We start from the raw sequence: 56,868 nt of genomic DNA on the forward strand, positions 1-56,868 counted from the left end.
CCCCGCCCCCCACCACCGCAAAACCCCCACCAAACCCCCCCCCACCCCCCACCCACCCCCCCCACCTCGGCACCCCGCAGGAACTCACCGACTACGGCGGCGACATCGTCTGGTCGGCCCGCTACACGGCCTACGGCAAACTGCGCCAGCTCCACCACGGCGGTGGCGAACAGCTCGAGCAACCGCTGCGCTTTCAGGGCCAGTACTGCGACGCGGAAAGCGGGCTGCACTACAACCGGCATCGTTATTACCAGCCGGACAGCGGACGGTATTTGACACCGGATCCGCTGAAGCTGGCAGGTGGGTTGAATGCCTATCGCTATGTGCCGAACCCGACCGGATGGGTGGATCCGTTGGGGTTGAGTGGGAATTGTCCGGGGGCGAATAAGGCAGGTTGCTTGGTGCCGGATGGTGTAGATGGGGCTAAGGTTGATGGTGGGGAACCAACTCTACCCAATGTAAGTCCCGAGCAAATTGCAAAGAAAGAGATTCATAGACTGAATGACAGTCAGGGTATGCATATGGTTGGGAAACATGGCCCGGAGGTTCCTGATGGCGCTTTCATACAAAGAGCAATTGACGGTACCGACCCAGTCACTGGTAAAACTCCTAAGAGCAAGAGAGGTAATCCAAGTTCGAGATTCTATAATTATGTGCTAATGCACAAGGCCTACATGCTTGCAACGACGAGAACGGAGCATGGGCTACCACGTTTTACAGGAAAGGACAGTAATGAAAACGACATTGTTAGAATGAGACTTTCCGATGTTGGTGAGGGCTATTTTCCAAATCCTAAGTCGAAGCAAACTCCAAAGCATATTAATTTGAATGGCTTTGAGATGAAATTTGATCCTGAAACTGGTATGCCCTTTACGTTGTATCCGATTAAATGGAGTGGAAAAATATGATTGATTCTGAATCTGGAAAGCCATACATCCCGACTATATCTTATTTTTTGGGGTGTTTTGATATTTATGATCGTGAAGAAACTCTAGGTGAGGAGCTAGAGAAGTTTGATCCAAATAATGTGGGTGATCGGGAGGTTCTAATTCTCAAGTATTGCCTACCTAGAAAGCGATCTTATCGACAGAGGTTTTTACTTTACAAATGCTTGGAAAAGGCCCTTCAGGATGATGATTATGACTTTCAATCATTATTGAAGTATCACCCTGAGTCGTATTCATCATTTCCTGATGGTTGGGATGAAATGGAAAACACCAGAGCATTTTTTGAAGATATTTTTCGCTTGGCGACTGTTGTGTGGATAGACGACCTTAAAAAAGCAAGTCAGGAAGACCAAACAAAGTGGTGAGGCTGGCACGTGCTATAGCCGGATTTTTATGAATAATTTGATTGAAAGTAGATGGGGTTTTGATTTGTTGAAGGTTGTTGAAAAAGAAAGAAGTGAAGAATTGATTAGGCTGATGGATGAGGCAGGGTGCGTTTTCAAATTTGTGGTTCTTTCGCCTGATCCGCAAGATAAAGTGGACGAGTCCTACCATCGGCAGGGCCTGGTTGTACTGCATGAAGAGTTAATGAGAAGCGCAATGCAGTGGCACGAGAATCTGATAAATGATAAAAAATACGAAAATTATCCAGAGCCGTTCATTAGTTGGGAGCTAGAAAATGCTATCGCGACTCCATTAAATGTAGATGAAATACGTAGTCTAACATTCACCGATAGAACTGATATCTTTGGACGTTTGGCGCTATATGCTTCCTTTATAAATCCCCCGTATCGTGCGCGATTTAAAAAGGGAGTAGAGGCTGAGGACGTTTTTAATGAGTGGTGTGACGTTCTTGGGTTAAATGAGCTAGATGAGATTTCGGTACTGAATTGGGTGGAAGGATTTCATACGGGGTTGCATGTAGAAAATGATACTTCGAGTGTAGAACCATGGAGTGATTATTTTTATCCAGGTTTGGAGTGGTGGGGTGTGTGGTGTTTAACGATTTGGAATCCTAAGCGACGGACTTTAAGTGCATTGATCGCGAGTACTACGGATTGATTGGATGTTGTTTGGATTCATACAATTGACTACGAAATTTCCGGGCAAAGTCCTAGGAGATTTCCTTCAAGTTCTAGCGGTTTTCATGAACTGGTGTGATGTGATTTCCACCGATAGTCTTTGGTTGCCACTGCAAAAAAACGGTGGCAGGGCGTAGGAACCCTTGAAGACTAGAACAACGCTTTCAGCGTCGGAACCTGATTTACGGCTGGCAAAGTGCATCCGTAAGATCATTTTCGGCGGCTGTGCGCGGGCATGCTTCGGTGTGGCCGAGTGCTCTGGTCTCGGTATTCCTACCCCGCGTATAGCTGCCACCCAAACCTGTAGGAAGGTCGGTGGGGGCGTCCATTTCGCTACCAGAGGTTTGAACAATGAAAAACATCCACCCCGATCCGCCCTACGAAAAACCAATCCCCCACCCCGATAACCGCTTCATGGCGCTCACCAGCAACTGCAGTGAAATGCCCACCCTATTCGTCGACACCCACGCACCGCTCGACGTTCTGACCGACGCTGCCAATTATCGAATTCGCGCCGTCACCCAAGTGCTGGAAAACCTGTCCATGCGCGGTTCGATCGAGTGTGAATCGTTCATTCTCAGTGATTTTGCGTTGCTGTGTGCCATTCCGTTGCGGGATGGGTGTGATGTGCTGGATGTGGTTGGGCGGCGGTTGCGGGGGCGGTCCTCGTGACCGGGTGATTTCCAATATTTAAGTTGATTGAGCGGGCGCCATCGCGGGCAAGCCTTGCTCCCACAGGGTTTGTGTCGTACATAGTTTCCGTGAACGACACAAACCCTGTGGGAGCAAGGCTTGCCCGCGATGGCGTCCGCCCAGTCAACGCTGTCCCGTCAGCCAGACCGGTTCAGGCTCCGGCACCGCCAGGCTATCAATCACATGCACGCTGTATCCCGGCATATTCTTCGCGTGGTGTTTGGCTTGTGATGCCATCTCGGCCAACTGGCTGGCATCGATATCCCCGCAGGCCTCGGGATGCAAATGGACCACGCCGATGGACAGGGACAGCAACGGGAATTCCTGGCGCACGCCCTGGCGGTTGGGGGCGATGAAGCAGCCGGCTTCCAGGTGTTCGCTGCGGTAGAAGCGTCGGCATTGGCTCTGGAAGTCGTCCAATAGCTGGTTCAAACGTTTGCCCCAGTCTTCCGGGCCGAGTACCAGCAGGAAATCGTCGCCGCCGATGTGACCGACGAAGTCGCGGGACGGGTCGACGCGGTCGTTCAGGCATTGCGCCAGGCAGAGAAGGACTTCATCGCCACGGCCGTAACCGTAGATGTCGTTGAAGGGTTTGAAGCTGTCGATGTCGACGTAGCAGATCACCGATTCGCGTTTCTGTTGCAGCAGCCGCGTGAGACATTGCTGGATCGGTACGTTACCCGGCAGCAGGGTCAGCGGGTTGGCGTAGCGGGCTTGCTGGATTTTCAGTTCGGTAATTAGTTTCAGCACATCGATTACCCGGCCCAGGCCCAGATAGCTGCCGTTGAGGGTGATGATGAAATCTTCTTCGATGCGTTGCCGGGCGCGGCTGGTGATCAGGCGGCTGACCTGTTGCAGCGACTGGCTCATCTCGACGGCCAGGAAATCATCGTTCATCAGGCGGCTGATGGGCTTGCGGGCGAACAGGTCGGTGGCAAACGGCTTGAGCAAGGCGTCCGAAAGCGAATGCCGATGGACGATGCCACAAGGCTGGCCTTGTTCGTCCAGCACTGCCAGCGAATTCAGGTTGGCCTGGCGGCGGAAGGCTTCGAGGACATTGGCGGTCGGGGTATCGCGGTCCACCGCGGGCTGGTCGTTGAGCAGAGCACTCAGGTCGCTGGCTTCATCGCCCAGGGCCACGGTGGTGCTGTCCTGTCTCGGCATCAGGGTCCGGGCATCCCGGGGTGGATGTTCCTGGGGGCGGCAGAGCAGATAGCCCTGGACCAGGTCGACGCCCATTTCGGTCAACACCGCCAGTTCTTCCGGCAACTCGATGCCTTCGGCAATCACCTGCGCCCGAGACGCCTTGGCGATCTGCAGGATTGAGCCGACGAACTCGCGCTTGAGGGCATCCTGGTGGATGCCATCGATGAAATGCCGGTCGATCTTCACGTAGTCCGGACGCAACTCGGACCACAGGCGCAGGCTCGAATAGCCCGCACCCAGATCATCCAGGGCAATGGAAAACCCCATCGCCCGATAGTGATGCAGGGCGGTTTGCAACAACTGGAAGTCGTCGATCGGCGTTTGCTCGGTGAGTTCGATCACCACCTGACTCGGCGGGATGCCGAAGTCCTGCAACAGTTGCAGGGTGCGGCCCGGCTGGTGCGCGGCTTCGAGCAGGGACTCCGGGGAAACGTTGAGGAACAGTTTGCCGGGCAGTTGCTGTTCGTTGAAACGTCGGCAGGCGCTCTGCCGGCAGGCGATTTCCAGTTCGCTCAAGCGGCTGGCCTGGCGGGCCACGGCGAACAACGCGATGGGGGAGTGCAGCGGACTGTTGGACGGGCCACGGCTGAGGGCTTCGTAGCCAAGAATACGGCGTTCGGAGAGGCTGATGATCGGTTGGAACAAGCTGTGCAAACCGCCTTGAGTCAGGATTGAACTCAACGCACTCAGCTGTTCGGTTGTGGTCATGGCGATCTCTGGCGATAAAAAAAGGACTGGGCGGGCTCTTGGTAAGAGAGCACGCCCAGTCCTTTATTTCACGACAGAATGATGACTGTTTGATGAAGCTCCGGGGAGCTTCAGCATTAAATTGCCATCATCTGGCTTGTAACCTCTTAGTGCTTGGCCACCGCGGTGTTGAGCTTGAGGTAGTCCAGCAGGATGCGCCCGGTCTCGCTCAGGTAGGCATCGTCTTCCGGCTTGGTCTTGTCCGGCTCGGCCGCCAGGGTGTCTTCGTCTTCTTTCTTCAGCTCTTTGAGTGGCTCTTCGCCCTTGGCCTTGCGACGGATGTTTTCCATGGCCAGTTGCTTGGCTTCGATGTCGGCGTGTTGGGCACGACGGTCGGCCTCGTTAAGGCTGACGGTTTTCTCCGTCATCAGCTTCTGCGCCAGGGCCAGTTTGTCGCGGATGAACACGAACTCCGCGTCTTTGGCCGTGCGCACGTCATGCTCGGACTTGAGCTGGGTGATGTACGGCTTGAACGGATCGAGCGCAGGCTTGATGGCCGCTTTGATGGTGTCCCACGGCATGGCTTCCGGCAGGGCGCTTTCGCCGATTTCCTTGGTGTCGATGATCGACGGGTAATCGATGTCCGGCAGTACGCCCTGGTGCTGGGTGCTCTGGCCGGAAACCCGGTAGAACTTGGCCAGGGTCAGTTTCAGTTCGCCATGGTTCAGCGGCTGAATGGTCTGCACGGTGCCTTTGCCGAAGGTCTGGCCGCCGATGATCAGTGCACGGTGGTAGTCCTGCATGGCGCCGGCAAAAATCTCCGAAGCCGAGGCGGACAAGCGGTTCACCAGCAATGCCATCGGGCCTTTGTAGAACGCGCCCGGGTTTTCATCTTCCAGTACATCGACGCGGCCATCGGCGTTACGCACGAGCACGGTCGGCCCTTTGTCGATGAACAGGCTGGTCAGCTCGGTGGCTTCCTGCAAGGAGCCGCCGCCATTGTTGCGCAGGTCGATGACCACGCCGTCGACCTTGTCTTTCTGCAACTCGGTCAGCAACTTCTTCACGTCGCGGGTGGTGCTCTTGTAATCCGGGTCGCCGGCACGGAATGCCTTGAAGTCCAGATAGAAGGCCGGGATCTCGATGATGCCGAGCTTGTAGTCCTTGCCATCCTGCTTGAGGTTGAGCACCGACTTCTTCACGGCCTGGTCTTCAAGCTTCACCGCTTCGCGGGTGATCGGCACGATCTTGCTGGTCTGGTCGTTTGGCGCATTGCTGGCCGGGATCACTTCCAGGCGCACCACGGTGCCTTTCGGGCCGCGGATCAGCTTGACCACTTCGTCCAGGCGCCAGCCCACCACGTCGACCATCTCTTTGTTGCCCTGGGCAACGCCGATGATCTTGTCGGCCGGAGCGACCTGCTTGGTCTTGTCCGCCGGGCCTGCCGGCACCAGGCGCACGACTTTCACCTGATCGTTATCGCTCTGCAACACGGCGCCGATGCCCTCCAGGGACAGGCTCATGTTGATGTCGAAGTTTTCCGCGTTATCCGGCGACAGGTAGTTGGTGTGCGGGTCGTAGGACATGGCGAAGGTGTTGATGTACGCCTGGAAGATGTCTTCCGCGCGGGTCTGGTCCAGACGCACCAACTGGTTCTTGTAGCGCTTGGTCAGGGTTTCCTGGATTTGCTTGGAATCCTTGCCGGCGATCTTCATCCGCAGGACTTCATCCTTGACGCGCTTGCGCCACAGGTCGTCGAGTTCCGCGGTGGATTTGAGCCAAGGGGCGTCCTTGCGATCGATCAGCAAGGTTTCCTTGGTGGTGAAGTCGATTTTGTCGACGCCCTTGTTCAGCTCGGCAAGGGCGAAGTCCAGACGCGCCTTGACGCGGTCCAGGTAGCGTTTGTAGATGGTGAACCCGGCGTTGAGGTCGCCGCTTTTGAGGAAGTCGTCGAACTGGGTCTTCCACTTGTCGAATTCGGCAATGTCGCTGGCCATGAAGTAGCTGCGCGACGGGTCGAGCAGCTTGAGGTAGCTGTCGTAGATGATCACCGAGCGCGCGTCATCGAGCGGCGGTTTGCTGTAGTGGTGGCGCTTGAGCAACTCCACGACGTTCAGACTGGCGATGACTTCGTCGCGATCGGGTTGAAGCTTGTCCCAGCTATTGGCTGCGAATGAACTGCCGGACAGCGGCAAAAGGCCGATACCGATGAAAAGGGCGAGGGCGGTGCTGGGGAACAAACGCTTCATGTTGATTCGACGCGGGGACAATTGATAACGCATATTAGGCCGTCTTTGAAGTCGCCGGTTCCACAAGGGCCGGTCGCATAATGCAAAAAGCCCGGCGCTACCGCTTCGGGCTCAGTCCAGACTCACTATGGAGGCACTGTGAAAGCATTGCAAGGCGTTGACGGTCAAGTGGAGTGGGTTGAAGAGCCGAGTCCTGCTTGTGATGTAGGACAAGTTCGCATTCGCGTGGCGGCTGCGGGACTCAATCGCGCCGATTTGTTGCAGAAAGCCGGTCTTTATCCACCGCCGCCGGGGGCCAGCCAAGTGCTCGGTCTAGAGTGCTCCGGGGTGATCAGCGAGGTCGGTCCGGGCGCTTCGTGGAAGGTGGGGGATCGGGTTTGCGCCTTGCTGGCCGGGGGCGGGATGGCTGAAGAGGTGGTTGTCGACGGACGGCATGTGTTGCCGGTTCCCGACGAAATGTCGTTGGCCGAAGCCGCCGCGTTGCCGGAAGTGTATGCGACCGTCTGGTTGAATTTGTTTCAACTCGCTGCGCTCAAGCCGGGTGAGAAAGTTCTGTTGCACGCCGGCGCAAGTGGAATCGGTTCAGCGGCCATTCAGCTGTGCAAGGCGTTTGGTAACCCGTGCTGGGTCAGCGTCGGCTCCGCCGAACGCCTGGCCTACTGCGAAGCGCTCGGTGCCCAGGGCGGCGTGGTGCGCACCGACGATCTGGAGAGCCTGAGCGATCTGGGGCCGTTCGATGTCATCCTCGATCCGGTGGGTGGCAACTATGCGGCGTTGAACCTCAAGCTGCTCGCGCAGGATGGCCGTTGGGTGTTGATCGGCCTGATGGGCGGGCGCGAGGCCAAACTGGATCTGGCCCAGGTGCTGGCCAAGCGAGTGCAGTTGCTGGGTTCGACGTTGCGCAGCCGTGATGATCAATTCAAGGCGGATCTGTTCAGCGACCTGAGCCAGCATGTCTGGCCGCTGTTTGCCGAAAAACGCCTGAGCCCGCAATTGGCCAAGGCCTTCCCGATCAAGGATGCCGAGGCGGCGTTTGCGGAGTTGGCGAGTAACAAGGTGGCAGGGAAACTGGTGCTCCTGATCGACGAAAGCCTGACCTGACAACACAAAACCCTGTGGGAGCGAGCTTGCTCGCGAAGACGATGTGTCAAACAACCCATGTGTTGAATGACAGGCCGCTTTCGCGAGCAGGCTCGCTCCCACAGGGGATCTCGGTTATTTCCAGAGATGGATCGGCCAGCCGGCCTTTTCGGCATGTTCACGCAACACCGGATCCGGGTTGACCACATGCGGGAAATCCACCTTCAGCAACAACGGCAGATCATTGCGCGAGTCTGAATAGAAACTCGCGCCCTCCAGGTTTTCCTCTTCGGCATCCAGCCACTCCAGCAACCGGGTGATCTTGCCTTCGCGGTAGGTCAGCGTGCCGACGGTGTTGCCGGTATAAACCCCGTGCGCCACTTCCAGTTCGATCCCCAGAATCTCGTCGATGCCCAGGCGCTCGGCAATCGGTCCGACCAGGTGCGTGCCCGAGGCGGAGATCACCAGAATGCGGTCGCCCGCCTTGCGGTGGGCGGCGATGGCTTTGGTGGCGTCGCTGAAGATGATCGGTTCGATGAAGTCTTCTACCCACGGACCCACCAGGTGATCGACTTCGGCCGGCGTACGACCGATCAGCGGTTCGAGGCTGAAGGCCATGTAATCCTCCATGGCCAGATGACCCCTGCCGTAGGCGTCCATCAATTCCTTGTCGCGTCGCAGGAAGGATTCGCCATCGACCCAACCGAGGCGGACCATTTGCTCACTCCACAGCGAGGCGCAATCGCCGTGGATCAGGGTTTCGTCCAGATCAAAAATTGCCAGGGCCATCAGTGCAGTTCTCTCTTCAACATCAGCAAGGGCATCAGGCTACCTCACACAGGGCCGTCGGATCGATGGAAAGTGCCAGGCGCTGACCATCGGGGTGCAGATCGCTGGCCGAGCGGTTGAGTACGTCCACCACCAATTCCACGCCCCGGGCTTCGATCCGGTAACGAATCACGTTACCCAGCAGGCTGTGGCTGCGCACTTGTGCATCGAGTTCGCCGTTCAGGCTCAATTCGATGGCCTCCGGGCGAATCGCAATACGATGATTGACCGGCCGCTGCAGCAGTTTTGTCGCGCTCTCGGCGTCCAGCAGGTTGTAATTGCCGATGAACCCCGCGGCGAACACATCCACGGGGGCGGTGTACAAGGTTTCGGCGTCACCGCTCTGTACGATTTTTCCCTGATTCATCAGGAAAATCCGGTCAGACATGGTCAGGGCTTCTTCCTGATCGTGTGTGACGAAAATGGTGGTCAGGCCCAGTTCGCGCTGGATCTGACGGATCTGTTCACGCAGGTGCTTGCGGATTCGCGCATCGAGGGCCGACAGTGGTTCATCCAGCAGCAGCAAGCGTGGCCGGGTCACCAGCGAGCGGGCGAGGGCAACGCGCTGGCATTGGCCGCCGGACAGCTGATGTGGATAGCGGGCGGCAAAATCATGCAACTCCACCAGCTTCAGCACTTCGGCGATGCGTTTCTGGCTATCGTCGGCGTTGACCTTCTGCATGCGCAAACCAAAGGCGACGTTCTGTTCGACGGTCATGTTGGGGAACAGCGCATAACTCTGGAACACCATGCCGATCCCGCGCTTCTGCGGGCTCAACGGCACAATATCGACACCATCGAGCAGAATCTTGCCGCCATCCACTGAGGTCAGCCCGGCGATGCAGCGCAGCAGCGTGGATTTACCGCAACCGGACGGGCCGAGCAAGGTGACGAACTCACCCTTTTGAATTTCGCAATTGATGTCGCTGAACACCGTGGTGCCCGCGTAGTCCTTTTTAAGATGTTGGACGCTGACATAGCTCATTCGCTTTTGTCCTTGTTCAAGATATTGGCCGCCCAGGTCAGAACCAGTACGAAGAAGAAGTAGGAAATCACCAGTGCACTGGTGAAGTGGCCGCTGCTGTTGCGCATGTTGTTGAGGTAGACCTGCAGGGTTTCGTAGCGGGTGCCGACGAGGATGTTGGCGAAGACGAACTCACCGAACAGGAACGAGAACGACAGCAGCAAGGCCACCATCAAGCCCTTGCGCAGGTTTGGCAGCACCACCAGGACCGCTGCCTGGAAGGTGCTGGCGCCGAGCAGTTGGGCGGCGTCCATCAGGTCGCGCAGGTTGATCGCTTGCAGGTTGTTGGTGATCGCCCGGTACATGAACGGCAGCGCCACGGTGAAGTAGCAACCAATCAGGATCCACGGCGTGCCGACCATGGCAAACGGCCCGGATCCGTAGAGCTGCAACAGCCCCACCGACGACACCACCGGCGGTACGGCGAAGGGCAGCAGGATCAGGATGTTCATCAGCGCATCGAGTTTCGGGAAATGGTAATGCACCACGAACAGCAACGGCAGAATCAGCACCACCGACAGTATCAGCGCACCGATGCAAACCACTAGAGATTGGCCGAAAGCACTCAGGAAGCGCGGATCGCTCCAGAGTTGCAAGTACCATTTGGTGCTGAAACCGCTGGGCAGGATGGTGGCCGACCAACTGCTGGAAATCGAGTAGATAAAGGTGCCGAGCAACGGCAATAACAGGATGGCAAACAGCAGGTAGACCACGACCCTATGGTAGATACCGGCGGGCCCCAATTCAGCGCGAGACATGGTAGCTCCTCTTCAACAGCAGCTGATGCACGATGGTCACCAGGGTCATCAACGCCACCAGCACCACAGCCAGGGCGCTGGCCAGGTTCGGGTCCAGGGAAATGTCACCCGAAACCATCGCCGCGATGCGGATTGGCATCACGTTGAAGTTGCCGGTGGTCAGGGCGTACACCGTGGCGTAGGCGCCGAGTGCGTTGGCCAGCAGGATCACGAAGGTGCCAAGCAGGGCCGGGGTCAGCACCGGCAGACCGATGTGGCGCCAGAACTGCCAGCCGTTGGCACCGAGCAGCGCTGCGGACTCGCGCCAGTCTTCGCGCAAGGCATCAAAGGCCGGGTAAAGCAGCAACACGCCCAGGGGAATCTGGAAGTAGGTGTAGAGAATGATCACTCCGGTTTTCGAATACAGGTTGAAGTCCTGAATGATCCCGGCCTGCTTGAGCATGATGGTGAAGGTGCCGTTGAAGCCCAGCAAAATGATGAACGCAAAGGCCAGGGGCACGCCGGCGAAGTTGCTGGTCATGTTGGCGAAGGCGTTGACGAAGTTGCGTAGTTTCGAGTCGACACGGCGCAGGGAGTAGGCACCGAGCACGGCAATGATGATGCCGAACACGCTCGACCAGAAACTGATCTCGAGGCTGTACTGGATCGCCTGCAGATAGAACTTCGAATTGAAGATCCTGGTGAAGTTGGCCAGGCCCCAGCCGAACTCTTCCGATTCCAGGCTGTTGATCATCACCCACACCAGTGGGGCGATTTCGAACACGATAAAGAACAGGGCGAAGGGTACCAGGCACAAGGCTGCCAGCCATTTGCCGCGCGTCATGGAGGTCACTTGAGCAGCTCCCGACATACGGGTTTGTCGTGGGGTACGCCCAATAACTCGCAGACGGTGCCGCAGATTTCGGTCTGTTTCGGTGCGGCGCCGGCATTGAAGCTGAAGGCATCGCCGAGCACGAACAGCGGCACTTCGCGTTCCTCGGGCAGCAGGCCGTTATGGGAGCGGTCGTTGTTCATGCCATGGTCGGCGGTCACCAGCACCTGATAACCGGCGTCGAGCCAGCCTTGCAGGTAGTCGGCGAGGATGATGTCCGCCGAACGTGCGCTGTTGCGATACTGCGGGGTGTCGAGGCCGTGCTTGTGCCCGGCGTCGTCGATGTTCATGGGGTGCACCAGCAGGAAATTCGGTGCATGGCGCAGGCGCAGGTTTTCGGCGTCGGCGAACAGGTGTGAGTCGGGGTAGTGATCGCTCCAGTAGAAGTGCCCGTGCTGGATCGGCAGGTCGGGGGAGTCGGTGTGACGATCCCGGGCCGCCACGAACGGCGAGCGGTTATACAACTCACTGACCCAGTGATACGCCGCTGCGGCGGTCTTCAGGCCGGCGTCGGTGGCGTAGTGGTAAATGCTGCGCTGGTTGGACAGGCGCGAGACGTTGTTATGAACGATGCAGCTGTCGATCGGCGTGACGCCGGTCAGGATGCATTCGTAAAGCGGTCGGGACAGTGCCGGCAATGCACACTCCAGTTTGTAGAGCGCTGCGCGGCCTGCGCCGACGTAAGCCTGCAGGTGCCCCATGGCGTGGCGCGCGACTTCGTAATTGAGGCCGTCGAGCACGACAAGGATGACGTTGTGCTTCATAGGGGCAAAAACTCCGTGAAACAAATGGATCGACGAAATCTGTAGGAGCCGGCTTGCTGGCGATTGCATCACCCCGATGCCCGGAGAGACCGCGGTGACTGGATCGCCAGCAAGCCGGCTCCTACAGATGAAGCATTACTTCATTTCTACAATGACTTCTTCGTTCCACTTCTGAGGCAGTGCCTTGGAGGTCTTTTCCCACGCATCCGCGTCCTTGATCGGCGTGACCTTTTTGTACTGCTCGTTCGGCAGCAGCTTGGCCTGGACATCGGCTGGCAGGGTCAGGTGCTCGGCGCGGATCGGACGGGCGTTGCCTTTGGCCAGGTTGATCTGGCCCGCGTCGCTGAAGATGTACTCACGGGTCAGCTTGGCGGCGTTCGGGTTCTTGGCGTATTTGTTGATGATGGTGGTGTAACCGGAAATCACCGAACCGTCGGATGGAATCAGTACGGTGTAGTCATCCGGATTGGCCATCTTGGCCTTGTAGCTCAAGCCGTTGAAGTCCCAGACCACGCCGACTTCGATCTCGCCTTTTTCCATGGTGGCGATGGTCGGGTTGGCCATCGACAGGCGACCCTGTTTGGCGATGTCGGCGAACAGATCCAATGCAGGCTTCAGATTCTTCTCGTCGCCACCGTTGGCCAGTGCCGCGGCCAGTACGCCGTTGGCGGCCTGGGCTGCGGTGCTCACGTCGCCGATGGACACCTTGTATTTGCCGTCCTTGAGGTCAGCCCACTTGGTGGGGGCTTCGGAACCGTGCAACAACTTATTGTTGACGATGAAAGCGATAGTGCCGGTGTAGGCCAAGGCCCAGTGACCGTCCTTGTCTTTAGCCCAGGCAGGCACCTGGTCCCAGGTGGATGGCTTGTAAGGCTGGGTTACGTTCTGTTTCACCGCGATCGGGCCGAAGGCTGCACCGACGTCGCCGATGTCGGCGCTGGCGTTATCTTTTTCAGCGGCGAATTTGGCGATTTCCTGAGCCGAGCTCATGTCGGTGTCGATGTGTTTCAAACCATAGGTCTTGGCCAGGTCTTCCCAGGTACCTTTCCAGTTGGCCCAGTCATCGGGCATGCCGACACTGTTGACCGCGCCTTCCGCTTTCGCAGCGGCTTCAAGGGTTTTCAAATCATCAGCCGCCATGGCGGCGGTGCACATGGCAATGGTCGAGCCTAACAGTGATGCCAGGAAAAGCTTTTTCATTCCGAAGCTCCTATGGGCGTTTTCAACGCTGCGATTGCGGTGGTGTTGGTCTAGGTCAGCAATACCTGAGCCAATCTAAGGGGGCTCGATGACACTTTGATGTCGTTCGTCGTCCGGCTGGAGGTCAAGTTGCCCGGTATTGGAGGGTGCCTGATAAGCGTAGACCATCATCGAAGGCCCGCCGTACAAGGACTTGGCCGAGGTATTGCACAGTTTTTATTGATTTGTTGGCGTAACCGTTCAGCCCCTTGTCATCGCTCAGTCATGTGCACTGCCTACGCTTGCAGGAAGTTGATCGAGCCGATTTGTCGTGCGGTTCTGCCCCGAAACAGTGCTGGTCTAGTCCAGATAGGTAACGTTGATGCGTGATGAGGCAACAAAAGCGGTGACAGCCATTGGCCAAGTGCTTCAGGAGCAGCTCGATCACGGGTTGCTCGCGCCTGGAAGCAAATTGCCGGCTGAGCGCAAGCTCAGTGAATTATTCGGGACCACACGGATCACTGTGCGCGAGGCGTTGTTGCAACTGGAGGCTCAGGGGCAGATTTATCGCGAGGAGCGGCGTGGCTGGTTCGTTTCGCCACCGCGCCTGGCCTATAACCTGATGCAGCGCAGTCACTTTCACGCGATGGTCAGCGCCCAGGGGCGAGCGCCATCCACCGAGGTGATTTCTGCGCGTTTGCAACCGGCGTCGGCGGCGGTCTGTGCCTGGTTGCAGTTGCCAGCGCTGTCGAGCGTGATTCAGATCTGCCGTTCACGACGCATCGATGGGCGACTGGTGTTGTATGTGGAGCATTACCTGAACCCGCAGTATTTTCCGGGGATTCTGGAATTCGATTTGAATCAGTCGATCACCGAGTTGTATGCGCGGCACTACGATTTGCATTACGGGCGAGTGCGTTTCGAGATTGTGCCGACGGCGTTGTCGGTGGATGCCGCGGCGGCGTTACGGGTATCGGTGGGGAGCCCGGGGTTGCGCATTGCGCGGGTCAATTATGATCAGCATGAGCGCTTGATCGACTGTGACCTGGAGTTTTGGCGCCATGATGCGATTCATGTTGGTGTAGATGTGGTCTGAGCTTTTGACTTTCTGTGGGAGCAAAGCTTGCTCGCGATGCAGGCGCCGCGGTCTATCGCAGGATTGCGTCGATGCTATCGCGAGCAAGCTTTGCTCCCACAAAGGCCGTGGTGCTATTCCTTCTGCGGGCCACCACCCGCGGTAATCACCTGCACACTCATCCTTGGCGTCGCCAGGTCCATCCCTGCTTCATCCATATGCCGTTTCAGCGACAGGTTGAACGCCCGGGAAACCTCCCACTGCTTGATCGGCGCGGTCTTGAAGCGGGCGCGCAGAATCGCGTTGCCGGATTCGAAACTTTCCACACCCTGAATCTCCAGCGGCGACCAGATGTTGCGCCGTTGCAGCGGGTCGGTGCGCATTTTCTGGCCGACTTCGCGCATCAGTTTGATCGCGTTGTCGATGTCCATGCTGGCCGGTACGGCAACCCGGAAGATCGCGTAGCCGAATTCCCGGGAGTAGTTCTTGATGCTTTTGATTTCGCTGAACGGAATGGTATGGACGATGCCGTCGATGTCCCGCAGGCGCACGGTGCGAATGGTCAGGCCTTCGACCGTGCCCAGGTGCCCGCCGACATCCACGTAGTCGTCGATGGCCAGGGAATCTTCGATGATGATGAACAGGCCGGTGATCAGGTCGGCCACCAGCGATTGCGCGCCGAAACCGATGGCCAGGCCGATCACGCCGGCACCGGCCAGCAGTGGCGTGACGTTCATGCCCATGTTCGCCAGGGCGACGATCAGCGCAATGATGAATATCGCCACGAACAGCACGTTGCGGATCAGCGGCATCATCGTCTGTGCCCGGGCGTTGGCCAGGCCTTTGCGCGAGCGGGTGAGGGCGTGGTGCACGGCGGTGTCGCTGAGGATCCAGATCAGCCAGGCGAAGATCAGCGTGCCGCCGAGGCTGAACAGTTTGACGCTGATTTCATGGCCTTCGCCTTCGGTGAAGCTGATCAGCGACATACCCCAGACCCGCAGGCCGAGTTCGATGAACGCCAGCCAGACCAGCAGATGCGCGAGGGTGTAGAAGAAGCTTTTCAGGCGTTCGGAGTACAGCGCGTGGCGCTTCACGCCGCGTTGCGGCTTGAGGGCATGGCGACGCACCAGGCCATTGATGACCATGCACAGCACCAGCAACACGGTGCAGATCAGCGATTGACGCAAGGCGGTGCTGGTATCGCCGGCCGAAACGAAGGTGGCGAACAGCGAAATGCCCACCAACACCAGCGCCGGCACGAACCAGAAGGTGCCGAGAATTTCGATCGTGTCGCTGAGGGCGCGGCGGGTCAGGCGTCGTGACAGTGGCTGGTTGCGGATCAGATGCGCAACCGGGCGCCGGAAGCGCAGGATGAACAGCCCCGTGGACAGCGCCGCCAGGACGTTGGCCACCGTCGCGGCGGAATGCGCCAGATGCACGCCCAGGCTTTCGATCAGGCGTGGGTCGTTCAGGGCTTCACCGAACGCGGCGAAGCTGCCGATCAGCCACAGCGGCCGAAAGGCCTGATGGCGCAGGATGTACAAGGCCCGGTGACGGTGCGGGCCGTCGAGCAGGGAAAAGGCGATGACGCAGACCGCGGAAAAACAGGTGCCCACCACCAGCGCATAAGCCAGCACCATGGCCAGGCTTTTACCCAGCGACGATGGCAGGGCGTAGCTCATGTACACCGTGATGACCAGGGCGATCAGCCATGGTCCGAGCTTGCGCAGGGCGAAGCGCAGCATGTCCAGGGCCCGAGGGTGTTGCGGCAGCTCTTCGGTCAGGCCGAAACGCATGCGTACCCGATGGCTGAGCCAGATCAACGCGGCTGCCAGCAGGCTCCAGATCATCAGAATCATGGCGAAGGCGAAAATGATCGGTAGCCATTCGTTGGCTGGCAGCACCAGCTCGATCAGTTCGTCCCTGGCCAGGTTGAATTCGTCGGACCAGCGCGTGATCGGGCTGTCGGCACCGGAAAACTGTTTTTCGAAACTGGCCAGGGTGCCGCCGATCAGGCCCAGCACGCCTTCTTCGGTAGTCGGCTGGGCCTTTTTCGTGACATCGCGCAGTTTCTTCAAATCCGCCAGCAGCTTGGTGCGCTGTTGATCGTTTTCCAGGGACTTGATCACTTCGTCGAGGGATTGCCCGAGGGGTTCCTGCGCCTCTGGCTGGGCTTTCGCCGAACTGTTGAGCAGGCTCGGCAAACCGGCCGCCTGGGCTGGCGCCATCGGCAGCAGCGTCATCAGGCAGACAAGGAAAAAACACGGCAAGGCAAAAAGACGAGCGAGCACTGGGCGGTCAACCTCGGGGTGAGCGGGTCGACCGAGTGTACGAGCCCGTCAAATTCAATGCGAGTCGGGGGAGGATTTATTCGTTGAGTTTGGCGAGGATCTTGTACACCACGGTGGCGAGGATCAACAGCATGCCGATCCACATGGCGAATACGCCGGCGTTCTTGTCGCGAAAGTTGAAGCCGATTGCCAGCAGGATCATCCCGGCGAGGATCGGGATCAGCATGCCGTGGAAGGAGGACATCGAAATCATGGTGACTGCCTTGTCGGGGGAGGTGATTGAAGTCTAGGTTGGATTTTGCAGGGCTGTTGCTGACTTTGTGGTGAGGGGATTTATCCCCGTTGAGCCGCGCAGCGTCCTCAGAGACAGTCACTGCGGTCTTTCATGAAGACCGCATTTTGCTGGTTTTGGGGTCGCTGCGCGGCCCAACGGGGATAAATCCCCTCGCCACAGGTTTGTCATCGGACCAGGAAGTTACGGCAACTCGCGGCAGGCGTAGAACGCGCTCAGCACCTTGACCAGGTGTGCCAGGTCATGGCTGCCGCACAGTTCGCGGATCGAGTGCATGGCGAAGGTCGGCAGGCCGATGTCCACGGTGCGCACACCCAGATGGCTGGCGGTGATCGGGCCGATGGTCGAGCCGCAGCCCATGTCGCTGCGCACCACGAAACTCTGTACCGGCACTTCTTCGGCCATGCACAGGTGACGGAAGAACCCGGCGGTTTCGCTGTTGGTGGCGTAGCGTTGGTTGCTGTTGACCTTGATGACCGGGCCGGCGTTGAGTTTCGGGCCATGGTTGGCGTCGTGCTTGTCAGCGTAGTTGGGGTGTACGCCGTGGGCATTGTCGGCCGAGACCAGCAGGGATTTCTGAATGGTGCGCACGAACTCATCACCTTCGGGCAACAGGCGACGCAGCGTCTGCTCGAGCATCGGGCCATCGGCCCCGCAGGCCGAGCATGAACCGACTTCTTCGTGATCGTTGCAGACCAGTACGCAGGTTTCGTCGGTCTCGGCAGTCAGCAGCGCTTGCAGGCCGGCGTAGCACGACAGCAGGTTGTCCAGGCGTGCGCCGGCGATGAAGTCGCCATGCAGGCCGATCACCGCTGCGCTCTGCGTATCGTAGAAACTCAGCTCGTAATCCAGCACCACGTCGGCATTCAAGCCATGTTCGCGGGCCAGTTGGTCGGTGATCACCGCGCGGAAATCCACGCGCTCGTCGCCGGCAAATTGCGCGAGTACCGGTGGCAGTTCGGTTTGGGCATTGATCGCCCAGCCCATATTGGCTTCACGATTGAGGTGGATGGCCAGGTTGGGGATGATCGCGATCGGTGCCTTGAAGTCGATCAACTGGCTTTCGACCTTGCCGTCACGACGGAAGGTCACGCGCCCGGCCAGGGACAGGTCGCGGTCGAACCACGGTGCCAGCAGGGCGCCGCCATAGACTTCCACGCCCAGTTGCCAGAAGCCCTGGCGTTGCAGTTCCGGCTGAGGCTTGACCCGCAGGCACGGGCTGTCGGTGTGGGCGCCGACCAGGCGGATCCCGCCATGCAACGGCGAGTGGCGGCCCATCTTGATCGCGACGATCGAAGAGTCGTTACGGGTGACGTAGTAGCGACCATTGGCTTCGGTGTGCCAGGGCTCGCGCTCGTCGAGACGCTGATAACCCGCCGCTTCCAGACGTTGAACAAGGCTGGCGGTGGCATGGAACGGGGTAGGGGAGGCCTTGAGGAAGTCGATCAGGCCTTGGTTCAACTCTTCGCGCATAAGTAGCTCCAGACAGCAATGGGGCCAGTTTAACGTATTGGTTGGAGAATTGGCGGTGGTGTGCGGGGGGATACCCGCAATATTGAACCTGGACAAGAACCCTGTGGGAGCAAGGCTTGCCCGCGATGGCGGCGTGTCAGCCTGCATCATTGGTGATAGACACACCGCCATCGCGGGCAAGCCTTGCTCCTACAAGTTGGAGGCATTTAGAACGGTGCAGGGCACTCGAAGCGCAGGCGTTCGCCGGTCTGGGGATGAGTGAAGGTGAGCATGCTGGCGTGCAGGCACAGGCGTGGCCAGGCGGCGAGGGCTTGTTCGTGGGCGTAGAGCCCATCACCCAGCAGCGGATGACCAATGGACAGCATGTGCACACGCAATTGGTGTGAGCGGCCGGTGATCGGCGTGAGCTCCACGCGGCACCAGTCGCCGCAACGCTCCAGCACACGCCAGAACGTCAGGGCATGCTTGCCGAATTCATGGTCCACCACATGGCGCGGCTTGGTTGGCGGATCGTAGCGCAAAGGCAAGTCGATGCTGCCACTGTCCAGCTCGGGTTGACCCCAGCACAGTGCGGTGTAGGCCTTTTCGGTTTCGCGGTCGTGAAACTGCCGGGACAGTTCGCGGTGCGTATCGGGATCACGGGCCAGCAGGATGATTCCGGAGGTTTCCCAATCCAGCCGATGGACGATGCGTGCTTCCGGGTAGCCGTTTTCTTGCAGGCGGGTGATCAGGCAGTCCTTGTTGTCGTCGGCCCGGCCAGGGACGGAGAGCAACAGGGTCGGTTTGTTCACCACCAGCACGGCGGCGTCCTGATGGATGATGTGGACGTTGGACAACGGCATTAAAACAGCCTCGTTACAAACGCCAACGGCGGTTCAAGCCCCCCGCTCTGTGGGAGCAAAGCTTGCTCGCGATTCAGGCGCCTCGGTGAATCAGATACACCGAGGTGATGCTATCGCGAGCAAGCTTTGCTCCCACAGAGTGCAGACAGCCTGAACCGCCGTGGCTCCAGCCGGATCGACTCAGCGATCTGGCAGGGTGATGTTGAGTTCCAGAATCGAGCAGCTGCCCTGGCTTTCCAGTGCGACGTGCACGTCATCGGACCCGATATTGACGTACTTGCGAATCACCTCGACCAGCTCCTTCTGCAAGGCCGGCAGGTAGTCCGGGGTGCTGCGTTGGCCGCGTTCGTGCGCCACGATGATCTGTAGACGCTCTTTCGCTACCGACGCGGTGCTTTGCTTTTTGTTGGCACGAAAGAAGTCAAAAAGGTTCATTGCTTAGTTGCCTCCAAACAGGCGCTCGAAGAATCCCTTCTTCTGTACATCGAGGAAACGATGGTCCACGGTCTTGCCCAGCAGGCGATCAACGGTATCGCTGTAGGCCTGGCCGGCATCGCTCTGGTCGTCGAGGATCACCGGAACGCCCTGGTTAGATGCCTTGAGCACCGCCTGGGATTCAGGGATCACGCCGAGCAGCGCCACCGAGAGGATTTCCTTGACGTCTTCTACGCCGAGCATTTCGCCTTTGCTCACACGTTCCGGGTGATAACGGGTAATCAGCAGGTGTTCCTTGATCGGGTCTTCGCCGCGCTCGGCGCGACGGGACTTGCTGGCCAGCAGGCCGAGCATGCGGTCGGAGTCACGAACCGAAGACACTTCCGGGTTGGTCACCACGATCGCTTCGTCAGCGAAGTACATGGCCAGGTGGGCGCCTTTCTCGATGCCCGCCGGGGAGTCGCAGACCACGAACTCGAAGTCTTCCTTGAGCTGCATCAGGACTTTTTCCACGCCTTCGACGGTCAATGCGTCTTTGTCGCGGGTCTGGCTGGCGGCCAGCACATAGAGGTTTTCCAGGCGCTTGTCTTTGATCAGGGCCTGTTGCAGGTTGGCTTCGCCGTTGACGACGTTGACGAAGTCGTACACCACGCGGCGCTCGCAACCCATGATCAGGTCGAGGTTACGCAGACCGACGTCGAAGTCGACGATAACTGTTTTGTGACCGCGCAGAGCGAGGCCGGTACCGATAGCGGCGCTGGTGGTGGTCTTACCCACACCACCCTTGCCGGATGTAACCACGAGAATCTTGGCCAAGGTGTTTCACCCCTAAGGAAAAAGGACTTTTAGCCCCTGAAAAACATCTCTTGAAAACTAATGCAGTCGGACAGCCTTGGCTGGAATTCGGTTCTGGGCGGCGTTTACCCCCGGTAAACACTGCTTTTGGCCTGTTTCCTACTTCGTTTGAGCCGTTTTCGCTACGTTTTAGAGATGTTTGGAAAATGCGGCAGTATCCGTTAAAGCCGAATGATGTTCAACACATCGCCCGACAGGCTGACCTGAACGCCTGAACCCCATAAAGGGTCGCGACGCAGATCTTCGGACACCTTGTAATGACCGGCGATGGAGACCAGTTCAGCGCTCATTTGCTGACAGAAAATCCTGGCTTTCGTATCGCCTTTGACCCCGGCCAGCACACGACCACGCATGGGGCCGTATACATGGATGTTGCCATCGGCGAGAAGTTCCGCCCCCGGGCTGACCGAGGAAATCACCACCAGATCGCAACCCTGGGCATAAATCTGCTGGCCGCCACGTACTGGCGAAGTGATAATTTTTGTCGGTTTGATCGTCGGTTCCGGCGGTTTTTCCGGTTTTTTCGCAACCACGCCTTCATTCAGGTCCAGCGGGCGCTCACGGGCGCCGGACGGTGGCAGCACCGGCAGGTCGACCGCGATGGCAGCCGCGATGTCTTCGATACGGCTGGCACGGATCGCCAGGGTGCGCAGGCCGTGCTGGCGGCAGACGCGCATCAGGCCCGGCAGATCGACCACGCCTTCGTTGGGCGAGAGCTTGTCCAGGGCCAGTACCAGCGGTGCATTGCTGAAAAAATTGGGTGCCTGGGCGACCTTGGCGGCCAATTGCCGATCGAGGCCTTCGAGGTCGTTACGGGCCAGTTCCAGCACCGTAATGGCGAGCATGCTGCCCTTCAGCTGGAACACGGGATCTTGGTCTAGCGGTTCGGTTTGGCTCATGGTCGGCATACAACGACTTGTCACTAAAAGTGCCGAGACTTATAACGAGAACGCCCGCGGGCCGCAAGCCGGGTCGAACGATGTAGAATGCGCGGCCATTGTCTTTTCGGAAGCTTTAATGGATCGCCCGCGTTTTCGAACAACCTTTCTGTCTCCACGTTTCTGGCCGCTGTGGCTGGGCCTCGGGCTGTTGTGGCTGATTGTCCAGTTGCCGTACCCGGTATTGCTGTGGATCGGCCGTGCGCTGGGTGCCTTGATGTATCGGGTGGCCGGCGACCGACGGCGCATCGCCAAGCGCAATCTGGAGCTGTGCTTCCCGGAAAAGTCCGCTGCCGAGCGCAAGCGTCTGCTCAAGGAAAACTTCGCCTCCACCGGCATCGCCTTTTTCGAAATGGCCATGAGCTGGTGGTGGTCCCGTGAGCGTTTGGCGAAGCTGGCCCACGTCGAAGGGCTGGAGTATCTGCAGCAGGCCCACCGCGAAGGCAAGGGCGTGATTCTGATGGCGGTGCATTTCACCACCCTGGAAATCGGCGCCGCACTGCTTGGCCAGCAGCACACCATCGACGGCATGTACCGCGAGCACAAGAATCCGTTGTTCGACTATGTCCAGCGTCGCGGTCGTGAGCGGCACAATCTCGATTCACTGGCGGTGGAGCGAGAAGACGTGCGCGGCATGCTCAAATTGCTGCGCTCGGGCCGGGCGATCTGGTATGCACCGGATCAGGACTACGGCGCCAAGCAAAGCATTTTCGTGCCGCTGTTCGGCATTCAGGCCGCGACCGTCACCGCCACCAGCAAGTTTGCGCGGCTGGGCAAGGCGCTGGTGGTGCCATTCACCCAGGAACGCCTGGCGGATGGCAGCGGTTATCGCCTGGTGATCCATGCGCCGCTCGAAGGCTTCCCGGGGGAAACCGAGGAGGAAGACTGCCTGCGCATCAACCAGTGGGTCGAAGGTGTTTTGCGTGAATGTCCGGAGCAATACCTCTGGGCCCATCGTCGCTTCAAGAGCCGCCCACCCGGCGAGCCCAAGTTGTACGCCAAACGCGGTTGAATCCCGAACCCCTGTAGGAGCGAGCCTGCTCGCGATGGTGGTCAACGATAACGCGGGGCACCTGACACCCCACGGCGGTTTCACGACCATCGCGAGCAGGCTCGCTCCTACAGGGAACGGAAAATCCCATCAAGCACCATGGAGAGCTGTGCATGAGTCCTGCTGAACCGGTCACAGGGTTGATTCTATCCGGCGGCGGGGCTCGGGCGGCCTATCAGGTCGGTGTGCTGGCGGCGATTGCCGAGCTTTTGCCATTGGGCGCGGACAATCCGTTTCCGGTGATCGTCGGCACCTCGGCCGGGGCGATCAATGCCGTCAGCCTGGCCAGCGGGGCCATGGATTTTCGCACGGCCATCGAGCGCTTGACCGCTTTCTGGCAAGGCTTTCGCAGTCATCTGGTATTGCGCAGCGACTGGCCTGGAGTGATCCGCCAGGCCAGTCGCTTTGTCGGTCACAGCCTGCTGGGCCTTGGCGCTCAGGTCCCGGTGGCGTTGCTCAACAGCGCGCCACTGCGCGATTTACTCAACGACAAACTGCACATGACCGGCATCGCAGAGGCCATCTCTCGAAAGCAGTTACACGCAGTGGCCGTCACTGCGTTTGGTTACGAATCCGGTCAAGCGGTGACGTTCTATCAGGGCGGCGGCACCATTGACGCCTGGTTACGCCATCGACGAATTGGCGTTCCTACCCAGTTGTCCGTTGAACATCTGCTCGCCAGTTCGGCCATTCCGCTGTTGTTTGCCCCGGTGAAAATCGGCGAAGAGTATTTCGGTGATGGCGCGGTACGCCAATCGGCACCGATCAGCCCGGCACTGCACCTGGGGGCGAGTCGCGTGCTGGTGGTGGGTGTCAGTGGCAACCCGCGGGGTATCGATCCGGAGCAGCCGTTGCAGCGCGCGTACACCGGGCAGCAACCGACCCTGGCGCAAATCGGTGGGCACATGCTCAACAGTACGTTCATTGACAGCCTGGAAAGCGACATCGAGTTGTTGCAGCGCTTGAATCAGTTCAGTCGCCTCATGCCCGATGGCACACCGATCCGCACACTGGGTGTAGCGCCGGTGGAGGTACTGGTGATTTCGCCGAGTCAGCCGATCGACGAGATTGCCGCACGCCATCGCCAGGAGTTGCCGGCGGCGCTGCGTCTGTTCCTGCGCGGGCCGGGGGCGACCAAGACCAGTGGTGCGGGGGTGTTGAGTTATCTGTTGTTCGAGGCGGGGTATTGCAGCGAGTTGATTGATCTTGGGCGGCGGGATGCGTTGGCCAAGAAGGATGAGTTGTGCCGGTTTCTGGGGTTGGCGGTTTCGGCTTGAGATTGACAGTGCGGCATTCGCCTGTAGGAGCAAGCTTGCTCGCGATGAACGACAGGACACCACGGGGTATCAGGTCCCCAGCGTTTTCGTTCACCACCATCGCGAGCAAGCTCGCTCCTACAGGAGCGAGGTTTTTCAGATCAGAAGTGAACCTTGACCAGCAGGCTGGTCGCGCTCTGATCGGTCTTGAAGCCCTCGCTGTCTTCGATACCGTACTTGTTTTTCCAGTAGTCGTATTCGACACCGACGTACAACTGCTTTTCACCCAGGTTCAGCGCCTTGCCCAGGTCGTACTTGATCTGCGGATTGAAGTGCAGGTTGGCGTGGTATTCGCCTTTTTTGTTGACGTCGTTGTCAACCACCCAGTCCATGAAACCGTCGATCAGGATGCTCGAGTCGCCCACTGGAATGGTGTAGGACCAGACCGGCGTGACCTGCCAGATGTTATCGCCCGGGCGGCTGCCTTCGGTGTGACGGTTGTAGAAGTTCAACTGGAAGTAGTCGAAGCCCGGGATGGCCAGGTCGAAGCCTGGACCGATCAGGTACGACTCGGTGTCGTTCTCGCCGAACTCATAGGTCATGGCCAGCAGGACGTCCTTGACCGGGCCGAATTCCAGCTTCTGATCGAAGATCTTGCCGAACGACAGGCGCGGGCTGAATTCGCCGTAGTAAGAGTTATTGCCCGCGAAGGCGTCTGGCTTGCCGTTGTAGAAGATCTTGTCGACGAAGAAGAAGTTGTCGCCGTATTTCCAGCCATCGGCGTGTTCGAAGGTCACTGTCTGCTGGATGCGTGGGTTGACCTGGAAGTCCTTGCCATACAGGTAGGTCAGGCTGTTGTTCTGCCATTGCAGCAAGTCGCCGGCCATGGCCTGGCCCCCTGCCAGCATTGATCCCGCGAGCATCAGGCTAGTGCACGTGCGTTTCATTCGGTTGCTCCCAAAAAGTAGTGGTTTCACGTTTTTTTTAAGGTCGACGCTCTGGTGTGGCGTCTTTTCCTGTAGCTGTAAAAAATCATCCATCCGGTCAGCTTGAGTGCTGTCAGCAAGTGCTGCGCCAAGGTTTTCTGAAAACAAAAAAACTCCCGTTCGGCTGCTCTGCAACAGTCGATTGAGAGGATTTTGGGGATGCCTTGGTACCGTCCAGAGCCGGGATAAGTTGGCTTTCTGGTCAGGAATTAAATCCGGGCTTTTTTTTAAAGCGGATTCAGGCGGCCGCGGAGAATACTGACTCCTTGGCCAGGTCTCAAGTGCCCCGCAACAGCGCACCGACGACAGGTTTGAGGCGCGGTTGCGGGTCATCTTAAAAATGCACCTTCACCAGCAGGCTGGTGGTGCTCTCATTGGTGTCCAGCCGGGTGCTGTCTTCAATGCCGTACTTGTTTTTCCAGTAGCTGTATTCAACGCCGACATACACCTGTTTCTCCCGCCAGCCCAAGGCCTTGCCCAAGTCGTATTTGACCTGCGGATTGAAGTGCAGGTTGGCGTGATAGGTGCCATGGGAGTTCTGGTCGTTATCCACGACCCAGTCGATGTAGCCGTCAATCAACAGGCTCGAATTGCCCACTGGCAGGGTGTAGGACCAGGCCGGGGTGATCTGCCAGACATCATCGCCGGGACGCGAGCCTTCGGTGTGGCGGTTGTAGAAGTTCAGGGTGAAAAAGTTGAAGCCGGGCACCTTGAGATCAAAACCGGGACCGATCAGGTAAGCCTCGCTGTCGTCTTCGCCATTCTCGTAGGTCATGGCCAGCAACACGTCCTTGATCGGGCCGAATTCGAAACGGCGGTCGAGGATTTTGCCGAAGGAGAGGCGCGGGCTGAATTCGCCGTAGTAGGCGTGAACGCCTTTGTTCCGGTCTTGCGCGCCGTTGTAGTAGGTGCTGTCGACGAACAGGAAGTTATCGCCGTACTTCCAGCGGTCGGCGTGTTCGAAGGTGATCGTCTGCTGGATCGACGGGTTGACCGCGAAATCCTTGCCGTACAGGTAGCTCAGGCTGTTGGTTTGCCACAGCAGCAGATCGCCGGCCATGGCCTGACTCGCGGCCAGCAGGCCACCACCCAACAACAGGTTTGTCTGTGTACGAATCATGTGTTGCTCCCTCTTGTTTTTATTGTTCAAGGCGCAGGAAACCCCAAACCCTGTAGGAGCGAGCCTGCTCGCGATGGTCGTCAACGATTACGCGTGTTATCTGGATAAACGCGGTGTTCTCGGGTTCATCGCGAGCAGGCTCGCTCCTACAGGGGGGGGCGTTTCTGACCTAGTGCGAGTGGGCGTGGCAGTCGTTGACGGCGGCGCGTTCCTTGCCGCCGAGGATGTTGAACAACAGGTTCAGCGTCAGGGCGCTGAGGGTGGCCATGGCGATGCCGCTGTGGGTGATCGGGCTCATCCATACGGGCAGGTGGGCGAAAAACTCCGGACGCACTACCGGAATCAGGCCCATGCCGATGCTCACCGCCACCAGCAGCTGGTTGCGGCGGTCACCGATGTCGGCTTCCTGAAGAATCTTGATGCCGGTGGCGGCCACCATGCCGAACATCGCAATCGCCGCGCCGCCCAGTACCGCTGGCGGAATCGAGGCCACCAGGAACGCCGCTTTGGGCAGCAGGCTCAGGACGATCAGCAAGCCACCGGCAACGATGGTCACCGAGCGGCAGCGGACCCCGGTCATCTGCACCAAGCCGATGTTCTGGGCGAAGGAGGAGTGGGTGAAGGTGTTGAAGAAGCCGGCGAAGAACGAGGCGCCGGCATCGCACAGCAAGCCGCGACGCAACAGGCGCGGGCAGACTTCCTGGCCGGTGATCTTGCCCAGTGCCAGGAACATCCCGGTGGACTCGACGAAAATGATCACTACCACCAGGCACATCGAGAGAATCGGGGCGAGTTCGAATTTGGGCATGCCGAAGTGCAGTGGGGTGACGAATTGCAGCCATGGCGCATTGGCCATGCCGCTGAGGTCGACCATGCCGATCAGGCCACAGAGCACGTAGCCCAGGCACATGCCGATCAGTACGGAAATATTGACCCAGAAACCGCGCATGAAACGATGCACCAACAAAATGGTACCCAGCACCAGCGCAGCAATGGTCAGGTAAATCGGGGAACCGAATTGCGCGGCCTCAACGCCGCCACCGGCCCAATTCACAGCCACGGGGAACAGCGACAAACCAATCGAGGTGATGACCGTGCCGGTCACCAGCGGCGGGAAGAAACGTACGACTTTGGACATGAACGGTGCGATGAGCATGCCAAAGAAACCGGCGGCGATGGTGGCGCCGAAGATTCCTTGCAGGCCGATACCGGGCATGCCGGCCATGGCCACCATGCTGCCGACGGCGGCGAAGCTGGCCCCCATCATCACCGGCATCCGGATGCCCACGGGGCCGATGCCGAGGGATTGGACGATAGTGGCGATGCCGGCTACCAATAGGTCAGCGTTAATCAGGAAGGCGATTTCTTCACGACTCAGGCCAGCGGCCTGTCCGATGATCAGCGGCACCGCGATGGCTCCGCCGTACATCAGCAGAACGTGTTGCAGGCCAACCAGGATCAGTTGCAAAAGGGGTAAACGCTGAATGGCGGGTGCGTCGGGGATGCGCGCTTCGGATAGCTCGGACATGCAACACCTCGGATCATTTTTATTCTTGTGATTTACAGCTGCAGTGCTGCTGGCAGCTGTTTTCGAATCAGGTGGACCGCGGTGCGGCCATTCGCTGGCAAGCCAGCTCCTACAGGAGCTGGCTTGCCAGCGAAGCTTTTAACGATTAATTGGTCGGGGCACCCTGAACAATCCAGGCGCCGATCAGGTCACGTTCCTGCTGGGTCATCTGCGTGATGTTGCCCAGTGGCATGATCTGGCTGGTGACGGCTTGCGCCTGAATGCGCGCAGCGTTCTGGCGGATCTGCTCGGGGGTATCGAACATCACGCCGGCCGGAGCCGCGCTGAACAGCGGGCTGGTCGGTTTGGCCGAGTGGCAGACCGCGCAACGCTCTTGAATCACGCTGTGCACCTTGTCGAAACCAGGGCCGGCATTGGACGCTTGCGCCGGTGCCGCTGCCGGAGCTTCGGCAGGTTTTGCCTCAGCCGGTTTCAAACCACCGCCCAATGCCGTTTCCGGCAGCGGCTGGTATTCGATCTTCGCAGGCGCCTTGGCCACTTCCGGGCTGTTCATCGGCGCTGGGCCGGTGACGTAAGCCAGGCTGATCATGCCCACCGCTGCCACTGGCAGGGTCCAGGCAAACTTGTGGCTGTCGTGACGGGTGTTGAAGTAGTGACGCACCAACACCGCCAGTACCGCGATCCCGGCCAGGATCAACCAGTTGTACTGGCTGCCGTAGGTGCTCGGGAAGTGGTTGCTGATCATGATGAACAGCACCGGCAAGGTGAAGTAGTTGTTGTGGCGCGAACGCAGCAGGCCTTTGGCCGGCAGTGCCGGATCCGGCGTGCGGTTCTCGGCAATCGCCGCGACCAGTGCACGTTGCGCCGGCATGATGATGCGGAACACGTTACCGACCATGATGGTGCCGATGATCGCGCCGACGTGCAGGTACGCACCACGACCGCTGAACACCTTGCTGAAGCCGTAGGCGGCGCCGATGATCAGGACGAACAGGATGAAACCGAGCAGGGCAGGGCGTTTGCCCAGGGCCGAGTCGCAAAGGAAGGAGTAGATGAACCAGCCGATGAACAGCGAGCCGATACCGATGGCCACGCCTTCAGGGCCGCTCAGGGTGCTGCCCGGAGCCAGCAGGTAGAGCGTCGGGTTGGAGTAGAACACCACGCACAGCAGCGCGATCCCCGACATCCAGGTGAAATAGGCTTCCCATTTGAACCAGTGCAGGTTGTCCGGCATGGTCGGTGGGGCCAGTTTGTATTTTTCCAGGTGGTAGATGCCGCCGCCGTGGATCGCCCACAAATCACCGGCCAGACCGCTTTTCGGGTTGACCCGATTGAGGTTGTTTTCCAGCCAGACGAAGTAGAACGACGCGCCGATCCAGGCCACACCGGTAATCATATGAACCCAGCGCACGCTCAGGTTCAGCCATTCCAACAGATGTGCTTCCACAGTCTTTACCTCTCGCCTGTCACTCTGTTGTCGAGTGATCAGACCTTCTCTTATTGGTGGGGGGCGAGGATCAAACGCTCATCCTCTTTGAAAAAATGCTCATCGCAGTTATTGCCTGTGCCACTGCGATCAACCACCAGGAAGTCATCCCGCTTTTCGATCGTCAGCACCGGGTGGTGCCAGACGCCGCGATGGTAATTAATGCCCTGCCTGCCGTTGGTGACGAAGGCGCGGACCAAGCCTGATACAGGTTCATCGCCAAGTGGCGCGACCACGATCAGAAAGGGGTTGCCGAGCAGCGGTATGAAAGCCTGGCTGCCCAGCGGATGGCGCTCCAGCATGCTGACGGTCAGCGGCATGTCCTGCGCGTCGGCGCGGAAAATGCTGATGATCGCCTTGTCCTCTGGCGTGGCGGTTTCCACCGTCGCCAGTTTGTGAAAGCGCATGGTCGAACCGTTGTTGATCATGAAGTGATCGCTGCCGTCGGTTTCGATCACGTCACCGAAAGGGGCGAAGGCTTCTTTGGTCAGCGGTTCAATCGTCAGTGTGCGCATGCTGTTCTTTTCCGAATTCTGTGTTGTGTGGCTTTTGTGGGAGCACGGCTTGCCGGCGATGGCGACCTCACTGGCGCCATCGCCAGCAAGCTGTGCTCCTACAGTTTTTCGTTCACTCTTATTTAGCGACCTTGCCCAAAACGCGCAGGCGGCTCACACCACCATCCGGGAACACGTTCAGGCGGATGTGGGTGATCGGGCCCAGCGCCTTGATCTGCTCGGCGAACGTGTGTTCGGCGTGCATTTCCAGTTTCTGGCTTGGCAGCAGTTCGCGCCAGAACAGCGATTGGGTTTCGATCTGGCTGTCGGTGCCGCCTTTCACGAACGCGCCCTGGATCGAGCAGCTGTCCGGGTAGTTGCCCTTGAAGTGCAGGGTGTCGACGATGACTTTCTCGACTTCACCGGCATGGCCCAGGGCGACGATCACCCAGTCATTGCCCGGGGTACGACGACGCGCGGTTTCCCAACCGTCGCCCATGTTGATGCCACGGCCCGGGTTGAGGATGTTGCTCATGCGGCCGAAGTGCTCATCGGAGCAGGCCAGGGCACGACCGCCGTTCAGGGCTGCCGCGAGGTCGACCTGTTCGTTGTCGCCGATGGCCGACCAGTCGCGGAACGGCACGCCGTACACACGCAGACGGGCCACGCCGCCATCCGGGTAGATGTTGAAACGCAGGTGGCTGAAGGCCTGTTCGTTGTTGATTTCGTGGTAGTGGTGGCTGTTGCCTTGCAGCTCGACGGCGGACAGCACTTCAGTCCACTGGGTGTTTTCGTCCGGCTCGCCTTCGGCCAGGAAGCAGGCTTCCAGGGAAGCCGACGGCGGGAAGTTGCCGGTGAAGAATGAAGTGTCGATGTCAACGCCCTTGATCGAGCCCGGTACGCCCAGGCGAATCACTGCGCTGTCGAAGCCTTCGAAGCGCTTGCGGCGCGATTCCCAGCCGTCCATCCACTTGCCGTTGTCATCGAACACGCCCTCCTTCCATACGGCCGGGGTCGGTTGGAACAGACGGTTGGCGTCTGCGAACCAGTCATCGGTGACCGAGATGATTTTGGTGCCCAGGCGGGCGTCGGCCAGGTTGACGAACTTCTCGAAAGGTACGGCGTAAGCTTTCATTCTTCTTGTCTGCCTTTAAATAAGTGGCTTGGGATGCTCTCAGGGCCCTGGGCGTGTTCGGCGTTCTTGAGCACGCTCGGGCCAGGATCGCTATAGGGTCAGTAATCGGAACAGGGCGATCTTGTTGATCTCCGCCAGCGCGCATTTGAACTCGGTGTCGACCGGGTTATGGATGCGCGTTTCGAACGCTGCGAGGATCTGATGCCGGTTGCTGCCTTTTACCGCCATGATGAAGGGAAACTTGAACTTGGCCTTGTAGGCGTCGTTCAGCTCGGTGAAGCGCTGGAACTCTTCGGCCGTGCATTGGTGAATACCGGCGCCAGCCTGTTCATTCGTGCTGGCTTCGGTCAATTGGCCCTGGACGGCGGCTTTGCCGGCCAGGTCCGGGTGAGCGTTGATCAGTGCCAGCTGACTGGCGTGATCGGCGCTCAACAGGATGTCGCTCATGCGTTGGTGCAGGGTTTCGATCTGGTCGATCGAAGCATCCTGGCCCAGCTCGAAGGCCTTTTCGGCCACCCATGGCGAATGTTCGTAGATATCGGCGAACACGCTGACGAAGGCGTCGCGGCTCAGGGTCGAGGGTTTGATCGATTGAAAGGTGCTCATTTGGCAGCCCCTTGGTACGGGTGGGTTTCCTGCCAGTGGCGCGCGATGTCAACGCGACGGCTGAACCACACCTGTTCATGACTTTTAGCGTATTCGATAAAGCGCTTGAGCGAGGCCAGACGCGCCGGACGGCCGATCAGGCGGCAGTGCAGGCCGATCGACAGCATCTTCGGGGCTTCGGCGCCCTCGGCGTAGAGCACGTCGAACGCGTCCTTGAGGTATTCGAAGAAATCGTCGCCCTTATTGAAGCCCTGGACCTGGGTGAAGCGCATGTCGTTGGTGTCCAGGGTGTACGGGATCACCAGGTGCGGCTTGCCGGTCGGGTTGTTCGGTTCCCAGTAGGGCAGGTCGTCGTCGTAGGTGTCGCTGTCGTAGAGGAAACCGCCTTCTTCCATCACCAGGCGACGGGTGTTCGGGCCGGTGCGGCCGGTGTACCAGCCCAGCGGGCGTTCGCCAGTGATTTCGGTGAGGATGCGGATCGCTTCGAGCATGTGCTCGCGCTCCTGGGCTTCGTCCATGTACTGGTAGTCGATCCAGCGGTAGCCGTGGCTGCAGATCTCGTGACCGGCATCGACCATGGCGCGAATCACGTCCGGATGACGCTGGGCGGCCATGGCCACGGCGAAGATGGTCAGTGGAATGTCGAATTCCTTGAACAGCTTGAGGATCCGCCAGACGCCGGCGCGGCTGCCATACTCGTAAAGGGATTCCATGCTCATGTTGCGCGCGCCTTGCAGCGGCTGCGCCGAGACCATTTCCGAGAGGAAGGCTTCTGATTCCTTGTCGCCGTGCAGGATATTGCGCTCGCCACCTTCTTCGTAATTGAGCACGAAGGACAGCGCGATGCGAGCATTGCCCGGCCAGTGTGGGTGCGGAGGGTTACTGCCGTAACCGGTCAGGTCGCGTGGGTAGTCAGCGCTCACTGCAGTCTTCCTTCTTATTCGTGGTAGCAGATTGTGTGGCGCGCCTGAATGGGGATGGCAGGCTGGCGTCACAGCGATGGGCTGATTGTATACAACTTTATATTCACTTTGTAAGCCTGATTTTTTGCATTTTTCGCTAACGGTCATCTTCGCGTGCTATCGGGAGGAGCTTGCAAGAAATTTGCCTGGTTGGTCAGCTAATGGCTGCGAGGTTCAGATTCCTGGCGCTTTCGCCGTAAATCGCCTGGAAATCCCTGGGTGGCGGGGAGGGTCGTAAAAATGTCGCTTTTATTGTGTACAATTTTTTTGAAAAATGTCTTAATCAATCGCTCGCCGCAGCTTTTCGTGTTCTGAAACGGTGCGGTCTCCTTTTAACTGACTTCGGGAGGCGCGAGGTCTGACTGCTTCCATGCAGGCAGGCGCGCAGAATCAATGGGACGTTTGACTACACACGTTTTGGACGCTGCACACGGTTGCCCGGGCAGCTCGATCAAGGTCGAGCTGTACCGCGTTGAAGGATCGCACCTGGAATTGGTCGCCACTGCGACAACCAACGGCGATGGCCGTGTCGATGCACCGCTGCTGCAGGGTGATGACTACCGCACCGGTGTCTATCAGGTTCAGTTTCATGCGGGCGACTACTACCGCGCCCGTGGGGTCCAGTTGCCGGAGCCTGCGTTCCTGGATGTCGTGGTGCTGCGTTTCGGCATCTCGGCGGAACAGGATCACTACCACGTGCCGCTACTGATTTCGCCCTACAGCTATTCCACGTACCGCGGCAGCTGATCCCCCAAGCAGCTGCCTCACCCTGGAAGCGACTGCGCATATAGCTTCTTTGGTCTTTCGCCCGCTCACACTGCGGGCTTTTTTTCGCGCCGTGCTTAGGCCCTTGGATCATTCGATCGCACGATAAAGATCGAATCCGGGCGATCCCTTGAAACCTGACTCCCGCCTTTGAGCCAGATCAGCTTGTTCGCCGCTTGGGCGCCTTGAACGGCTTGCATGGCTGGCAGGCCTATCAGCTCTGGCAACCTGTCCAGGGAGAACCCCTGATCGTGGGAAGGCGGGATATGAATTTTTTTACCCAGAACGCGATGCAGAGTCATGCAGAACACAAAATCATGCCCAATTCGCCCGAACACCAGCATTGGGTAGGAGTCGGCGATGGTTGGATCAAATACGGCGTATCCATTACGCGTCAACAGGCTGGCCATGAATCGTTTGAGATCTACGGCATATTGGGTCTTGGTGAAGTGCTGCCACTCTGTACGGAACTTGTGTGGATCAAATTCCAGTCGCTGTAATCGCGCCTGATCGGACTGCAGGGGAAGCTCCATAACCCGGGACATTCCCTCGCCAGCAGTCATTGGCGACACGGGGAGCATGAGCAGTGGATCAGCCAGCTCTGGCCGTGGTGCGATGTTCAGGGACCTCCAGTCATTGAACACTTGCCTGAGGGTCGTCAGCCCGGCGCTGGTTGCGACATCGGAACCGTTGGCGAGGTAAAACTGTTTACTGGCGACATTCAGTAAAGAGCTTTCCGAGAGCTCGGGAAAGTAAGCGGCGACATAGGCGGTCAGTGCTCTGTCAAAAGGCAGGTGAGGATCGACTTCCCAGTGGTTGGTGGGCGGGATTTGGATAGTGCCACGGGGTTGTTGTTCGGGCTCTCGTCTGAGGGTTGCTTGCAATAAATCAAAGTCGTAGATCAGATGTGTCGGGTTCTTGATGTAAACAATGGGGTGGTCCGGCGATTCACCGCGCGGTACGGTCTTGTAGATAACCCCCGCGATGGTGATGTCTTCGGGCGATGCATGTTGGGGGGCGATTCCCCAGTTGTTCCATGGTTCGGAGGATGTATCGGCTTCGGAAATCCGCGAAACGGATGAGGCCGCGTCCTCGGCGGGATATTCTTCTTCAGTCCGGCGTGGACGCTTGGACGGGCCGGCTTCTTCTTGCCCATCGCCCGGCAGACGGTTGATGGTGACAATCAGTTCTGAATCCCCCATGCCACTGTTGTCGGGTCGAACCTGATGCCATTTGAGCATTCCTTCCACACGTTCAAGCCGCGGGCCGGACGGTACGAGTTCGGACATCTGCTTGGCCCTGAAATAACCTTGCGCATCGTTGGCCACAGCCACCGTTCCGCCCTCTACAAGATCGACATACTGGCGCCCGACGACAATAGATCGGAGTCCGGTCGCCGGGTCGGGATCGGGTAACCGGTCTACCAGTCCCGGTGCCAGATAATAATTGCTTATCGGGAGGTCAGCGATGATTTGGCTGATGTGTAAATCGGCGGGAAGGTCGATGACCTCAATTGCCGGGGGCTGGGCATCAATTGTTTGAGCGTGCTCCGGGAAATGTTGTCCTGGTTGCGAAGCGGGTTCAGGATCCAGTGTATTGACGGGGCGCCTGGGAAAATGGCCTGGATCCGTGTCGCGTATGCCTGAGGGACTATCGATTGAGGAATCGGGGAGTTTGGGTCGAATGGGGTGTTTTGGGCTCATTGAAAACCATGCTCTTTTAGAGTCGTATGAAATTTATGTGCATCACATGCTCAGTTGGCTCTCGCCGGCCTGACCGGCGAGATGGAAGGTGAATGTCAGCGTTCCCTGATGATGAAAACCGACTGCCACCCAGAATCGGTTGTCTGGGTTCCGCCAAGCAGCCAGACCACTTTGTTCTGGTCGTGAGCAGCAAGCAGTGCAGTACGTGCCGGTACGCCGATTCGGGCTGTCAGGTGTGGATCGGAAAGTTCATTACCCGGAGGGGTGATATCCCTGATCGCGTGCCCCTCTATACGGCCGAGTTTCAGGAAAAAAACGGCATCGTGGTTTGCGCGGGTGAAAACGAGCGTTGGGCCTTGGTGTTCGTTGGTTAACGGAAAAACGCTGTACCCATTACGCACCAGCACGCTTCCCACCAGCCGCTTGAGGTTGAAGTTGGAAGGGGTGGCAGAAAAGTTTCTCCACTCCTCAGGGAAACGATGCGGGGCAAAGTCCAGCCGCCGTAACGTTACAGTTGCATCGGAAGGCGTCAGCGCCAACCAGCCAGTGTCGGTCGTTCTGGTAATGACGGGCAGCATGAGCAGCGGGTCGGCCAGTTCTCGTCGAGGGATAGTGGCGCTGCTGGCGTCGGCCCAGTTACGAAAGGTCTGTTTCAAGACCAAAAGGCCATGGCTGTTGATAACCTCCGAATGATCGGCGCGATTAAATAGCGTTCTTGCAACGGTATTTAATGTTTCATCCGAGTAGTCCCTGAAAGTTTCGGCGATGTAAGCGGTCAAGCTCTTGTCGAATGGGTAGAGGTTGTCTAGCACTTTCCACTCGCCGTTCTGTTTGACTGCCCATCTGGGTTGCAGTGACAGATCGTCCTGCAGCATCTGCTCGAAGGCTTCATAGCGTGAGGGTGCAAACCGGGGGTGTTCAATCAAAGCCACGTCAGTGTTCGCCAGCGATCCTTGAGGTACGACGCGATAATGAAGCCCTTCGATCTCAATGGAGTTCGCCGATTGAGGCCTCGTCGAACTTCCCCAGTTCTTCCATAGCGCAGAAGACAGATCTATGGGGGAGGAGGGCTGCGTGAGAAGGTCTGAGAGGATGGGATGTGCTTGGGCTAAATTGCCGTCGTCTTCATCCAGACGCGGCCGCTTGTTGGTGCTTGGGCCGGGTTGTTCGTCCGTCGAGCTTGACGATTGTGGGTTGCGCCCAGGGGCGTCTGTGTTTTTCCTGCGCCAGAACACCGTTTCGGCAATTCTTTCGAGTACCGGACCTGTAGCGGTCAGCTCATTGGCGGATGATGCCTGGTACTCGCCGTCATCTCGGCGCCGCACCAGCGTGACGCCTTCATTTTCGATTTCTGCATACATCGCGTTGCGTTGGCCGTGGCGTAATCCGTCGGCAAGTGGGGCGGGTAATCTCGATATCAGAGCGGAGGGTAGAAAGTTGATGTCGGATGTTGTGCCAGCGGGGCTGATTACAAGTGGCCCGGGTGTGGATATGTCCACCACCATAATCGACGGTTCTTGCGGGGTGTTGCTTGATTGTTGCCCTTCCGGCAGCAGGTTTCTCGGCAAGTCGATGGAAGGGTCGGGAATGTTGGCGTCAGGCAGGTGGTGCCAGGGCACTCTCCCATCCTCGGCATTGTTGTTTCGAATAAAAGGGTCAGTTTCCGGTGTACCGGGTTTTGGTTTTCTTGGTGGCTTCATGCCAATGTCACTCCAGTAACAGGTATCAGATGTGTCGGTTTTTTTAAGAGCTGAAGGGACCGAACAGGTCCTCCTGCCAGGCCGATGCTCAATATCCCTTCTGGGAAAGTGCAGCGGGTGGTAACTATGTATGGCGGCTTGGAAAGCAGATGAGATTATTTTTCCGAGTGGATATAGACTTGTTCGAATAAAAGGTCCACTGCATAAGTAATGCCGGAGGGTGTAATGACATACAGTTCTTCAATCGGAATATTTTCGTCCTTGTAATCCGGGAGAAGGATAATAAGTCCTCGTCCGGCCAGTAACTTATTTCCCGATAGTCTTATAGAGCCGGAATGTTCATCTCTTGAATGGAAATACCAGGTAGAAGCGTTCGAGGTTTTTGCGAGTGCTCCCGGAGTGGAGATTCTAAGTGTGGTGTTGTCGGAGAAGTACACATAATAGGTAGAGCCACTTCCTTCAAGCGACGCCACTGCATTTTGCAGGTGAACAGGGAAATCGATACGTTGAGGTCGAGGGTCCAGCAGTCGGGGTTTACTGTCATTTGGGGTGTTCAACAAATAGTTGCCCGACCGCTTTTGCAGCATTTGCCATCCATCCAGTTCCTTGAGGCCTGGATTTTTTACGTCATTAACGTAATTGGGAGATGGCGTTCGAATTTTATAGGACACTCCATCGCGCATCGTCAGGTTTATCTCCTGGTTCAATACCAGCGCATTGACCATGTAGGGTGTGTCCCGAATATTAAAATACTCGTCGGAAGGGGTGTTGGTGATATCACGTAATCTTATTTTTTTTATGCCGAGTCTAAGCTCAAGATCAACATTGCTGTACGTTAGATAATAGTTAGCGTTCCGGTTTTCGACTTGAACCGAATAGGTGGCTCGTACTTCGGTTATCTCTGTACTGTCACAATCGATTGAAAGGGTATTGCTGCTGTTGAAATTTGTTTTTGGAATGCTGAATGACCTCACATCGAAGTTGCGATCGATGAAATAGTGTGAGGTTTTTACGTCAGACATCCGATGTGCGCGATGGTTAATAATCATTGGCATTGGTCGCTTTCCCGGTGTCAGGATCAAGATCTCAACACTGTGATTATCGACGCCTTCCAGTTCATCGGGAAAATCAGGGGTGAGGTGAAAACCGTCCTGGGTCAGGAAGCGCAGTGTCTGTTCCTGAAACAGGCGTTTGTCGGCCACTTTTTTATAAACGTCTTTGATGATAAGCGTCCTGGGTGGCAACTCTCCGTCTTTACCGCAGAGCGATGAGACGACCAGCGAGGTGTCCTCAATAGACCACTTCTGAATGCTCTCAAATGACCAGTCCATGACGATCACGCTTTCTTGCTGCGCGTCCTCACTGATGGTGACGGTGCCGCTTGTATGGGCGATAAAGTATTGGTCCCTGCCGGCGCCACCTGCAGCGCTTCCATGACTCCCCATCAGATAGATGGTGTCATCGCCTTCACCGGCGTCGATCTGGTCATGGCCTCTGGAAACGATAAGGTTCGCGCTGGCGGACCCTTTCACGACGTTTCTCGCGCCGACCAGTGTTTCGACGTTTTCAATACTGTCCAGGGTTGTAAGCAGGGCAGGCCCCGTCGAATCGATAGGGCTCAGCAGGCGGATCCGGCCGTTCTCCAAATCAATTTCATAGCCGGTGTGTGGAGAAACGTCCCGGCTTTCCAAATTGCCTTGGAAAACCAGCGTGTCATTGCCGTCGCCCCCCAGAAGACGTGCATCTGTCTGGGCAGGCGCGGGTGCTTTGAGCGTCTCTACCGCCCCTTCAAACAGGAAGTGATCGTCCTTCTCACCACCGGTCAGGTGCTTGGAGCCTGTGCCATAGCTGAAGTGATTGGGTTTGTTCTCGACACCGATGACGGTGTCTTTCCCGCCTCCCAGCAGCCAAAGCGTTGCTTTGGTTTCACCGTCGGTTCCCTTCACTACTCCAGGGAGATCCGAAGGAATGCCGTTGCGCGCGTCGATGGTATCGTTTTCGTCCTGAACCTGTGGCGCCTTGATTTCCTTGGAGCCCATATATTCGCGGCCCTGGGCATCCTCCTCGAACCAGAAAACCTGTTCGGCTTTCAGGGAGACATGCACCTTGCCATTCACGATAGCCTCAACACGGTCTTTCATTTGTCCATCGAGCCACCTCCGTGCTCGCCTGGTGACCATTTTCGAATGCTGGTCCTTTGTCAGCGCGACGCTGTATCGGTCCTCAATACGTTGCGGCGGACTTTGGTTGAGAAAGGCAAGAAAGCCGGTAACGAGACGTTCATCGACACTCAGCTCAATGTAATCGTCGATGTCGTCCACATAGCGAACGGCGCTGTAGATCTGCGATCCCGTAATCAGAATGGCTGCCGCCGCGATTCCCAGCGGACCGGCATATGCGAAGCCGGCCAGGGCTGCAGTGCCGAGAATCAGGGTCAATGCGGCGCTGGACAGGTTCATGCCGGCAGCGACGTAATGATCCAGGGCCTGCTTGCCGGTGGTCTTGGACGCATCGTTCAGCGCTTTGATCGCGAAGTAGATGTCGAAGGGCAGGGTCAACGCGCCTGCGATCAAACCTGCTGCCCGCGACAGGTGTAGACCAAAATGAGTCCTGGCAAAACCCTGGTAGACCAGCGCACTGTTTTCAATCAGCTCCTGGGCGGTTTTAACCAGGCCGCGCTCGATGATCAGCGAACCGAGCTCCGTCACCACCGCCCCGGCATTGATCGCCGCTTCGGTACGATCACCGCTTTTGATCGAGTCGGAAATGCCCATCAAACCGCTATAGATACCAAACGCCTGTAACCCGACGCCCATGCCGTTAACGACTTTGCTTTTCTGTTTGTTGACCCAGCCAGGCACATTTTCGGGTAAGCGGGTATCGCGAATATCCAGTTTCTGGGCTGATTGCAAAAGCCTGTCGATCTTTTGCGCGTGAGTGCCTTGTGCCTCGCTGAACAGCGGTGATGCGTCGACCGAGCGATGGGTTGCAATCTCGAACAACAGGGTCGGGATCGTGTAGTCGCCAACGGTGCCGCTCGCCCGGATGCGATTTTCGACATCCGCGGGGTTCAATTGCAGGCCGTCGATAAATGCCTGGGGTGTGCGGCGAAAGTTGGTGTTGCCGATATCCAGCGGCTCGCCATGAACCGTGGCATTCATCAGATGAAGTTCTATGCGGCTGACTGTAAATTGGCCAACAATCAGCGGCCCGTAGTACTGATCCAGGGCCCGCAGAATCCGTTCCCGTTTATTGGGGGATCGGGAAGGTTGATTTTTCGGAGCTGTCGCTCCGTTATTGCGGATAAAATCGACGATCTCCTGATCGGCCGTGGCCAGGGAAAGCGGTTCAATATCCGAGACTTTGATCGCGTCGTAGTCTGTGGCATCGGGAGAAGTGAATAACTGCGCCATACGTACTTCCTTGTTGAGGCTTTTTTAAAAAACGTTGGCCTGAACAGTAGAGATGCGTGATGTTCGTACAGCGATAAATATGTATGACGTGTGTTTCTGCCGATGACGTTGCGTCCGACGCTGTATCACGTGAAGGGTGCGAAAGCCCATCCGCGGCCTCAATCTGCCGGGATGGGCGGGGCAGGGGGGGAATTCTCTAAGCGGGAAGTATCAGTGTCCACTCAGCAGAGAAGCAGCGCCGGCACCACCGAATAAACCGGCACTGATCCGATTGAACCAGCTCTGCCCCTTGCCCGAGCGCAAGTACCTGGCTGCGCCGTGGGCGCCAAGTCCGTAGGTGATTTTGCACAGCAGATCCAGCACGGTCCAGGTGGCGATCATCACCAATAACTGTGGCAGGAATGGCTGCTCCGCGCTCAAGAACTGCGGCAGGAAGGCGGCGAAGAACAGGATGTCTTTCGGGTTGCTGGCCCCCAGCATGAACGCGCGGCCGAACAGTGCGCGAAAGCGCGGTACCGGCGCAGCCTGAGGCACTTCGGCGCCGTGGGACGGCTGACGCGATTGCTGCCAGCTCTGCCACGCAAGATAGAACAGGTACAGTGCACCGACGATTTTCAGCGCGCTGAACAACTGTTCCGACGCCAGCAGCAGCGCGCCCAGGCCCAGTGCCGAAGCACTCAACAGGCAGATAGACGCGATCACACCGCCGAGAAACGCCGGATAGGAACGGCGCAGGCCGTAGTTCAGGCTGTTGCTGATCATCAGCAAAGACAGTGGCCCCGGGATCAGGATCACGACCAACGCAGCGCCGCTGAACAGCAGCCAGGTTTCCACACTCATCACTTTCCTCCATTTGCACAAAAGCCTCACCCGACGGGGTGAGGCTGCTTTCGAATGCGTACCGCGGTTACAAGAAGATGAACTTGGCGATGAAGATCGCGCAGAGCACCCACAGGCTCACGGAGATCTCCTTGTACTTGCCGGTGCCGGCCTTCAGCGCCACATAGGTGATGAAGCCCAGAGCGATACCGTCGGCGACGGAGAAGGTCAGGGGCATCATGATCGCGGTGACGATCGCCGGAATGCTGTCGGTGGCTTCGTCCCATTCGATGTGGGCCATGCCGCCCATCATCAGCATGGCCACATAAATCAGCGCACCGGCGGTGGCATAAGCAGGGATCATCCCGGCCAGCGGTGCGAAGAACATGGCCGCAATAAATAGCACACCTACGGTCACGGCGGTAAGACCAGTCCGACCACCCGCCGCTACGCCAGCGGCACTTTCCACGTAGCTGGTTACCGGGGGGACGCCGACCACGGCGCCAAATACGCTGGACGCACTGTCGGCTTTCATCGCGCGGGAGAGGTTTTCGATTCGGCCGTCAGCGCCCACCAGGTTGGCGCGTTGGGCCACGCCCATCAGGGTGCCGGCGGTGTCGAACATGTGCACGAAGAGGAAAGCCAGCACCACGCTGATCATGCTGACGTTGAATACGCCGGCGAGGTTCATCGCCATCCAGGTGGGCGCCAGGCTCGGCGGTGCCGACATGATTCCTTCGTAATGCACCAGGCCCAGGCCCCAACCGGCCAGCGTCACAGTGATGATGCTGATGAGGATCGCGCCGAACACCTTGTGGTAGCTGAGGATGGCAATCATCAGGAAGCACACGGCGGCCAGCAGCGGGCCAGGCTCGCGCAGGGAACCGAGCTTGATCAGGGTCGCCGGGCTATCGACGACGATGCCGGCGGTTTTCAGACCGATCAAGCCCAGGAACAAGCCTACGCCGGCGCCCATGGCGAAGCGCAGGCTCACCGGAATGCTGTTGAGCAGCCATTCTCGGATCCGGGAAAAGGTCAGGATCATGAACAGCACACCGGACACGAACACCGCACCGAGGGCGGTTTCCCAGTTGTAGCCCATGGTGCCGACCACGGTGTAGGTGAAGAACGCGTTGAGGCCCATGCCTGGTGCCAGCCCGACCGGCCAGTTGGCGTACAGGCCCATCAACAGGCAGCCCAATGCCGCAGCAATACAGGTGGCGACGAATGCCGCGCCATGGTCGATCCCGGCGTCAGCCATGATGTTGGGGTTGACGAAGATGATGTAGGCCATGGTGATGAAGGTTGTCAGACCGGCAATCAGCTCGGTCTTCACCGTGGTGCCATGCAAGCTGAGTTTAAAGATGCGCTCCAGCCAGCCATTGCGTAAAGGCGGCGAGAGATCCAGCGTCGATGCTTCGGATTTGCGGCTTTCCACAGCGAGTACTCCTCAAGAGTTTTATTTTTATTTCCAGGGCCGGACCCGAGGGGGTGGCAGCGGCCCTTTGAGGCACTTGCGAATTTGTTGACTGTTTGGTCAGGAACTCGCACGAAGTGGATTATGCTTTTGTATACAAAGAAAGCAAATAATGTTTTTGATTTTGTGGACGAAAAGTTTGGCAATTGCGGTATATCGCCAAGGAGGGCGCCATCGCGAGCAGGCTCAAGGGACGCTGAAAACAAAAAAACCGGCTCAAGGGCCGGTTTATTTTTGTCTGGAGTTTGTGGTGCCTGGAAGGGACTTATCGCGAGCAGGCTCGCTCCTACAGGGGATTGCGGTCAACTGTGGGAGCGGGCTTGCCCGCGATGACACCGCAAAACCATCAGACCGCTGCGAAACGCTGATCCAGATAAGCAATGATCACCTTGGACTCGTACATCCAGGTGGTCTGGCCGTTCTCTTCGATGCGCAGGCACGGCACCTTGATCTTGCCACCTTGCTCCAGCAGGGTCTGGCGGTGCTGCTCGTTGTTCTTCGCATCACGCAGGGCCACCGGCACATTCAGGCGGCGCAGGGTGCGGCGGGTTTTGACGCAGAACGGGCAGGCGTGGAATTGATACAGGGTCAGGCCCTTGGCGGCGGTTTCGACCTGGGCCTGGGCGGCGGCGGGGCGCTGCTTCTTGCCGGGGCGAGTAAGGAAGTCGATGAAGATGATCAGTTGGCCGAGGCCGACACGAAGCGCTTTGACGAACACGTTGTAAGCCTCAATGGGCGAATGAAGAAAGTCGCGCAGCTTACCTGATTTTTCACAGGCGAAAAAAAACCGGCGATGAATGCCGGTTTTCCTGTGTTGCGAATTACTTGATGAGGCTGAGGAATTCGCTGCGGGTCGCGGCGTTCTCACGGAACTCGCCGAGCATCACCGAGGTGATCATCGTCGAATTCTGCTTTTCCACACCGCGCATCATCATGCACATGTGCTTGGCCTCGATCACCACCGCAACGCCCAGGGCGCCGGTGACCTGCTGGACCGCATCGGCGATCTGGCGGCTGAGGTTTTCCTGGATCTGCAGGCGGCGGGCATACATATCGACGATCCGCGCGACCTTGGACAACCCCAGCACCTTGCCGCTCGGGATGTAGGCGACATGGGCCTTGCCGATGAACGGCAGCAGGTGGTGTTCGCACAACGAGTAGAGCTCGATGTCCTTGACCAGCACCATTTCGCTGTTGTCGGAGCTGAACAAGGCACCGTTGGTGACTTCTTCGAGCGTCTGTTCATAACCGCGGCAGAGGTACTGCATGGCTTTGGCGGCACGTTTTGGCGTGTCGAGCAGGCCTTCGCGGGACACGTCCTCGCCCAATTGGCCGAGGATCGCGGTGTAATTCTGTTCCAGGGACATGAAACTACCTGTGGGATTTTACGCAAAGAACAAGGGTACGGTGGCGGACACGGCGCTGCAAGCGTGACGCATCAGCTTTACTCGTCGCGACCTTCCATCATGGTGCGTTTGAGCATCACATAAACCGCGCCGGCACCGCCATGTTTCGCCTGGCAGGAAGTGAAGCCAAGCACTTGCGGATGCTGGCGTAACCAGGTGTTGACGTGGCTTTTGATCATCGGTCGCTTGCCGTCCAGGCGCACGGCCTTGCCATGGGTGACGCGCACGCAGCGGATTTCGAATTTGGTGGCTTCCGCCAGGAAGGCCCAAAGGGTTTCCCGGGCCTTTTCCACGTTCATGCCATGCAGGTCGAGGCTGCCTTCGAACGGAATCTGTCCGATCTTGAGCTTGCGCATCTGGCTTTCCTGCACGCCGTCGCGGGCCCACATCAACTCGTCTTCAGGGCCGACATCAATGACAAACTGATCGGACAGCCCATCAACGGTGGCGGCATCGGTACGCACGGTAGCGGCCTGTCGCAGCTTGGCGATCTGCGCTCGGTCAGCCTTGGGTTTGCCGGTGTCGGCGCGATCGTGCTTGATCGGCTTGACGCCGTGGATCGCGCTTTTGAACAGGGAAAAATCGTCGTCTTGCATGTCAGCCTCCGCGAAGGGCGGCCAGTTTACCCAACTCGAAGCGAATGGGGGCGCGACAAAATGCGCTGCATTCGGCTCAGTCGTGTTTTTTCATCAAATGCGGGGACATGTTCAGCTCCCTCGACTGCCGTGAGCGGCGTCGGCAGCGACGCCACAACCACACGCCGAGATACAGCACGAACAGCCCGATCGCCAGGATCACCGCCGCCCCGGCGCGGTTGGTGTTCAACTCGCCCAGGGCAGGTGCGTGGCCCAGCAGGCTGGCGACACCGGCCATGGCGAGCAGCACGCCACAGGTTGCCAGCAACGCAGCGAATGCTGCGCCGATTCGAAAACGCCAGTTGCGTTGGCCTTTGGGCCGCAAGCGGCGAGCGTCAAAACCATCGGATAACTTCATTCCGACCTTCCTCAATGGGTATCGGCCCTTCGACCGGAAGTTGACCGGGATGTTCCTGAGGCTAAGACAATTACGGCTAATGAGAGGCTTTTACGGATGAGCGGCGGCATGAACCGCTCATCAAGCGTCGATCAGACCAGGTCGTTGGTCTGGGCGACGGCGGCAAAGTTGTCCGCCATGATCGCCATTTCGGTCCGCTGCACATCCTCGGCGCTCAGGACACCGCCTTTGTACGGCAGATCGCGGGTGGCGCAGGCGTCCTCCACGAGGGTGCAACGGAAACCCAGGTTTTTCGCTGCTCGAACCGTGGTACTGACGCTGGAATGACTCATGAAGCCGCACACCACCAGGTCCACCGAACCCAGATCTTCCAGGCGCTTTTTCAGATCCGTGCCGTGGAATGCACTCGGCAGGATCTTTTCTATCTTGATTTCGCCGGCAAGCGGCTCCAGCCCAGGGATGAATTGCCCGCGCTCACCGCGTGGGTCGAACAGACCACCGACAGTGCCGAGGTGGCTGACATGCACGATCGGCCGGCCGGCCGCACGGGCAGCAGTCACCAATTTCTTGATGTTCGCGACAGCCGCATCCATGCCGCTCAGGGCCAGGGGACCGCTGAGGTATTCTTTCTGGGCATCGATGATGATCAGCGTCGCATGACTCAGTTTGGCGGCTGCATAACCGCGGCCGCTGAGTTGAAACATCGTTTGTGGAACGGACATTCTGGGGCTCCTTGGAGTGGGGCTTTTGCGACATTGTCCTCTGGCTGAGCGCTTCTGTGAATCGCTACCATCGTAGGCACCGTCGTTACTGGCGTGCAGCGTTGTCAAGTGGCCCGTTTTGTTCAATGCCCAGCTGTAAAAAGAGATTAGTCCTACATCTGCCGCGGTGTATTTCCCGCGTCGTCGTGGCGACGTTAGGCTGTTAGAATCGCCCGTCGATTTTTCTGGAGTTTGCCGTCGTGATCACTTCCCGCCTTCGTACCCTGCGTGACCATATCCGTTGGGCCGTCAGCCGCTTCCATGGGGAGGATCTGTTTTTCGGCCATGGGACCGACAATGCCTGGGACGAGGCCCGTCAACTGGTGTTGGGTGCACTGCACTTGCCGTGGGAAATCGCTGACAGCTACCTCGACTGCAATCTGGAAGAAGACGAAGTGGCCCACTTGCAGCTGTTGCTCAAGCGCCGCATCGAAGAGCGTGTACCGACCGCTTACCTTTTGAACGAGGCCTGGTTCTGCGGCATGTCGTTCATTGTCGATGAGCGTGTGCTGATCCCGCGTTCGCCGATCGGCGAGTTGATCGAAAACCGTTTTACCCCATGGCTGGGCACCGAGCCTGCACGAATTCTCGACCTGTGCACCGGCTCGGGGTGCATCGGTATCGCCTGCGCCTACGAGTTCCAGAACGCCGAAGTGGTGCTGGCCGATCTGTCGTTCGAAGCGCTGGAAGTGGCCAATCAGAACATCGAGCGTCACGGCGTCGATGAGCGGGTGTACACGGTGCAGGGTGATGGTTTCGATGGCTTGCCGGGGCAGCGTTTCGACCTGATCGTGTCGAATCCGCCGTACGTTGACGCCGAAGATTTTGCCGACATGCCGGACGAGTACCAGCATGAACCGGAACTGGGCCTGGCCTGCGGTGACGATGGCTTGAACCTGGTGCGACGCATGCTTGCCGAAGCGGCGGATCACCTGACCGAGAAGGGCTTGCTGATTGTCGAGGTGGGCAACAGCCAGGTGCACGTCGAAGCGTTGTACCCGGAAGTCGACTTCGCCTGGCTGGAGTTCGAGCGTGGCGGGCATGGTGTGTTCATGTTGACGGCCGAGCAATGCCGGGATCATCAGGTGCTGTTCGCTTCTCGCGTCTGACCTTTAAAACCTATCGCGGGCAAGCCCGCTCCCACAGGATTTATGTCGTACTCGAAGGATGCGATAACATAAATCCTGTGGGAGCGTGGCTTGCCCGCGATGGTCGCGCCGCGGTTTCAAGCCTTCAACGGTGCGTCGCAATCCAGATCAACAACCCCGCCTGAAACACCGCGAACGCTACCAGGCAGGTAATGGTGAAACGCAGCCCGGCGTCTTCGCGTTTGTACTTGCTGACCTTTTCTTCGTGCTTCTTGAGTTGGACTTCCTGCTCGGCCAGGTTCTGCTCGGCCTGCTGGAGCATCTGCGCGGCTTCAAGAATCTCCACGATTTGCAGTTTTTCCGTGTTCCAGTCACCCAACAGGTCGCTGACTCGCACCTCTTTGACGCTGCCCTTCAGATGCTGGGCGTCGGCGTAGACCACATCGAAACCGTGCACACTCAAAAAATGATCGCGGCGCAGGCGCGTGTCTTCGTTCAGCGCGTCCTTGTTGTTGAGATCGCTGCCGTCGACGGTGTAACCGGGCCAGCGCGCCTTCGCCCAGTTAATGCCTTGCGCCGCCATGAATCGGCCGATGCCGCGATTCAGCGGTTCGATCTGCAGGCCGCTTTCCGGCGCGAAATGCACGCGTTTTTCAGTGTGGTCGACCCACACGTCCAGATGGTTCTGTTCCTTGCGCACCCGCTGGGCGGGCAGGGAGATGGTCATGCGCAACAGGCTGCGCTGATGGTCGTTACGTTCGGCGTAACCGAACTCGACAAAACGCAAGGGCCGCCCACCGGTGTTGCGATCAGTCTGCAACGGTGCCAGGCGGAGCATCTTGTGGTGCTCGACGTGGACGTCCGCCCATGGCAGCTCGACCGCTGGCGGTGCGTCTTGTTCAGCGGTGGTGTCGGGTGAAGTCTGGGTATCAGTCATAACGGCGAGATCCTGTCCAAGCTCTGCTGCCGCCAGCTATTGCGCTGGCGACAATGGCTTATCGGCCGTTTTTTTCAGGACTGGAGGGCAAAAAGAGGTTAACTGGAGCGAAGTCCGTCAATAAACCCGAGGATTCGCGCGCCCAGTTCCGCCGCCAATGGCAAATTCGGATCTTTGTAGGAGGCCAACTGGCGTTTCACGTCGTTGGGGACGATGCGCATGACGTGGTTCATGCCTTCGATCAGCGCCAGTTCGGCGTCCGGTTTGGCCGCCTTGAGCAGGCGGGCATCATTGACCCCGACCTGGATATCGTTGCTGCCCTGAATGATCAGCGCCGGCATTTTCAAGCGGGCGAAGGCCGCCGCCGGGTCCTGGCGGAACAGTGAAATCAGGTACGGTTGCACGCTCGGGCGGAAAATCACTTGCAGTTGCGGCGGCACATTGTCGTCGGTTTTGCCGGCCTTGAGGCTATCGAGCAGCTCATTGCTGCGCAGCATCAATGGCGGCGGCAGGCGATTGCCCAATTGCTGGCGCAACACCTGATCGATCGGCCGGGCCGTGCCGGACATGGAAATTACTGCCGTCGCATCGACGCTCGGTGCGGCGAGGCTGGCGATCAACGCGCCTTCGCTGTGCCCCAGCAGGATCAGTTGGCCAAAGCGCGGATCGGTTTTAAGCTTCTGGCCCCAGGCCTCAGCGTCGGCAACATAGGCCTCCACCGTCAGGTTTCGCTCGTCCGGCGTGGCCGCCAGGCTGGCCGCCACGCCACGTTTGTCGTAACGCACGCTGGCGATGTTGTGTTTGGCCAGGACCCAGGCCAGGCGTTTGAGACTGTCATTGCGCCCGCCGTCGGGGTTATTGCCGTCGCGATCCGTAGGACCGGAGCCGGAGATGATCAGGACAACCGGTACCGGTTTGTCGGACTTGGGCAGTAACAGCGAGCCGAAAAGCTCGCCGGTACCGGTGTCCAGGGTGATCGGCCGTTGCAGGACAGTGGCCTGGGCGAAGCCGGAAATCAGGGTAAGGCTCAAGATCAAAACTCGCAGCATCATCACGCCATTATCAACAGAATGCCGGTTGGACTCCCGGGCACCCATAAGGTTCGAGGATGAACTACTTGGGTAGCCTGCGTATACTGGCGCGCATTACGTATTTGGGTTCGATTTCACGGAGCGTCCTGCATGTCCGGCAATACCTACGGCAAGCTGTTCACTGTCACCACCGCTGGCGAAAGCCATGGGCCGGCGTTGGTCGCCATTGTCGATGGCTGCCCGCCGGGCCTGGAGATCTCCCTGGAGGATCTGCAGCGCGATCTGGACCGCCGCAAGCCCGGCACCAGCCGTCACACCACCCAGCGCCAGGAAGCCGACGAGGTCGAAATCCTTTCCGGCGTGTTCGAAGGTCGCACCACGGGTTGCTCTATTGGCCTGTTGATCCGCAATACCGACCAGAAGTCCAAGGACTACTCGGCAATCAAGGATCTGTTCCGCCCGGCCCACGCCGACTACACCTACCACCACAAATACGGTGAACGCGATTACCGTGGCGGCGGTCGCAGTTCGGCCCGTGAAACCGCCATGCGCGTTGCCGCTGGTGCGATTGCGAAAAAGTACCTGGCCACCCAGGGCATCGTCATTCGCGGTTACATGAGCCAGTTGGGCCCGATCGAAATCCCGTTCAAGACCTGGGATTCGGTGGAACAGAACGCGTTCTTCAGCCCTGATCCGGACAAGGTGCCGGAGCTGGAAGCCTATATGGACCAGTTGCGTCGCGACCAGGATTCGGTCGGCGCGAAGATCACGGTGGTTGCCGAAGGCGTGATGCCGGGCCTCGGCGAGCCGATCTTCGACCGTCTCGACGCGGAATTGGCCCATGCGCTGATGAGCATCAACGCGGTCAAGGGCGTGGAAATCGGTGCCGGTTTCGCCAGCGTCGCCCAGCGCGGCACCGAGCACCGCGATGAAATGACCCCGCAAGGTTTTCTCAGCAACAACGCTGGCGGCATTCTGGGCGGCATCTCGTCCGGTCAGCCGATCGTGGCGCATCTGGCATTGAAACCGACGTCGAGCATCACCACGCCGGGCCGTTCCATCGACATCCATGGCAATCCGGTGGAGGTCATCACCAAGGGTCGTCACGACCCGTGCGTCGGCATCCGCGCCACGCCGATTGCCGAAGCGATGATGGCCATCGTGCTGATGGACCATCTGTTGCGTCACCGTGGGCAGAATGCCGATGTGCGCGTGAGCACACCGGTGCTGGGTCAGCTCTGAATGGCTGACTTGAATAGCGCCGCAGTCTGATGGCTGCGGCGCTCCCGTACTGGCGGCTTTCCAGTTTCTACCTTTTCTATTTCGCCTTGCTCGGTTCGACAGCGCCGTTTCTGGCGCTGTACTTCGATCATCTGGGGTTTTCCGCCGCGCGCATCGGCGAACTGGTGGCGATTCCGATGCTGATGCGTTGCGTGGCGCCGAACATCTGGGGCTGGCTCGGTGATTACACCGGTCGACGCCTGGCCATCGTGCGCTTCGGCGCCGTCTGCACACTGCTGACCTTCTCGCTGATTTTCGTCAGCAAGACCTACGCCTGGCTGGCGATGGTCATGGCCCTGCATGCGTTCTTCTGGCACGCGGTGCTGCCGCAGTTCGAGGTCATCACCCTGGCGCATTTGCAGGGGCAGACCTCACGCTACAGCCAGATCCGCTTGTGGGGTTCCATCGGTTTCATCATCACCGTGGTCGCGCTTGGGCGCCTGTTCGAATGGTTGAGCCTGGATATTTATCCGGCGGCGCTGGTACTGATCATGGCCGGGATCGTACTGAGCAGCCTGTGGGTGCCGAACGCGCAGCCGGTCCAGGGCGAACGATTGGCGGGTGAGGGCTTCCTCGGCCAATTGCGCAGCCCCGGCGTGCTGGCTTTTTACGCTTGCGTGGCATTGATGCAGATGAGCCATGGGCCGTATTACACCTTCCTGACCCTGCACCTTGAGCGATTGGGCTACAGCCGCGGGGTGATCGGCATGCTCTGGGCCGTCGGCGTGGTCGCCGAAGTGTTGATGTTCATGGCCATGAGCAAGATCCTCGCGCGCTTCTCGTTGCGTCGGGTGCTGCTGGCGAGTTTCCTGCTGGCGGCGTTGCGTTGGTTGCTGCTCGGTTCGCTGGCCGAGTTTCTCTGGGTGTTGTTGTTTGCCCAGGTGCTGCACGCAGCGACGTTCGGCAGCTTTCACGCCGCTGCCATTTCCTTCGTGCAACGTAGTTTCGGTGCGCGCCAGCAAGGGCAGGGCCAGGCGTTGTACGCCGCACTGGCCGGTACTGGCGGTGCACTGGGCGCGTTGTATTCCGGCTACAGCTGGAATGCCCTCGGCGCGGCATGGACCTTTAGTATTGCCAGTCTCGCAGCCCTCGCGGCTGCCGTTATCATTGCCACACGCATGCAAGAGGACAGGCCATGAGCCTTACCCGTGAACACCTCGCCCAGGAAATCATCGACGCCGGGCGTTTTCTGTATGGCCGCGGCTGGTCGCCGGCCACCAGCAGCAATTATTCGACCCGACTGTCGCCGACTGAAGCCTTGCTGACGGTGTCGGGCAAGCACAAGGGCCAGTTGGGCCTTGACGATGTACTTGCCACCGACCTCGCCGGTAACAGCCTGGAGCCGGGCAAGAAACCGTCCGCCGAAACCCTGCTGCACACGCAGCTCTACAGCTGGCGCCCGGAGATCGGCGCCGTGCTGCACACCCATTCGGTGAACGCCACGGTGCTGTCGCGCCTGACGCCGCAAGACTTCATCGAGTTCGAGGACTACGAACTGCAAAAAGCCTTCAGCGGCGTGACGACCCACGAGTCCCGGGTGCGGGTGCCGATTTTCGACAACGATCAGGACATTGCGCGGCTGGCCGCCAAGGTGCAGCCTTGGCTGGACGCCCATCCCGATTGCGTCGGATACCTGATTCGTGGCCACGGCCTCTACACCTGGGGCGCGCGGATGAGCGATGCGCTACGGCAGATCGAAGCCTTTGAATTTTTGTTTGAGTGCGAGCTGAAGACCCGCTCGCTCCTTAACCGTTAAGGAGTTGCCCTGATGAGCAGCCTGTCCGTTTATCACGTCTCCAGCCCCGACATTCCCAACAAGGTGCTGACCCATTTCGAAGACATCGCCTCGACCCTGGCCGAACAGGGCGTGCGCTTCGACCGTTGGCAAGCCGCCGCGAAGATCCAGCCCGGCGCAAGCCAGGACGAAGTGATCGCTGCCTACCAGGTGCAAATCGACAAGCTGATGACCGAGCACGGCTACATCACGGTCGATGTGGTCAGCTTGAACAGCGATCACCCGCAAAAAGCCGAATTGCGCGCCAAGTTCCTCGAAGAACACCGCCATGGCGAAGACGAAGTACGCTTTTTCGTCGCCGGACGTGGCTTGTTCACCCTGCACATCGACGATTACGTCTATGCCGTGCTCTGCGAGAAAAACGACCTGATTTCGGTGCCGGCCGGTACTAAACACTGGTTCGATATGGGCGAGCACCCGCATTTCGTGGCGATTCGCCTGTTCAATAACCCGGAAGGCTGGGTGGCCAATTTCACCGGCGAAGACATCGCCAGCCAATTCCCGCGTCTTGAGGACTGAATCGATGCCGATCAAAGCGATTCTCACCGACATCGAAGGCACCACCAGCGCGGTGAGTTTTGTGTTCGACGTGCTGTTTCCCTATGCAGCGAAACATCTGCCAGCGTTCGTGAGCCAAAACGCCACGCGCTTCGATGTGGCCGAACAATTGGACGCCGTGCGCCGGGACAGCCACGAGCCGAACGCCGACGTCGAGCGGGTTATCGAAATCCTGCTGGGCTGGATTGCCGAAGACCGCAAGGCCACGCCGCTCAAGGCGTTGCAGGGGATGGTCTGGGAGCAGGGGTATCAGGCGGGACAACTCAAGGGCCATGTGTACCCGGACGCCGTCGAGGCACTGCAACGCTGGCACCAGACCGGCTATCAACTGTTTGTTTATTCCTCAGGCTCGATCCAGGCCCAGCGCCTGATCTTCGGTTGCTCGGAAGCGGGGGACCTGACGCCGCTGTTCAGCGGCTATTTCGACACCACCTCCGGGCCCAAGCGCGAAGCGCAGTCCTACGCCAACATCACCCGGGCGATTGAGATCGAGGCGTCGCAGATTCTGTTCCTGTCGGACATCGTCGAAGAATTGGACGCTGCTCGCGCCGCGGGGATGGCCACGTGTGGATTGGCCCGTGAGGGTGGGGAATTGGCGGGGCATGTCACTGTGGACAGCTTCGCCCTCATAAACCCCGCCACCTTCTAAACACACCTACCTCTGTGGGTCCTTGTGGGATGGACCCCTGTGGGAGCAAAGCTTGCTCGCGATGACGCCATCACATTCACCATCGATGTGACAGAACCATCGCCATCGCGAGCAAGCATTGCTCCCACAGGCATGCTCCTGCAAGGGCTTGTTTATGCTGAGTGATAAGTCGGCAAAGCAAACCGTTGCTGGCTTTGCAGCATGGAAATCTGCGGCAGCTCGCTGGCCTGTTCGGCAAGGTCGCGGCGAATCGCGCTGATGACCCACGACAATTGATCGCCATTGTGCAATTGCTGATAGGAAATCGAGCGTTTGAAGACTTTTCCTTCGGCGCTCAGGGTCAGCAGAATCCCGCCGTCAGGTCGTGCCTGGGTGGTGACTTCGAAGTTGGAGAACAAGGATGAAAACTTTTCCTGGATCAGGCTCATGTCTATCAGCTCCGTGATTACTTGATGGCAAGCGTGCACAGAGCGTTGCAGTGATTGTGCCAGTATCTTGTTTCTAGAAAAATTCTTTAAAAACAGTTGGTTAGGATTTTTGTGAATTTTCGGTTTCGTGCAATTTGCAAGAATGGCCATCGTGCATCCTGCATTTTGCGTGGTCGTCGGCGATTCGATGGAACCATTTTGTGTGCCGGCGCTCTCGATTTCCAACACCCTGTGGCGGATACAAAACATTTCAAAAACCGCGTGTACAGCTCAAGAACCGTTGACGTATTTTCGGGCATCAAACAGCGCCGCCCGACAATAAGAAGATCGAACGGGAGCAACCATGAGCCGCACCTCAAGCGACACGATTACCTGGAGCATGATGCTCCGCAAGCTGCCTTCCATTGCCAAAGCCCTGCCACGGGTGGTCAAGGGCATGAAGGTCGCCAACGTCAAGGATCCGACCCAACCGTGTGGCCTGGGCTGGAGTTTCGAACAGGCAACCCTGCGCAATCCTGATGGCCCGGCCTTGCTGTACGGCGAAGTGTCATTGACTTATGCACAGGTCAACCGATGGGCCAATCGCATCGCCCATCACCTGATCGAACAGGGTATCGGCAAGGGCGACGTGGTCGCCGTGTTCATCGAGAACCGCCCGGAACTGTTGGTGACGATATTGGCGGTGACCAAGGTCGGCGCGATCAGTGCCTTGCTCAATACCTCGCAGACCGGCGATACCCTGGTCCATAGCGTGAATCTGGTGGCACCGGTAGCGATTGTAGTCGGCGAAGAGCTGGTCCCGACGTTTCTGGCGGTGCGTGAGCGGGTATCGATCGAAGCCGCGCGTACCTGGTTTGTTGCTGATCAAAACACCTACAACCATCCCGGTATTGCCCCCGAAGGCTTCATCAACCTGATGACCGCCAGCGTCGACGCCGACAGCGACAACCCCGCCACCAGCCAGCAGGTTTTCTTCGACGACCCGTGTTTCTATATCTACACCTCTGGCACCACCGGGTTGCCCAAGGCCGGGGTGTTCAAGCACGGTCGCTGGATGCGCAGCTTCGTCAGCTTCGGGAGGGTCGCGCTGGATATGCGCCCCGCGGACGTCGTCTATTGCACCTTGCCGCTGTACCACGCCACCGGCCTGTGCGTGTGTTGGGGTTCGGCCATCAGCGGTGCCTCGGGGTTTGCCATCCGCCGCAGGTTCAGTGCCAGCCAGTTCTGGAACGATGTGCGCAAGTACCGCGCGACCACTATTGGTTATGTGGGCGAATTGTGTCGTTATCTGGTCGATCAACCGCCCAGTGCCGACGACAGCAGGCATGGCGTGATCAAGATGATCGGCAACGGCCTGCGGCCCGACGCGTGGCGCGAGTTCAAGACGCGTTTTGGCGTGAGCCACATCTGCGAACTCTATGCGGCCAGTGACGGCAATATCGGTTTCACCAACATTCTGAATTTTGATAACACCGTCGGTTTTTCCTTGATGTCCTGGGCGTTGGCGGCTTACGACCATGACAGTGGCAAGCCGACCCGTGCCGCCAATGGCTTCATGCGCAAGGTCGGCAAAGGCGAGCAGGGGTTGTTGCTGGCAAAAATCGACGACAAGGCGCCGCTGGATGGCTACACCGATCCGCAGAAAACCGAGAAGGTCGTGCTTCACGACGTGTTCGTGAAGGGCGACTGTTACTTCAACACCGGCGACCTGTTGCGCGATATCGGTTTTGGCCATGCGCAGTTTGTCGATCGCCTGGGCGACACCTATCGCTGGAAGGGTGAAAACGTTTCGACTACCGAAGTCGAGAACATCCTCCTGAAACATCCGCATATTTCCGAGGCTGTGGCCTACGGTGTGGAAATCCGCAACACCAACGGCCGGGCCGGCATGGCGGCGATCACGCCCGCCGAATCCCTGGCGACCCTGGACTTCAGTGAATTGCTGGCGTTTGCCCGGCAGCAAATGCCGGCCTATGCGGTGCCGTTGTTTCTGCGGGTGAAGGTGAAAATGGAAACCACCGCCACCTTCAAATACCAGAAGACCCGGCTCAAGGATGAAGCTTTCGACCCCGCTCGAACCGGCGATGACCCGATCTATGCGTGGTTGCCCGGAACCGACACTTACGTGCAGGTCACCCAGCAGATGCTGAGCGACATTCAGGGTGGCCTGTATCGTTATTGAATGTGGCTATAGCTGCGCATCAGAAAAAAGAAGTGACAGTGTCGGGACTGCTCGGGAAACTGTCGGCTTTGCGAATAACTGAATGTGGAGTACTCGATGTCAGACAAAAGCCGCCAGATGACCCCCGAAGAAGCTGCCGAGTTTGCCGAGCAGGTATTCAACAAGGCAAGGGAGGGCGACGCGGCCATGATGGCTGCTCTGCTGACCAAAGGGCTGCCGCCGAACTTGCGCAATCACAAGGGCGACACGCTGCTGATGCTGGCCGCGTACCACGGGCATGTGGACACGGTGAAAGTCCTGCTCGAACACAAGGCCGATCCGGAAATCCGCAACGATAACGGCCAGAGTCCGATCGCGGGGGCTGCTTTCAAGGGCGACCTGGCGGTTGTCACGGCGTTGGTTGAAGGGGGCGCGCAGGTTGAGGGTTCGTCGTTCGACGGGCGTACTGCGTTGATGATGGCGGCGATGTTCAACCGTGTCGCCATCGTTGACTACCTGATCAGCAAAGGCGCCGACCCGAAAGCCAAGGACGCCAATGGCATTACGGCGCTGGATGCGGCCAAGACCATGGGTGCCACCGATACCGTTGCGCAGCTGGAGAAACTGCTGGGCTAACCCCCAAACCTGTAGGAGCAAGGCTTGCCCGCGATGACGCCATCACATCCACCATCGGTGTGAGAGATACACCGCCATCGCGAGCAAGCTTTGCTCCTACGGAAGCAAAAGCAGGGCTTAATGCGGTATTCTTCGCGCCCTCAAATATCCCTCGCTACAGGATCCGCCCCATGAAAGCCGCACTCGTCGAACTCATCAGCAAAATCAGCTCCGGGTGCATGGGCGAAGACGAAATCCTCAAGGTCGCTGACGAAGCGGCCCAGGCCTACGCGGACCCACAGGGCTTTCTGGCAGCCAATCCGGACATCAATTACGACGACACCTTCCCGATCCCGCTGGGCGAGTGGGTCGTCGTCGGCAGCCTCCCCGAGACGGTGTTGTTCCAGGCTGACACCTACATGGACCTGTTCGCCCAAATCGTCGCCTCGTTCGGCCCGGGCGTCGAGTTCAACCTCAAGTCCAAGCAACTGGCCAAGACCGAGGCGTTGACCGCGCTCAATCGCATTCAGGTGCAAATGAGCAGCCTGAACAAGGAAAACGGCGGCTATGTGCTGATGAACTTCAGCCAATTGCTCGACGACGAACTGCAAGTGGTTCTGGTCTTCGGCAACGACGTACCACGGGTGCTCGAGTTGTGCGCAGAGGTCGGCATCGCCGCCGCGCCCGCCCTGGAAGCCTTGAAAGTGGCCATCCACGTCTGAGGCGGCAAAGCTGTCAATAAAACGGAACCCTCGCCACGGCCGGCTATCCTAAGGGGCATACCACTCTTCGGGAGCGTCACCATGGGTTCCACCTTCAACAGCCTGGTCGGGCTGATCATTCTTGCCCTGGACATCTGGGCCATCATCAATGTGCTGAAAAGCGGCGCGGAAACCGGGATGAAAATTCTCTGGGTGCTGTTGATTGTGCTGCTGCCGGTTTTGGGCCTGATCATCTGGGCCATCGCCGGGCCACGGGGCAATGTCAGGATCTGACGCCAATCCTGTGGGAGCAATGCTTGCTCGCGATGGGATCGCCACGGTCTGCCTGTAAGACCGCATTGCCCTGATCGCGAGCAAGCTTTGCTCCCACAGG

At 58.5% G+C, this 56,868-nt stretch carries 55 protein-coding genes; 19 read left to right on the forward strand and 36 right to left on the reverse strand.

Translation table 11 applies throughout. The features are described 5' to 3' along the window. The 4 genes from GPL81_RS31725 to GPL81_RS16510 form a co-directional block, all read left to right on the forward strand. The coding region (locus tag GPL81_RS31725) for an RHS repeat domain-containing protein (protein ID WP_178122603.1) at positions 1-908 on the forward strand (908 nt) is incomplete at its 5' end. Beyond that, positions 905-1,312 (forward strand): hypothetical protein, encoded by a 408-nt coding sequence (locus GPL81_RS16500; protein ID WP_160107602.1) that lies wholly within the window; start codon positions 905-907, stop codon positions 1,310-1,312. The genes GPL81_RS31725 and GPL81_RS16500, both read left to right, overlap by 4 nt. A gap of 28 nt (positions 1,313-1,340) precedes the next feature. Further along, positions 1,341-2,009, forward strand: a complete 669-nt coding sequence (locus GPL81_RS16505) for a hypothetical protein (RefSeq protein WP_246218941.1) — start codon at positions 1,341-1,343, stop codon at positions 2,007-2,009. Between the two features lie 371 nt (positions 2,010-2,380). Further along, positions 2,381-2,701 (forward strand): hypothetical protein, encoded by a 321-nt coding sequence (locus tag GPL81_RS16510; RefSeq protein ID WP_160107603.1) that lies wholly within the window; start codon positions 2,381-2,383, stop codon positions 2,699-2,701. Positions 2,702-2,845: 144 nt separating this feature from the next. On the opposite strand, the gene GPL81_RS16515 is transcribed toward GPL81_RS16510, so the two are convergent. Then, entirely contained in the window at positions 2,846-4,636 is a 1,791-nt protein-coding gene (locus tag GPL81_RS16515; RefSeq protein ID WP_160107604.1) for a bifunctional diguanylate cyclase/phosphodiesterase, read from the reverse strand. Between the two features lie 146 nt (positions 4,637-4,782). Continuing rightward, the gene (locus GPL81_RS16520; RefSeq protein WP_172901570.1) at positions 4,783-6,864 is read right to left on the reverse strand and encodes a carboxy terminal-processing peptidase; all 2,082 of its coding nucleotides are present in this window, start codon (positions 6,862-6,864) and stop codon (positions 4,783-4,785) included. A 138-nt stretch (positions 6,865-7,002) separates the two neighbouring features. Between GPL81_RS16520 and GPL81_RS16525 the strand changes: the two genes are divergently transcribed. Continuing rightward, on the forward strand, positions 7,003-7,965 hold the full coding sequence (locus GPL81_RS16525) for an NAD(P)H-quinone oxidoreductase (RefSeq protein ID WP_160107605.1): 963 nt from the start codon (positions 7,003-7,005) through the stop codon (positions 7,963-7,965). 114 nt (positions 7,966-8,079) lie between these two features. Here the strand turns inward: GPL81_RS16525 and GPL81_RS16530 are convergent, their stop codons facing one another. The 6 genes from GPL81_RS16530 to GPL81_RS16555 all read right to left on the reverse strand — a co-directional run bounded on the left by GPL81_RS16530 (position 8,080) and on the right by GPL81_RS16555 (position 13,389). Beyond that, positions 8,080-8,733, reverse strand: coding sequence for an HAD family hydrolase (locus GPL81_RS16530; RefSeq protein WP_160107606.1), 654 nt, complete (start codon positions 8,731-8,733; stop codon positions 8,080-8,082). Positions 8,734-8,767: 34 nt separating this feature from the next. After that, entirely contained in the window at positions 8,768-9,757 is a 990-nt protein-coding gene (locus GPL81_RS16535) for an ABC transporter ATP-binding protein (protein ID WP_160107607.1), read from the reverse strand. Then, complete coding sequence (locus GPL81_RS16540; protein WP_160107608.1) at positions 9,754-10,554, reverse strand: ABC transporter permease; 801 nt, start codon at positions 10,552-10,554, stop codon at positions 9,754-9,756. The genes GPL81_RS16535 and GPL81_RS16540 overlap by 4 nt, the downstream gene beginning before the upstream one ends. Next, complete coding sequence (locus tag GPL81_RS16545) at positions 10,541-11,377, reverse strand: ABC transporter permease (protein ID WP_177435625.1); 837 nt, start codon at positions 11,375-11,377, stop codon at positions 10,541-10,543. The genes GPL81_RS16540 and GPL81_RS16545 overlap by 14 nt, the downstream gene beginning before the upstream one ends. A 5-nt stretch (positions 11,378-11,382) precedes the next feature. Next, entirely contained in the window at positions 11,383-12,189 is an 807-nt protein-coding gene (locus GPL81_RS16550; RefSeq protein WP_160107609.1) for an alkaline phosphatase family protein, read from the reverse strand. A 135-nt stretch (positions 12,190-12,324) separates the two neighbouring features. Further along, positions 12,325-13,389: an ABC transporter substrate-binding protein gene (locus GPL81_RS16555; RefSeq protein ID WP_160107610.1), complete on the reverse strand. Its 1,065-nt coding sequence runs from the start codon at positions 13,387-13,389 to the stop codon at positions 12,325-12,327. Between the two features lie 361 nt (positions 13,390-13,750). Here GPL81_RS16555 and GPL81_RS16560 point away from each other — a divergent pair, with 361 nt between their 5' ends. Beyond that, a complete protein-coding gene (locus GPL81_RS16560; protein WP_160107611.1) occupies positions 13,751-14,464 on the forward strand; it encodes a UTRA domain-containing protein in 714 nt (237 codons plus the stop codon). A 113-nt stretch (positions 14,465-14,577) separates the two neighbouring features. Here GPL81_RS16560 and GPL81_RS16565 read toward each other — a convergent pair whose 3' ends face one another. The 7 genes from GPL81_RS16565 to minC form a co-directional block, all read right to left on the reverse strand. Then, positions 14,578-16,734 (reverse strand): mechanosensitive ion channel family protein, encoded by a 2,157-nt coding sequence (locus GPL81_RS16565; RefSeq protein WP_160107612.1) that lies wholly within the window; start codon positions 16,732-16,734, stop codon positions 14,578-14,580. Between the two features lie 76 nt (positions 16,735-16,810). Further along, positions 16,811-16,987 carry a hypothetical protein gene (locus GPL81_RS31105; RefSeq protein WP_178122604.1) on the reverse strand — a complete coding sequence of 59 codons (177 nt, stop codon included), beginning with the start codon at positions 16,985-16,987 and terminating at the stop codon, positions 16,811-16,813. 222 nt (positions 16,988-17,209) lie between these two features. Then, positions 17,210-18,499: a M18 family aminopeptidase gene (locus GPL81_RS16570; protein ID WP_160107613.1), complete on the reverse strand. Its 1,290-nt coding sequence runs from the start codon at positions 18,497-18,499 to the stop codon at positions 17,210-17,212. 206 nt (positions 18,500-18,705) lie between these two features. Beyond that, entirely contained in the window at positions 18,706-19,341 is a 636-nt protein-coding gene (locus GPL81_RS16575) for an RluA family pseudouridine synthase (protein ID WP_008017695.1), read from the reverse strand. Between the two features lie 180 nt (positions 19,342-19,521). After that, complete coding sequence (minE, locus tag GPL81_RS16580) at positions 19,522-19,776, reverse strand: cell division topological specificity factor MinE (protein ID WP_007974947.1); 255 nt, start codon at positions 19,774-19,776, stop codon at positions 19,522-19,524. A 3-nt stretch (positions 19,777-19,779) separates the two neighbouring features. Then, complete coding sequence (minD, locus tag GPL81_RS16585; RefSeq protein ID WP_060541535.1) at positions 19,780-20,592, reverse strand: septum site-determining protein MinD; 813 nt, start codon at positions 20,590-20,592, stop codon at positions 19,780-19,782. A 200-nt stretch (positions 20,593-20,792) separates the two neighbouring features. Next, complete coding sequence (gene minC, locus GPL81_RS16590; RefSeq protein ID WP_160107614.1) at positions 20,793-21,530, reverse strand: septum site-determining protein MinC; 738 nt, start codon at positions 21,528-21,530, stop codon at positions 20,793-20,795. A gap of 118 nt (positions 21,531-21,648) precedes the next feature. Here minC and GPL81_RS16595 point away from each other — a divergent pair, with 118 nt between their 5' ends. Further along, entirely contained in the window at positions 21,649-22,581 is a 933-nt protein-coding gene (locus tag GPL81_RS16595; RefSeq protein WP_160107615.1) for a lipid A biosynthesis lauroyl acyltransferase, read from the forward strand. A gap of 152 nt (positions 22,582-22,733) precedes the next feature. After that, a complete protein-coding gene (locus tag GPL81_RS16600; RefSeq protein ID WP_160107616.1) occupies positions 22,734-23,897 on the forward strand; it encodes a patatin-like phospholipase family protein in 1,164 nt (387 codons plus the stop codon). 140 nt (positions 23,898-24,037) lie between these two features. Here the strand turns inward: GPL81_RS16600 and GPL81_RS16605 are convergent, their stop codons facing one another. From GPL81_RS16605 to puuE, 8 genes are all read right to left on the reverse strand, one after another. Then, positions 24,038-24,823 (reverse strand): outer membrane protein OmpK, encoded by a 786-nt coding sequence (locus GPL81_RS16605; protein WP_160107617.1) that lies wholly within the window; start codon positions 24,821-24,823, stop codon positions 24,038-24,040. A 373-nt stretch (positions 24,824-25,196) separates the two neighbouring features. After that, positions 25,197-25,982 carry an outer membrane protein OmpK gene (locus GPL81_RS16610; protein WP_160107618.1) on the reverse strand — a complete coding sequence of 262 codons (786 nt, stop codon included), beginning with the start codon at positions 25,980-25,982 and terminating at the stop codon, positions 25,197-25,199. Positions 25,983-26,151: 169 nt separating this feature from the next. Further along, positions 26,152-27,510, reverse strand: a complete 1,359-nt coding sequence (locus GPL81_RS16615) for a nucleobase:cation symporter-2 family protein (protein ID WP_160107619.1) — start codon at positions 27,508-27,510, stop codon at positions 26,152-26,154. A 145-nt stretch (positions 27,511-27,655) separates the two neighbouring features. Then, entirely contained in the window at positions 27,656-28,957 is a 1,302-nt protein-coding gene (locus tag GPL81_RS16620) for a urate hydroxylase PuuD (protein WP_160107620.1), read from the reverse strand. Positions 28,958-29,007: 50 nt separating this feature from the next. Beyond that, on the reverse strand, positions 29,008-29,511 hold the full coding sequence (locus tag GPL81_RS16625; protein ID WP_007988150.1) for an ureidoglycolate lyase: 504 nt from the start codon (positions 29,509-29,511) through the stop codon (positions 29,008-29,010). Positions 29,512-29,629: 118 nt separating this feature from the next. Next, positions 29,630-30,625 (reverse strand): allantoicase, encoded by a 996-nt coding sequence (gene alc / locus GPL81_RS16630; RefSeq protein WP_160107621.1) that lies wholly within the window; start codon positions 30,623-30,625, stop codon positions 29,630-29,632. A gap of 90 nt (positions 30,626-30,715) precedes the next feature. Further along, on the reverse strand, positions 30,716-31,231 hold the full coding sequence (gene uraD / locus GPL81_RS16635) for a 2-oxo-4-hydroxy-4-carboxy-5-ureidoimidazoline decarboxylase (protein ID WP_096509708.1): 516 nt from the start codon (positions 31,229-31,231) through the stop codon (positions 30,716-30,718). Continuing rightward, entirely contained in the window at positions 31,228-32,154 is a 927-nt protein-coding gene (gene puuE, locus GPL81_RS16640; RefSeq protein WP_096509709.1) for an allantoinase PuuE, read from the reverse strand. Before puuE ends, uraD begins: the two co-directional genes overlap by 4 nt. 432 nt (positions 32,155-32,586) lie before the next feature. Between puuE and uraH the strand changes: the two genes are divergently transcribed. Next, on the forward strand, positions 32,587-32,940 hold the full coding sequence (gene uraH, locus GPL81_RS16645) for a hydroxyisourate hydrolase (protein ID WP_160107622.1): 354 nt from the start codon (positions 32,587-32,589) through the stop codon (positions 32,938-32,940). A 95-nt stretch (positions 32,941-33,035) separates the two neighbouring features. On the opposite strand, the gene GPL81_RS16650 is transcribed toward uraH, so the two are convergent. The 10 genes from GPL81_RS16650 to GPL81_RS16695 all read right to left on the reverse strand — a co-directional run bounded on the left by GPL81_RS16650 (position 33,036) and on the right by GPL81_RS16695 (position 45,191). Continuing rightward, entirely contained in the window at positions 33,036-34,661 is a 1,626-nt protein-coding gene (locus GPL81_RS16650) for a hypothetical protein (protein WP_160107623.1), read from the reverse strand. Between the two features lie 95 nt (positions 34,662-34,756). Further along, on the reverse strand, positions 34,757-36,361 hold the full coding sequence (locus tag GPL81_RS16655) for a hypothetical protein (RefSeq protein ID WP_160107624.1): 1,605 nt from the start codon (positions 36,359-36,361) through the stop codon (positions 34,757-34,759). Between the two features lie 155 nt (positions 36,362-36,516). Then, positions 36,517-39,774 carry a calcium-binding protein gene (locus tag GPL81_RS16660; RefSeq protein ID WP_160107625.1) on the reverse strand — a complete coding sequence of 1,086 codons (3,258 nt, stop codon included), beginning with the start codon at positions 39,772-39,774 and terminating at the stop codon, positions 36,517-36,519. Between the two features lie 210 nt (positions 39,775-39,984). Further along, positions 39,985-40,614: a LysE family translocator gene (locus tag GPL81_RS16665; RefSeq protein WP_160107626.1), complete on the reverse strand. Its 630-nt coding sequence runs from the start codon at positions 40,612-40,614 to the stop codon at positions 39,985-39,987. Between the two features lie 67 nt (positions 40,615-40,681). Next, on the reverse strand, positions 40,682-42,031 hold the full coding sequence (locus tag GPL81_RS16670; protein WP_096509715.1) for an NCS2 family permease: 1,350 nt from the start codon (positions 42,029-42,031) through the stop codon (positions 40,682-40,684). A gap of 385 nt (positions 42,032-42,416) precedes the next feature. Further along, entirely contained in the window at positions 42,417-42,788 is a 372-nt protein-coding gene (locus GPL81_RS16675) for a glutathione S-transferase N-terminal domain-containing protein (RefSeq protein ID WP_160107627.1), read from the reverse strand. A 103-nt stretch (positions 42,789-42,891) separates the two neighbouring features. Further along, complete coding sequence (gene folE, locus GPL81_RS16680; protein ID WP_007988130.1) at positions 42,892-43,437, reverse strand: GTP cyclohydrolase I FolE; 546 nt, start codon at positions 43,435-43,437, stop codon at positions 42,892-42,894. Between the two features lie 77 nt (positions 43,438-43,514). Then, positions 43,515-44,072, reverse strand: a complete 558-nt coding sequence (locus GPL81_RS16685) for a Smr/MutS family protein (protein ID WP_160107628.1) — start codon at positions 44,070-44,072, stop codon at positions 43,515-43,517. 76 nt (positions 44,073-44,148) lie between these two features. Further along, entirely contained in the window at positions 44,149-44,469 is a 321-nt protein-coding gene (locus GPL81_RS16690; RefSeq protein ID WP_160107629.1) for a hypothetical protein, read from the reverse strand. 131 nt (positions 44,470-44,600) lie between these two features. Then, on the reverse strand, positions 44,601-45,191 hold the full coding sequence (locus GPL81_RS16695; RefSeq protein WP_096509719.1) for a cysteine hydrolase family protein: 591 nt from the start codon (positions 45,189-45,191) through the stop codon (positions 44,601-44,603). A 239-nt stretch (positions 45,192-45,430) separates the two neighbouring features. Between GPL81_RS16695 and prmB the strand changes: the two genes are divergently transcribed. After that, complete coding sequence (prmB, locus tag GPL81_RS16700; RefSeq protein WP_160107630.1) at positions 45,431-46,339, forward strand: 50S ribosomal protein L3 N(5)-glutamine methyltransferase; 909 nt, start codon at positions 45,431-45,433, stop codon at positions 46,337-46,339. Between the two features lie 124 nt (positions 46,340-46,463). Here the strand turns inward: prmB and GPL81_RS16705 are convergent, their stop codons facing one another. Then, positions 46,464-47,255, reverse strand: a complete 792-nt coding sequence (locus tag GPL81_RS16705) for a hypothetical protein (RefSeq protein ID WP_160107631.1) — start codon at positions 47,253-47,255, stop codon at positions 46,464-46,466. Positions 47,256-47,353: 98 nt separating this feature from the next. Then, on the reverse strand, positions 47,354-48,352 hold the full coding sequence (locus GPL81_RS16710) for an alpha/beta hydrolase (RefSeq protein WP_160107632.1): 999 nt from the start codon (positions 48,350-48,352) through the stop codon (positions 47,354-47,356). Between the two features lie 84 nt (positions 48,353-48,436). On the opposite strand from GPL81_RS16710, the gene aroC reads away from it, so the two are divergent. Genes aroC through mtnC form a run of 5 tightly spaced genes read left to right on the forward strand, consistent with a single transcriptional unit; the run spans position 48,437 to position 52,569 of the window. Further along, positions 48,437-49,528 carry a chorismate synthase gene (gene aroC, locus GPL81_RS16715; RefSeq protein WP_160107633.1) on the forward strand — a complete coding sequence of 364 codons (1,092 nt, stop codon included), beginning with the start codon at positions 48,437-48,439 and terminating at the stop codon, positions 49,526-49,528. A 29-nt stretch (positions 49,529-49,557) separates the two neighbouring features. Continuing rightward, positions 49,558-50,706, forward strand: a complete 1,149-nt coding sequence (locus GPL81_RS16720) for an MFS transporter (protein ID WP_160107634.1) — start codon at positions 49,558-49,560, stop codon at positions 50,704-50,706. Then, entirely contained in the window at positions 50,703-51,323 is a 621-nt protein-coding gene (locus GPL81_RS16725) for a methylthioribulose 1-phosphate dehydratase (protein ID WP_160107635.1), read from the forward strand. Before GPL81_RS16720 ends, GPL81_RS16725 begins: the two co-directional genes overlap by 4 nt. A gap of 12 nt (positions 51,324-51,335) precedes the next feature. Further along, entirely contained in the window at positions 51,336-51,881 is a 546-nt protein-coding gene (locus GPL81_RS16730) for a 1,2-dihydroxy-3-keto-5-methylthiopentene dioxygenase (protein ID WP_160107636.1), read from the forward strand. 4 nt (positions 51,882-51,885) lie between these two features. Next, complete coding sequence (gene mtnC / locus GPL81_RS16735; RefSeq protein ID WP_160107637.1) at positions 51,886-52,569, forward strand: acireductone synthase; 684 nt, start codon at positions 51,886-51,888, stop codon at positions 52,567-52,569. Positions 52,570-52,721: 152 nt separating this feature from the next. Here the strand turns inward: mtnC and GPL81_RS16740 are convergent, their stop codons facing one another. Beyond that, positions 52,722-52,997 (reverse strand): DUF3509 domain-containing protein, encoded by a 276-nt coding sequence (locus tag GPL81_RS16740; protein ID WP_095196811.1) that lies wholly within the window; start codon positions 52,995-52,997, stop codon positions 52,722-52,724. A gap of 343 nt (positions 52,998-53,340) precedes the next feature. Between GPL81_RS16740 and GPL81_RS16745 the strand changes: the two genes are divergently transcribed. The 4 genes from GPL81_RS16745 to GPL81_RS16760 all read left to right on the forward strand — a co-directional run bounded on the left by GPL81_RS16745 (position 53,341) and on the right by GPL81_RS16760 (position 56,768). After that, the gene (locus GPL81_RS16745) at positions 53,341-55,179 is read left to right on the forward strand and encodes a long-chain-acyl-CoA synthetase (RefSeq protein WP_160107638.1); all 1,839 of its coding nucleotides are present in this window, start codon (positions 53,341-53,343) and stop codon (positions 55,177-55,179) included. A 96-nt stretch (positions 55,180-55,275) separates the two neighbouring features. Further along, the gene (locus GPL81_RS16750) at positions 55,276-55,794 is read left to right on the forward strand and encodes an ankyrin repeat domain-containing protein (protein WP_095196809.1); all 519 of its coding nucleotides are present in this window, start codon (positions 55,276-55,278) and stop codon (positions 55,792-55,794) included. 170 nt (positions 55,795-55,964) lie between these two features. After that, a complete protein-coding gene (locus GPL81_RS16755) occupies positions 55,965-56,495 on the forward strand; it encodes a hypothetical protein (protein ID WP_096509729.1) in 531 nt (176 codons plus the stop codon). 81 nt (positions 56,496-56,576) lie between these two features. After that, positions 56,577-56,768 (forward strand): PLDc N-terminal domain-containing protein, encoded by a 192-nt coding sequence (locus tag GPL81_RS16760; RefSeq protein ID WP_077044645.1) that lies wholly within the window; start codon positions 56,577-56,579, stop codon positions 56,766-56,768. Positions 56,769-56,868: the final 100 nt, after the last annotated feature.

Source organism: Pseudomonas izuensis (genome assembly GCF_009861505.1).
Classification (GTDB): domain Bacteria; phylum Pseudomonadota; class Gammaproteobacteria; order Pseudomonadales; family Pseudomonadaceae; genus Aquipseudomonas; species Aquipseudomonas izuensis.

Excerpts from the sequence above, each read along its gene's own strand:
- GPL81_RS16500 (WP_160107602.1), top strand. The coding sequence starts at position 905 with ATGATTGATTCTGAATCTGGAAAGCCATACATCCCGACTATATCTTAT.
- GPL81_RS16505 (WP_246218941.1), top strand. The coding sequence starts at position 1,341 with ATGAATAATTTGATTGAAAGTAGATGGGGTTTTGATTTGTTGAAGGTT.
- GPL81_RS16510 (WP_160107603.1), top strand. The coding sequence starts at position 2,381 with ATGAAAAACATCCACCCCGATCCGCCCTACGAAAAACCAATCCCCCAC.
- GPL81_RS16515 (WP_160107604.1), bottom strand. The coding sequence starts at position 4,636 with ATGACCACAACCGAACAGCTGAGTGCGTTGAGTTCAATCCTGACTCAA.
- GPL81_RS16520 (WP_172901570.1), bottom strand. The coding sequence starts at position 6,864 with ATGAAGCGTTTGTTCCCCAGCACCGCCCTCGCCCTTTTCATCGGTATC.
- GPL81_RS16530 (WP_160107606.1), bottom strand. The coding sequence starts at position 8,733 with ATGGCCCTGGCAATTTTTGATCTGGACGAAACCCTGATCCACGGCGAT.
- GPL81_RS16535 (WP_160107607.1), bottom strand. The coding sequence starts at position 9,757 with ATGAGCTATGTCAGCGTCCAACATCTTAAAAAGGACTACGCGGGCACC.
- GPL81_RS16540 (WP_160107608.1), bottom strand. The coding sequence starts at position 10,554 with ATGTCTCGCGCTGAATTGGGGCCCGCCGGTATCTACCATAGGGTCGTG.
- GPL81_RS16545 (WP_177435625.1), bottom strand. The coding sequence starts at position 11,377 with ATGACGCGCGGCAAATGGCTGGCAGCCTTGTGCCTGGTACCCTTCGCC.
- GPL81_RS16550 (WP_160107609.1), bottom strand. The coding sequence starts at position 12,189 with ATGAAGCACAACGTCATCCTTGTCGTGCTCGACGGCCTCAATTACGAA.
- GPL81_RS16555 (WP_160107610.1), bottom strand. The coding sequence starts at position 13,389 with ATGAAAAAGCTTTTCCTGGCATCACTGTTAGGCTCGACCATTGCCATG.
- GPL81_RS16560 (WP_160107611.1), top strand. The coding sequence starts at position 13,751 with ATGCGTGATGAGGCAACAAAAGCGGTGACAGCCATTGGCCAAGTGCTT.
- GPL81_RS31105 (WP_178122604.1), bottom strand. The coding sequence starts at position 16,987 with ATGATTTCGATGTCCTCCTTCCACGGCATGCTGATCCCGATCCTCGCC.
- GPL81_RS16570 (WP_160107613.1), bottom strand. The coding sequence starts at position 18,499 with ATGCGCGAAGAGTTGAACCAAGGCCTGATCGACTTCCTCAAGGCCTCC.
- GPL81_RS16575 (WP_008017695.1), bottom strand. The coding sequence starts at position 19,341 with ATGCCGTTGTCCAACGTCCACATCATCCATCAGGACGCCGCCGTGCTG.
- minE (WP_007974947.1), bottom strand. The coding sequence starts at position 19,776 with ATGAACCTTTTTGACTTCTTTCGTGCCAACAAAAAGCAAAGCACCGCG.
- minC (WP_160107614.1), bottom strand. The coding sequence starts at position 21,530 with ATGAGCCAAACCGAACCGCTAGACCAAGATCCCGTGTTCCAGCTGAAG.
- GPL81_RS16595 (WP_160107615.1), top strand. The coding sequence starts at position 21,649 with ATGGATCGCCCGCGTTTTCGAACAACCTTTCTGTCTCCACGTTTCTGG.
- GPL81_RS16600 (WP_160107616.1), top strand. The coding sequence starts at position 22,734 with ATGAGTCCTGCTGAACCGGTCACAGGGTTGATTCTATCCGGCGGCGGG.
- GPL81_RS16605 (WP_160107617.1), bottom strand. The coding sequence starts at position 24,823 with ATGAAACGCACGTGCACTAGCCTGATGCTCGCGGGATCAATGCTGGCA.
- GPL81_RS16610 (WP_160107618.1), bottom strand. The coding sequence starts at position 25,982 with ATGATTCGTACACAGACAAACCTGTTGTTGGGTGGTGGCCTGCTGGCC.
- GPL81_RS16615 (WP_160107619.1), bottom strand. The coding sequence starts at position 27,510 with ATGTCCGAGCTATCCGAAGCGCGCATCCCCGACGCACCCGCCATTCAG.
- GPL81_RS16625 (WP_007988150.1), bottom strand. The coding sequence starts at position 29,511 with ATGCGCACACTGACGATTGAACCGCTGACCAAAGAAGCCTTCGCCCCT.
- alc (WP_160107621.1), bottom strand. The coding sequence starts at position 30,625 with ATGAAAGCTTACGCCGTACCTTTCGAGAAGTTCGTCAACCTGGCCGAC.
- uraD (WP_096509708.1), bottom strand. The coding sequence starts at position 31,231 with ATGAGCACCTTTCAATCGATCAAACCCTCGACCCTGAGCCGCGACGCC.
- uraH (WP_160107622.1), top strand. The coding sequence starts at position 32,587 with ATGGGACGTTTGACTACACACGTTTTGGACGCTGCACACGGTTGCCCG.
- GPL81_RS16650 (WP_160107623.1), bottom strand. The coding sequence starts at position 34,661 with ATGAGCCCAAAACACCCCATTCGACCCAAACTCCCCGATTCCTCAATC.
- GPL81_RS16655 (WP_160107624.1), bottom strand. The coding sequence starts at position 36,361 with ATGAAGCCACCAAGAAAACCAAAACCCGGTACACCGGAAACTGACCCT.
- GPL81_RS16660 (WP_160107625.1), bottom strand. The coding sequence starts at position 39,774 with ATGGCGCAGTTATTCACTTCTCCCGATGCCACAGACTACGACGCGATC.
- GPL81_RS16665 (WP_160107626.1), bottom strand. The coding sequence starts at position 40,614 with ATGAGTGTGGAAACCTGGCTGCTGTTCAGCGGCGCTGCGTTGGTCGTG.
- folE (WP_007988130.1), bottom strand. The coding sequence starts at position 43,437 with ATGTCCCTGGAACAGAATTACACCGCGATCCTCGGCCAATTGGGCGAG.
- GPL81_RS16685 (WP_160107628.1), bottom strand. The coding sequence starts at position 44,072 with ATGCAAGACGACGATTTTTCCCTGTTCAAAAGCGCGATCCACGGCGTC.
- GPL81_RS16690 (WP_160107629.1), bottom strand. The coding sequence starts at position 44,469 with ATGAAGTTATCCGATGGTTTTGACGCTCGCCGCTTGCGGCCCAAAGGC.
- GPL81_RS16695 (WP_096509719.1), bottom strand. The coding sequence starts at position 45,191 with ATGTCCGTTCCACAAACGATGTTTCAACTCAGCGGCCGCGGTTATGCA.
- GPL81_RS16705 (WP_160107631.1), bottom strand. The coding sequence starts at position 47,255 with ATGACTGATACCCAGACTTCACCCGACACCACCGCTGAACAAGACGCA.
- GPL81_RS16710 (WP_160107632.1), bottom strand. The coding sequence starts at position 48,352 with ATGGGTGCCCGGGAGTCCAACCGGCATTCTGTTGATAATGGCGTGATG.
- aroC (WP_160107633.1), top strand. The coding sequence starts at position 48,437 with ATGTCCGGCAATACCTACGGCAAGCTGTTCACTGTCACCACCGCTGGC.
- GPL81_RS16720 (WP_160107634.1), top strand. The coding sequence starts at position 49,558 with ATGGCTGCGGCGCTCCCGTACTGGCGGCTTTCCAGTTTCTACCTTTTC.
- GPL81_RS16725 (WP_160107635.1), top strand. The coding sequence starts at position 50,703 with ATGAGCCTTACCCGTGAACACCTCGCCCAGGAAATCATCGACGCCGGG.
- GPL81_RS16730 (WP_160107636.1), top strand. The coding sequence starts at position 51,336 with ATGAGCAGCCTGTCCGTTTATCACGTCTCCAGCCCCGACATTCCCAAC.
- mtnC (WP_160107637.1), top strand. The coding sequence starts at position 51,886 with ATGCCGATCAAAGCGATTCTCACCGACATCGAAGGCACCACCAGCGCG.
- GPL81_RS16740 (WP_095196811.1), bottom strand. The coding sequence starts at position 52,997 with ATGAGCCTGATCCAGGAAAAGTTTTCATCCTTGTTCTCCAACTTCGAA.
- GPL81_RS16745 (WP_160107638.1), top strand. The coding sequence starts at position 53,341 with ATGAGCCGCACCTCAAGCGACACGATTACCTGGAGCATGATGCTCCGC.
- GPL81_RS16750 (WP_095196809.1), top strand. The coding sequence starts at position 55,276 with ATGTCAGACAAAAGCCGCCAGATGACCCCCGAAGAAGCTGCCGAGTTT.
- GPL81_RS16755 (WP_096509729.1), top strand. The coding sequence starts at position 55,965 with ATGAAAGCCGCACTCGTCGAACTCATCAGCAAAATCAGCTCCGGGTGC.
- GPL81_RS16760 (WP_077044645.1), top strand. The coding sequence starts at position 56,577 with ATGGGTTCCACCTTCAACAGCCTGGTCGGGCTGATCATTCTTGCCCTG.